This is a genomic window from Streptomyces sp. NPDC014006 (genome assembly GCF_043088925.1).
Taxonomy (GTDB): domain Bacteria; phylum Actinomycetota; class Actinomycetes; order Streptomycetales; family Streptomycetaceae; genus Streptomyces.
Map to the genome: position 1 here is coordinate 113,351 of NZ_JBICAJ010000008.1, position 57,671 is coordinate 171,021.

Here is a 57,671-nt window from a genome sequence, read left to right on the forward strand (position 1 = left end):
CCGCCGAACGGTCCCGCCCCTTGCGCGCCTTGTCCTCCTTGCCGTACAGGGCGGTCAGCGCCCCGTCCATCGCCGCGTCCCGGCCGGACAGCGCGCATCCGGTGCCGTCCGCGGCGTCCCCGCCGAGCACCAGCCGCCAGCGGCGCAGCCGTTCCCGCGCACCCGCCGTTTCCGCGGCGCCCGCTTCCGTCGCTTCCGTCGCTTCCGTGATCGTGCCTTCCCTGGTCCGGCGTTGCGTGGACCTGGCTTGCGTGATCCTGCGTTCCGTGGTCATGCGCGCGCCCCCGCGAGGTCGTCGACGTCGGTCGTCTCCTGGTCGCCGTCCAGGCCCAGCAGCAGCCGCACCACGGGCAGCACCGCGTCCGCCCGCTCGGCGTCCAGACCGGGCCCGAAGCCGGGGACACCCTCGGCACCGGCGGCGGCGCCCCTCCCCCGGTCCTGCGGCCCGCGCCGGACCAGCTCGCCGAGCGTTCTTCTCACCCCCGGCTCGTACGCCGAGAACGTCCGCCGCAGCAGGGGCAGCACGTCCGTGAACGCCTCCGCCGGCACCCCGGTCAGCCAGCCGTCCACCAGAGTGAGCAGCCGCTCGTCGTGCACGAGCAGCATCCCGCCGCCCCCACCGCCCACGAAGCCCTCGATCCACGCCGCCGCGTCGGCCGGCGGCGCACCCGGCGACAGGGCGAGCCCCATCAGCCGGGCCGCCTCGTCCTGGTCCAGCGCGCCGTCGTCCAGCAGCAGCCGCACCGCCCGCCCACGGATCACACCGGGCACCGTGTCGCGCCCCGACAGCACCCGCAGCACGCCCTGCCAGCGGACGCGCAGCGTGCTCGGGGCCGCCGAGGCCCCCGGCACCTCCCGGGTGTCGCCCAGCAGGCCCACTGCCCCGTGGACCGCGTCCACATGGCGCCGCGTCTCGGCTGCGGCGTCCGCGTCGAGCGCGGCGCACGCCGGAGGCAGCCCCACGAAGATCCGCTCGGCGAGCCCGGCGGCGACCTCCGCGAGCGCGGCGGTGTCCGTGCCGCGCACGTCGCCGTAGCGCAGGGAACGGACCAAGGCGGGCAGGGCCTGGGCCAGATGCCCGACGTCCGTGTCGAGCGCCGCCCGGTCGGCGAGGACCCGCATCACCACGGGCAGCGCGTCACCGAGCCCCGCCAGCAGGCACTGCTCGGCCAGCGCGGTGACCTCCGCCAGGGCCTGCGCGGCGAGCGCGTCCGCCTCGGTCTTGCCGGTGGCCGCGGCGAGCACGGTCGTGCCCCACACCCCGGCCTCGGCGACCCGCACCGACAGCTCCGGCTCCCAGCGCAGCCGCCACGTCTCCCGGAAGGTGCCCGTACTGCCCCGCGAGGCGACCGGCTCGCCCCACGTGATCCGCAGCAGCCGCAGCCGGTGGAGCAGCCGGCTGCGCTCGGCGTCGGTCTCCTTGCGCAGGTCGAGTTCGAGCTCCCGCTCCGCCGCCTCGGGTTTGAGCCGCAGCCGGCGCTGCAGCCGCCCCAGATCGCGTTGCAACGGCACCGCCGGCGCCGTCTGCGGCACCTCGCCCAGCACGTCCCCCACGACGAGCCGGTCGTGCACCAGCGCCAGCGGCACGTCCGAGCCGTCGCACATCACGGCCCGCACCGCGTCGGTCGTCTCGCTGAGCCCGGGCAGCGGACGTCCGCGCACCGCCGCGAGCGTCTCGGCGAGCCGTACCGCCTCGATGACGTGCGCGGACGAGACGAGGCGGTCCTCTGCCCGCAGCAGCCCGGCCACCTTGGTCATCCACCGCTCGACGGGCCGGTCCGGTGCGTCGAACAGATGGCCGTACCACCCCGGCGAGGCGATCCCGGCGCCGTATCCGCCGGCCCTCGCGAGCCTGCGATACGTCCATGGCACCCACGTCAGGTCGGCCTTGACCTTCGGCAGCCCCTTGAGCAGCGCCTTGTCGGCCGTGACCGTCGGGCGCCGCCGTAGCGCCGGAACGTGCCAGGCACCGCACACCACGGCCACGTCCTCGCCGAACTCCTTGTGCGCCGAGCGCAGTTGGAGCCGCATATGGGCCTCGCGCACCAGGTCCCGGTCGTGTCCCCCGCTGCCGTAGGTCTCCCGCAGTGCCGTCATCGCCTCCTCCAGGACGGTGAACGGCGCGAACGGGTCCCGCCGCTCCGGCCCGCGGTGCTCGACGACGTCCTCCCACCAGCGCTCCGGATCGTCGTACCCGGCGGCGTCGGCGAGCACGGCGAGCGGATCGAGCCGCACTCCGGCGGCGAGCCCACCGGCCCCTGGGCTGCCCGGCTCGGCCCCGCCCGGCACGGATCCGTCCGTCCCCTTTTCCCCCTCGGGCCGGTCGTACAGGTGGGGCCGGTCGGGCAGCCCCCCTTTCCCCTCGTCCCTCTCCCACGCGAGCGAGTGGACGGCCGGCAGATCGATGAAGCGGGCCGGGACGTCATGGGCCAGGGCCCAGCGGATCGCCACCCACTCCGGGGAGAACTCGGCGAGCGGCCAGAACGAGGAGCGGCCGGGCTCGTCCACCGCGTGGGCCAGCAGCGCCACGGGCGGGTGCATGTCCGGCTCGGCGGCCAGCGGCAGGAGGGCGTCTGCCTCGGGCGGCCCCTCGATCAGCACCGCCCGTGGCCGCGCCGCGTCGAGCGCCGCGCGCACCGCCCGGGCCGAGCCGGGCCCGTGATGACGCACCCCGAGCAGCAGCGGCCCCGGGCCCGGCCACCCGCGCCGGATCGCCTCACCGTCCGTCATCGCATCCCCCTCATCCGCACGGCCCATGTCCTCACCTGCGCGACCACCACGGGCGTGGTCTTCGCGCGCCCTTAATGCCCCGTCACGGCCCCGTCTCCGGCGCGCACACCCTCCCCTGCGAGCCTCCGTTGCCCGCGGACCCACCGCTCCCGGAGGAGCCTCCGCCGCCCTCACGTCCCGCGGAGCGGCCCCAGCCCAGGTCGTCGTCCCCGCGCGTCATGCGCTCACCTCCCGGCAGGCGCGGTAGAAGTCGCTCCAGCCGTCGCGCTCGCGGACCACCGCCTCCAGGTACTCCTGCCACACGACCCGGTCGGCGGCCGGGTCACGGACCACGGCGCCGAGGATGCCGGCGGCCACGTCACCGGCCCGCAGCACACCGTCGCCGAAGTGGGCGGCCAGCGCGAGGCCGCCCGCGACGACGGAGATCGCCTCGGCCGTCGAGAGCGTTCCGCTGGGCGACTTGACCTTGGTGCGCCCGTCGGCGGTGACGCCGTCGCGCAGTTCACGGAAGACCGTGACGACGCGGCGGATCTCGTCGATGCCGTCGGGCGCGGCCGGCAGGTCGAGCGAGCGGCCGATCTGGTCGACGCGCCGGGAGACGATGTCCACCTCGGCCTCGACGCTCTCCGGCAGCGGCAGCACGACCGTGTTGAAACGGCGGCGCAACGCGCTGGAGAGGTCGTTGACCCCGCGGTCGCGGTCGTTGGCGGTGGCGATCAGGTTGAAGCCGCGGACCGCCTGCACCTCCTGGCCCAGCTCCGGTATCGGCAGGGTCTTCTCCGACAGGATGGTGATCAGCGTGTCCTGCACGTCGGCCGGGATGCGGGTGAGCTCCTCGATGCGGGCGGTCATGCCCTCGGCCATGGCGCGCATGACCGGGCTGGGCACGAGGGCGTCCCGGCTGGGGCCGTGGGCCAGCAGCTGCGCGTAGTTCCAGCCGTAGCGGACGGCCTCCTCCGGGGTGCCGGCGGTGCCCTGCACCAGCAGGGTGGAGTCGCCGCTGACGGCCGCCGCGAGGTGTTCGGACACCCAGGTCTTGGCCGTGCCGGGTACGCCGAGCAGGAGCAGGGCGCGATCGGTGGCGAGCGTGGTGACGGCGACCTCGACGATGCGGCGCGGCCCCACGTACTTGGGCGTGATCACCGTGCCGTCGGGCAGGGTGCCGCCGAGCAGGTAGGTCGCCACCGCCCACGGTGACAGCCTCCAGCGCTGCGGGCGCGGGCGGTCGTCCTGTGCTGCGAGCGCGGCGAGTTCGTGCGCGAAGGCGTCCTCGGCATGCGGTCGCAGGACGTCGGCCGGTCGCGCCTGGGTCGTGTGCGCCTCGGTCGGTCCCGTCTCCTTGTCCTCTTTCGCTTCGTCGGAAGCCGGTTGATCCACGGTCACAGACATGGCGAAGTCCCCCTCCAGCCGGGCCGGTCGGTGATCTGGCATCCACCGTGCACCACGCCACTGACAACGCGTTCCGACCTGCGCAAACGCGCTCGCCGGGCCGATTGTCAGTGGGGGGGCCTACCGTCGACGACATGACTGAGCAGGGGGTGCGCTGGAGTGCGGACCAGGTGCTGGCACTGGCACCTGACGCCGCGTCGCGCAAAGCGGGAAGCAGGCTCGGCGTGGCCGGCCAGTGGTCCGAGGGGGGCCGTTCCGGCGAGGGGATCGTGTGGGGGCTGTGCAGGGGCAGCGGCGGCTCGGCGTACCGGACGGTGGTGGACGTCGCCGATGTCTCCGAGCCCGCGTATTCCTGCAGTTGCCCGAGCCGGAAGTTCCCGTGCAAGCACGCGCTGGGACTGTTGCTGCTCTGGTCGGGCGAGGAGGACGCGGTGCCTCGGGGGGAGCCGCCGGCGTGGGCGGCGCAGTGGAGAGAGGGGAGAAGGAAGCGGGCCGCGGAGAGGGGGCCGGAGGGAGGTTCCGCCGCCTCCTCCGCCGATCCGGAGGCGGCCCGGCGGCGGGCCGAGCGCCGGGCCGAGCGGATCACCGCCGGCGCCACGGAGCTGGAGCAGCGCCTGGCCGATCTGCTGCGCTCGGGCCTGGCGACGGCAGAGCGGGCGGGGTACGGGATGTGGGAGGAGACAGCGGCCCGCATGGTGGACGCGCAGGCGCCCGGGCTGGCCGCGCGGGTACGGGAGTTGGGCGCGATACCGGGCTCCGGCCCGGGCTGGCCGGTGCCGCTGCTGGAGGAGTGCGCCCTGGTGCACCTCCTGGACCAGGGCTGGCTGCACCGCGAGCGGCTGCCGGAGGGCCTGGCGGCGACGGTGCGCTCCCGCGTCGGCCTGCCCGTGACGCCGGACGGTCCTGCGGTGCGCGACCAGTGGCTGGTCCTCGCGCAGTACGACACAACGGGGGACGCGAAGCTGACGACCCGCCGGATATGGCTGCACGGCGTCGCCACCGACCGTACCGCGCTGCTGTTGTCGTACGGCGCCGCCGGGCGCGCCCCGGAGCTGGCCCTGCCGGTCGGCCTGGCGCTGGACGCGGAGGTGTCCGCGTATCCGGGAGACGGCCGGCAGCGGGTGGCACTGGGCGAGCGGTTCGCCCCGCCCGCACCGACGGCCGTACGGCCCAAGGGGGTGACGACCGCGCAGGCGACCGCCCGTTACGGCGAGGCGCTGCGGGACGATCCGTGGCTGGAGTCCGTCCCGGTGACGCTGGAGTCGGTGATACCGACGCCCGGTGGGGACTCGTGGCAGCTCGCGGACGCCGACGGTGACAGCGCCCTGCCGCTCACCCCGGCCGCTGCGGCCCGCCCCGGCCTGTGGCGGCTGGTGGCCCTCTCCGGCGGCGACCCCGTCACCGTCTTCGGTGAGTGCGGCCACCGCGGTTTCACCCCGCTCACCGCCTGGCCCCACGGCCCCGGCGACGCCGTGTCCCTGTACTGAGCACGGCCCGATGACGCGCCCGGGGGCACGAGGGGCACATCCGTCCCCTTCCTCGGCCCCCATCCGTCCGGCATCCCGGGACACCCCGGGGTGAGCCTTCGACCGTTCCCGGTCGTCCCAGCGAAAGGAAGCGCATGAACTCGACCCCGGCTCCCGTGGCCCGGCCGGCTCGCCCCGCGTCCGGTGCCTGGGAGGACCTGGTCACCGCGGCGCTGCTCGGTACGGACCGGCGCACCCCGCCGGTGCCGCTCGGAGGCGGCCGCGAGGCCCCCGTGGCGCTGCTGGACGCGGCGGCCGAGGCGACCGTGCGCCGCCGTGCCGGGCTGCGGCCCGCCGCGGCCGCGCCCCGGCCCGCGCCCGCCCCCGCCGACCCGCGCCCCCCGCTGCCCGCGGCGGCGGCCCGCAGACTCGGCACGCTGCTGGCCGACCGCCCCGGCACGGCCACCGGCCGCAGAGGCACGACACCGGATCTGATGGAGCTGCTGCCGCAGTGGCTCGCCGCGGCGAACGCGGGGGGCTGGGCGCCGCCGCCCCAGGCGCTGCCCGCGCTGCTGGACGCGGCGCGCGGCCGGACGGATCTGCGGCCGGCGGTACTGGAGTTCGCCGGGCCGCGCGCGCTGTGGCTGGCCCGGCTCAACCCGGACTGGCGGTTCGCCCTGCGGGCCGCGCCCGGCGGCGGCACGGCACTGCCGCAGCCCGGTCAGCGGGCGGAGATCGAGCAGCTGTGGCAGGAGGGTCTTTTCGCCGAACGGGTCGCCCTCCTCTCGGCGTTGCGCGCCCGCGATCCCGGGGCGGGGCGCGCGCTGCTGGCGGCGACCTGGGCCACTGAGCGTGCCGAGGACCGGCTGATGTTCCTCGACTCGCTGCGCACGGGCCTCGGCCCGGACGACGAGCCGTTCCTGGAGCAGGCTCTCGCCGATCGCAGCCGCAACGTGCGTGCCACGGCGGCGGAGCTGCTGTCGGCGTTGCCGAGGTCGGCGCTCGCCGCCCGGATGGCGGTGCGCGCCGGCGTGTGCGTGGCCCTGGACCGCACGCGCGAAATACCCACCATCGTCGTGGAGGCGCCCCACGAATGCGATCCGGGCATGGAGCGCGACGGTGTGCAGGCCACGGCGCCGACCGGGCGGGGTGAACGGTCGTGGTGGTTGGGTCAGTTGGTGGAGGCCGCGCCCTTGAGCACCTGGTCCGGGCGGCTGGGCGGGCGGACGCCGAGGGAGATCGTGGCGCTGCCGGTCGCCGACGACTGGCAGGGCGAACTGCACGCGGCCTGGTGCCGGGCGGCGGTCCGGCAGCGGGACGGCGGCTGGGCGCGGGCGCTGCTCGGCGAGCCGTCGGCTCCCGAGGCGGGCGGTCCGGGCGCGGTCTCCCTGGCCGAGCGGGCCAAGCTGCTCGGCACGCTCCGGCCCGCCGAACGGGCCGAGTGGGTCGCCGGGTTCATCGCGGCGCACGGCCTGTCCGAGGCGTTCCAGCTGCTCGGGGTGTGTGCGGTGCCGTGGGCGGCGCTGCTCGGACGTGCGGTGGTGGACGCGCTGAACATCGCACGGGACGCCGGAAGTTACCCATGGAGTTTCAGCGGCGTGATGGGGCTGGCCGAGCGCTGCCTGGATCCCGCGGAGGCCGGGCGCCTCGACGGGCTGCTCGCGGTACCGGACGAACCGGAGGACGCGTCGCCGGGGGCCGGGGGCTACTGGGCGGAGGCCTTCCAGCGGCTCATGACGACACTGCGGCTCCGCGCGGCGATGATGCGGGAGCTGGAGGCACCGTGACCGCGATGGTGGGCGGCCACCGAAGCCGGACGCCGGGGCACGCCCCGGGGCCCGCCCCAGGACCCAGCCACCCGGGGCCCGCCCCGACTCCGGACACCCGCGACCCGCCCCGGGCCCGATCCCGCCACGGCACACCCGGGCACCGGCCGACCGGCAACTCCCTCGGACTCCGGCCGACCGCGACACCCTCCAGCACCGAGAGACCTCGCAGGCGCCCTCAGGCACCGCTCAGGTACTCCGCAGACACCCCCGGACGCCACCACTGACCCACCGGCGGCGCAGCCCCCGGCTCCCGTCGGCCGTGCCGGGCGTCAGGCCTCGGCAGGCTGCCGTACGTTCGCGCGTACCCAGTCCACGATGGACTGGGTCGTCGCACCCGGGGTGAAGATCTCCGCGACGCCCTTGTCCTTCAGCGGCGGGATGTCGGCCTCCGGGATGATCCCGCCGCCGAAGACCAGGATGTCCTCGGCGTCCCGCTGCTTGAGCAGGTCGATCACGGCCGCGAAGAGCGTGTTGTGCGCCCCGGAGAGGATGGACAGCCCGATCGCGTCGGCGTCCTCCTGGATCGCGGTGTCGACGATCTGCTCGGGGGTCTGGTGAAGCCCGGTGTAGATCACCTCCATGCCCGCGTCGCGCAGCGCACGCGCGATGACCTTGGCCCCGCGATCGTGGCCGTCGAGCCCCGGCTTCGCCACCACGACGCGGATCGGACCGGCTGCCACACCCATCACTGCCTCCATGAAGCGACTGCATCCATCCCCACCGACGCCTACCGACAAGGCCTGCGGTACCCACACCGGCCTGGGGAGTGAACGAACGTTATCGCCCAGCATCCCGCAACCGGCCGTTTCGCGGTGCACAGCGAGGGGGAAATCACACAGTGGGACATGTTCATCGCGCACGGTTCCCTGATTCCGGGAGCCATGCGACACACACTTCCGGGGCACTCGTACCCCAGAAGGAACAAGCGCCACGGGAGCCGCTACGAGGTCGCCGTGTCACCGCGCCGCAGGCCACGCGGCGTGAAGGCACGGCGTATCGACACAGGAGCACATCGCAGACGCCGTAGGACACGCCGTCGACGGCCTCGGCCCCGGCTTCCACGAGGGCACAGGGAAGACAGAGGAGTCCTCCCAGGTGCCGACAGGAGGTCGGCCATGACGGTCACCAGGGTCCTCTATCCCTTTCTCCCCCTCTGTCAGCGCCTCCTGCCGAGCAGGCTGGCCGGACTCTCGGCGGCCCTGCTGAAGGCGACCGCCCTGGAACTCGCGATCCTCACCGGTCACCTCCTGCTGTATCCCTCCGGCATCGTGCAGGAGCGCCGCAGCCGCCCCCTGCCCGCGCCGGCCGGCCCCGGACGCGGTGTCTCTCCCGGCGCCGCCCCAGGGCTCACCAGCGACGACACGGCCTGCGAGGTCCCGGATCCGGCCCGGCTGCCGGTGCCGACCCGGCCGCCCGTGGTGCTGCTGCACGGCTTCATCGACAACCGGTCCGTGTTCGTGCTGCTGCGTCGCAATCTCGCCCAGCACGGCAGGCAGCGCGTCGAGTCACTGAATTACTCGCCGCTGACCTGCGACATCCGCATCGCGGCCGAACTGCTCGGGCGGCACATCGAGGAGATATGCGAGCGCACGGGCAGTGAGCGCGTGGATGTCGTCGGGCACAGCCTCGGCGGCCTGATCGCCCGCTACTACGTGCAGCGGCTCGGCGGCGATCACCGAGTGCGCACGCTGGTCACGCTGGGTACGCCGCACTCCGGCACCCGGGTGGCGCCGCTGGCCAACGCCCATCCGATCGTGCGCCAGATGCGGCCCGGCTCGCCGGTGCTCGAGGAGCTGGCCCAGCCGGCGCCGGGCTGCCGTACGCGTTTCGTGAGCTTCTGGAGCGACCTGGACCATCTGATGGACCCGCTGGAGAGCGCCTGCATCGACCACCCCGACCTGCTGGCGCACAACGTCCGGGTGACCGGGATCGGCCATCTGGCCCTGCCGGTTCACCCGGCCGTGGCGGCCGGCATACGGCAGGCCCTCGACGCGGAGCTGCCGGGAGCCGACGCCGGCACGCGTGCGGGCGGCCTGACCGTGGCCTGACGTCGCAGGACGGCCGACCGCACCCGGCCTTTCGGTCACCTCATGTGACCGGAAGGCTGCACTCCGGAACGGTCCGGGAATCGTCGCCAAACACCTCGACGGCAACAGGCAGTCGAACAATCATCGAACACCAGGCCAAGTACGCGTCTGGGACGGCCAAAAGACGGCCGAATGCCCGTTTCCTGCGCGCACGAAACCAGACGAAGATTGTCGTGCCCGCGTACCGCCGGGTACAGTCGCCGCACTGCTCTGGCAGCCCCTGTTGTCGAGGCGAAAGAGAAGTTGGTGAACGACCGTCACCCGTCGGGGACCATGACCACCCCGGCTCCGGCTTCCGACGCCTCCTCGGCGCAGTACGCGTCGTACGGCGCGCAGGACGCCCCGTACGGCAACTTCACCACCCACAACGCGTATGACGCGAGCGGTTTTTCCGGAAGTGAGCACAGCACCGGGACGTTCGCGACCGACCCGCTCTTCGGCAGCCTCCCGGACGACGGCGGCTATGACACCGGTCAGTGGGCCACGGGTGGCCACCAGGCGGTGCCTCAGGACCCGTACGCGGCCCAGCACCACGCCGCCTACGACACGGGCGCCTACGACACGACCGCCTGGACGACCGGCTACCAGCACCTGTCGGCCATCCCGCCGCAGGCCGATCCGGCCGATGCCTCCGGCCAGTGGGACGCGTCCGCCTGGCTCCAGCCCGACCAGGCCACCGCCGACGCCACCCAGCAATGGGACTGGGGCACGCAGACGTTCGACACCGGCGTGTACGACGCCACGCAGTGGAACAACGGCGGCACCGCCGACGCGAGCGGCGGCTACGAGCACCAGCCGGAACCTTTCGACCAGCAGGCCACCGCGGCCTTCGACCCGCACGCCACCGCCGATGCCACCGCCACCTTCGACCAGGTCTCCTACGAGGAACCCGGGCACGAGGACGGCGAGTCGACCGCCACCGGTGAGCTGCCCGCCGTCGACCTGGCCTCCGCTCCCCTGCTGGAGGAGCAGGAGGAGGCCGGGCCCCGCCCGTCCCGCGCGGCGGCCCGGAACTCGGGACGCTCCCGCCGCCGTACGCCCGCCAAGCGGTCGGTGCTGCTGACCATCGCCGTACCGTCGGCCTGTGTGATGGGTGTCGCCGGGATCGCCACCGCCTCCGTCAACGCGCTCAGCGGCGACGACACCACGGACACCACCGCCTCCGCCGCGGACGGGCACGCCGTGAAACCGTCCGCCGCCAACAACAAGCTGGACACCCAGCTCGCGAGCCTTTCCGCCGGCGCCGACGACTTCGCCGACCGGGCCAGCCGCACCCAGGAGCGCATCGACCTCAAGGCGCAGCAGGAACTGGAGCGCAAGAAGGCGGCGGAGGAGGCGGAGCGCAAGGAGCGCATGCGCCCCAAGTTCGCGCTGCCGGTCCTCCAGCACGGGCTGAGCGCCTACTTCGGCCAGGCCGGCATCAACTGGATGTCGGTGCACACCGGCATCGACTTCCCCGTCTCGTACGGCACCACCGTGATGGCCGCGACCGACGGCGTCGTGCGCACCCAGTGGAACAGCGCCTACGGCAACATGCTGATCCTGACCGCGAAGGACGGCACGGAGACCTGGTACTGCCACCTCTCCAGCTACCGCGTCTCCGCCGGTACGAGCGTCAAGGCCGGGCAGCCGATCGCGTACTCCGGCAACTCGGGCAACTCCACCGGACCGCACCTGCACTTCGAGGTGCGGCCGGGCGGCGGCGCGGCGATCAACCCGCTGCCGTGGCTGCGCAGCCACGGCCTCGACCCCAGCTGAGCCCCACACCGGACCTGAGCCGGCCGGCGCCCGCTTGGGGGCCGCCCGGGGGCCGAAGCCCCCGGTGCGTTCCCGCGGTCAGAGCTTCTCCACCGGCGCGTACCGCAGCAGCAGCCGCTTCGGCTTGCCGTCACCGAAGTCGATCGTCGCCTCGGCCTTGTCGGCGGTGCCCCTGACCTCGACCACGCTGCCCAGCCCGAACTGGTCGTGGGTGACCCGGTCCCCCACCGCCAGTGAGACCACCGGCTTGTCCCCGGCGCGCCGCGTGGCGAACCCGGACGCACCGGCGGCCGACGAACGAGAGCGGGACGAGGACAGCGAGGCGGCGATCCCCGAGGCCGGCCCGGAGGAGACGGGCGCGGACCCGCCCGTGCGCTTCCACTCGACGTGCTGCGGCGGAATCTCCTCCAGGAACCGCGACGGCGGGTTGTACGACGGCTGTCCCCAGGCGCTGCGCAGCGTCGACCGTGTGAGATACAGCCGCTCGCGGGCGCGGGTGATGCCGACGTAGGCCAGGCGGCGTTCCTCCTCCAGCTCCTTGGTCTGGCCGAGGGCCCGCATGTGCGGGAAGACGCCGTCCTCCATGCCGGTGAGGAACACGACCGGGAACTCCAGGCCCTTGGCGGTGTGCAGGGTCATCAGGGTGATGACGCCGGAGCCGTCCTCGTCGTCGTCCGGGATCTGGTCGGAGTCGGCGACCAGGGCGACCTGCTCCAGGAAGTCGGAGAGTCCCACCGGCTCGCCCTCCCCGCGCTCCTGCTCGAACTCCAGGGCAACGGCGGCCAGTTCCTGGAGGTTCTCGATGCGGGTCTCGTCCTGCGGGTCGGTGGACGCCTGCAACTCGGCCAGATAGCCGGTGCGTTCCAGGACGGCCTCGAGGACGGTGGCCGGTCCGGCGCCGGACTCCACGATCGTGCGCAGGTCCTCCATCAGCGTGTTGAACCGCTTGACGGCGTTCGTGGAGCGCGCGGCCATGCCGTATGCCTCGTCGACCCGCTTCAGCGCCTGCGGGAAGCTGATCTTCTCGCGCTGGGAGAGGGCGTCGATCATCGCCTCCGCGCGCTCGCCGATGCCGCGCTTGGGCACGTTGAGGATGCGCCGCAGCGGCACGGAGTCCTCGGGGTTGGCGAGGACACGCAGGTAGGCCAGGACGTCCCTGACCTCCTTGCGCTCGTAGAAGCGGACGCCGCCGACGACCTTGTAGGGCAGGCCGACGCGGATGAAGACCTCTTCGAAGACACGGGACTGCGCGTTGGTGCGGTAGAAGACGGCGACGTCGCCTGCCTTGGCGTCGCCCGCGTCGACCAGGCGGTCTATCTCGTCGGCGACGAACTGGGCCTCGTCGTGCTCGGTGTCGGCGACGTAGCCCGCGATGCGGGCACCCTGGCCGGCGTTGGTCCACAGGTTCTTCGGGCGCCGGGACTCGTTGCGCTCGATGACCGCGTTGGCGGCGGACAGGATGGTCTGCGTGGAGCGGTAGTTCTGCTCCAGCAGGATCGTCGTCGCGTCCGGGTAGTCCTCCTCGAACTGGAGGATGTTGCGGATCGTCGCACCGCGGAAGGCGTAGATCGACTGGTCGGCGTCACCCACCACGCACAGCTCGGCGGGCGGCAGGTCGTACTCGCTGGGCGGGGTGTCCTCGTCGTGCTCACCGGTGCCGACCAGCTCACGGACCAGCGCGTACTGGGCGTGGTTGGTGTCCTGGTACTCGTCGACCAGGACGTGCCGAAAGCGGCGGCGGTAGTGCTCGGCGACGTCCGGGAAGGCGCGCAGCAGGTTGACCGTCGTCATGATCAGGTCGTCGAAGTCGAGGGCGTTGGCCTCGCGCAGCCGCGACTGGTACAGGGCGTAGGCCTGGGCGAGGGTCTTCTCGAAGCCGTCTGCCGCCTGGGCGGCGAAGTCCTCCTCGTCGATCAGCTCGTTCTTCAGGTTGCTGATCTTGGCACTGAAGGACTTCGGCGGGAAGCGCTTGGGGTCGAGGTCCAGGTCGCGGCAGACCAGGGCCATCAGCCGCTTGGAGTCGGCGGCGTCGTAGATCGAGAAGGACGATGTGAAGCCGAGCTTCTTCGACTCGCGGCGCAGGATGCGCACGCACGCGCTGTGGAAGGTCATCACCCACATCGCGTTCGCGCGCGGGCCGACGAGCTGCTCCACGCGCTCCTTCATCTCACCCGCGGCCTTGTTGGTGAAGGTGATCGCGAGGATCTGGCCCGGGTGGACGTTCCGCTCGGCGAGCAGGTAGGCGATGCGGTGGGTGAGCACCCGGGTCTTGCCGGAGCCGGCGCCGGCCACGATGAGCAGCGGGGAACCGGAGTGCTCGACGGCGGCGCGCTGGTTGTCGTTCAGCCCCTCCAGCAGTGCGGCGGAGTCGAGCACGGGGCGCGGTGCGCCGTCGCGGTAGTACGTGTCCCGGTCCGGCGGGGGCACGTCGAACTTCCCGCCGAACAGATCGTCCGGAATCGCTTCCGGAGCGTGATCGTCCTCGGGTGGCGGCGGGGGTTCCTCCGCGTGGGCCCGAGGGGCCTGGAGGTCCGCCAGGAAGCTGTCGTCAAAGAGGCTGCTCATCGCTCTCCGAGTCTAGGGCGCCCCACTGACAACCCGGGCCCGTCCGGGAAACATCACACGTCACCGTCCATCACCATCCGTCGACACAACGCGATGGTCACGGAAATGTATCGGGCATATCACGCACCAACCTTCACAACAGGCACACGAGTTGGCTACCGTGCCGCCCAGGCCGCACGACCTCCACCGGCGAACGTCGCCGGGCCGCGCGGCCTCCGCCGAGTCCGGTACGCCCGCACAGCGACCGGAGCCGGGGACCCACCCGAGACCTGGGGTGAATCGGCCCTCTCGCACGAGACGGCCGTAGGGCACACCTTCCGAGCCCGAACACTCCCTCAGAGCCTCAAGGGCCTGGGAGGCGCCCCCCCTCGCTGACCCGGTAGGCGGACGCTTGGAAGGAGTCGCTTCCCTTGGCGTCGCACCGCAAGTCGCGTCCCGCGGGGACCCTCGCCGGTATACGGACCCCCGCCCTGGCCACGGCCGCCCTCACCTCCGTGGCCCTCCTGTCCCAGACGGCCGACGCCGTCCCCGCCGACCACAAGCCGAGCCTCGAGGAGGTCGAGAAGAAGGTCGACGACCTCTACCGGCAGGCGGAGTCCGCGACCGACAAGTACAACGCGGCCAAGGAGCGCACCACGAAGCAGCGCACCCGCGTCGACTCCCTTATGGACGACGTCGCCCGGCGCACCGAGAAGCTCAACGAGGCGCGCGAACAGCTGGGCTCCTACGCCGCCGCCCAGTACCGCACCGGGGGCGCCGCACTGCCCAGCACGGCCACCTTCCTGCTCGCCGACTCCCCGCAGCAGTACTTCGACCAGAGTCATCTGATGGACCGGCTGACCAGCCACCAGAAGGAGGCGGTCGACGACTACGTCACACAGCAGTCGGAGACGATGAGGCAGCGCCGCGAGGCCACCGACAGCCTGCGCACGCTCACCGACTCGCAGAACGATCTGCGCACCGCCAAGGCCACCGTCCAGCAGAAGCTCGCCGACGCGCGTGAGCTGCTGTCGCAGCTGACGGCCGAGGAGAAAGCGCGGCTCGCCGCCATCGAGCGGCACCAGCAGGAGGAGGCCGCGCGCAAGGCGGCGGAACTGGCCCGGCAGCAGGCGGCCCAGCAGCAACAGCAGACCCAGCAGCAGGACGGCGGCGGCTCCGCGGCCGGCGGCACCGGGACCGGCGGCACGAGCACCGGCACCTCCACCGGCACGGGGAGCACGAGCACCAGCTCCCAGGCCGACAAGGCGCTCGCCTTCGCCCGCGCGCAGATCGGCAAGCCGTACGTCTGGGGCGCCACCGGCCCCGACTCCTACGACTGCTCCGGCCTCACCCAGGCCGCCTGGAGAGCGGCCGGCGTCGACCTGCCGCGCACCACCTACGACCAGGTGAACGCCGGCACGACCGTCCCGCTGTCCCAGGCCCAGCCGGGCGACCTGGTCTTCTTCTACGACGACATCAGCCACGTCGGCATCTACATCGGCGGCGGCATGATGATCCACGCCCCGAAGCCCGGCGCCTATGTGCGCGAGGAGTCCATCTACTACGACGGAGGGTCGGCCATCCACAGCGTCGTACGCCCGGCCTGACGGTTTGCGCCGGCCGGTGCGCGTGCCCCGTGCCCGGTGCGCGGCGGGGGTTCATAGCATCGACGGCATGTCCGTTTCCTCGCGCCGGCACGCCGCGTCCGGTTTCCCGTCCCCGCCGCGCGCGTGGTGGTCGCAGCGCACCCCCGCGGCCGGGGCCGCCGTGATGGCGACCGGCATCGTGTCGGTCGGGCTGCGCCTGACCGGGTACGAGCTGCTGTCCCGGATCTGGCTGGCCGCGGCCTGCGTGTTCTGGCTGGCGCTGGCCGCGGAGTTCGCCGTACGGCTGCTGACGGACCGGCCCCGGTGGGCGACCGAGGCGCAGACTCCCGGGGCGCTGACGTCGGTGGCCGCCACGACGGTGCTGGGCGAGCGGTTCGTGCTGCTGGGCTGGACCACGCTCGCCGAGGCGCTGCTGGCGCTGGCGGCGGTGCTGTGGCCGGTGCTGATCGTCACGGTCGTGCGCAACTGGCAGCCTCGGATGCCGGGAGCGGTCTTCCTCGCCTGCGTGGCCACGCAGGGGCTCGCCGTGCTCGCCGCCGTCCTCGCGGGCGCCCTGACGACGGCGTGGCTCGCGCACGCCGCGCTGGTGCTGTTCGGGCTCGGCCTGGTGCTCTACGGCATCGCCCTGACCCGCTTCGATCCGCGGCAGGTGCTGGAGGGGCCCGGCGATCACTGGATCGCGGGCGGTGCGCTGGCGATCTCCGCGCTGGCCGGGGCGAAGCTGCTGGCCGCCGACAGCGCGCGGCTGTACCTGTGGAACGACGACGACCGCGGTGTCCTGCGTTTCGCGACCGTCGCCCTGCTGGTCCTGGACCTGGCCTGGTACGTCGTGCTGGTGGTCGCCGAGGTGGTGCGGCCCCGGCTGACCTATGACACGCGCCGCTGGGCCACGGTCTTCCCGCTCGGCATGACGGCGGCGGCGACGCTGTCGGTCGCCGCCGCCGTCGACGTGCCGTGGCTGACGGACCCCGGTCAGGCCCTGCTGTGGCTGGCGGTGGGCGCGTGGCTGGCCGTGGCCGCCGGGGCCGTCCTCTCGGCCCGGGACGCGCTCAGGTCCACAGCACCGCGATGAAGATGTTCGCCACGGTCAGCAGGCCGACCAGGCCGAACAGGGGCTTGTCCACCTTCTCGTCGTCGCGCTTGACGTAGACCAGGCCGAGGATCACGATCAGCAGCGCCAGCTTCACACCGATCTTGACGGTGTTGACGGTGTGGTCGTCGGCCTGGTTGAGGCCGACCAGGATCACACCGGTGACCAGCATCGTCAGCGCGCCGTGCAGCATCGCCGGAACGAAGCGGGCGGTGCCCTGGCCCATCGCCTTCATCTGGGTGAGGAAGCCGCCCAGGAGCGAGGCGATGCCGATGATGTGCAGGCCGACGAAGAGATGGATGAGTACGTCCATGGGTCCGGAGCCTAGCCAGGGGCGTTCCGTAGCAGTCCGCCGCCCCTCCCGTGCGCGGAATCGGCGCTTCGGTCGGCGCACTGCGTGAAGTCGACGTCACAGCAACGGGAACGCGGTCACGTACGGTCACCAGAGGGTCCGTACGCGTCACTTCCGTACAGACCGTCACGTTCCCGTCACTTCCGGGTTTAGCGTCCTCCCCCAGGTGACCGACTTCCCACCGCCGTCCGGGCCAGGGGCGGCCGTCGGTCATCCCGCCGAAGAGTCCGGTGGCGCCCCGTTCCCCTGTCGGGACGCCGCCGGGCCCGCACGTAGGAAAGGACGTGCAGTCCCCGTGGCAGCACACCGCAAGCATCGGCAGCGCTCGCTCGGCGACCGGACGGCCCGTACGGCGTTCACGATCGCCCTCGCGGGCGCGGCGACGGCCACGGCGTTCGACGGCACCGGCCATGCCGCGCCGGACCCGACTCCGGCCCAGGTCAAGGCGCAGGTCGACAAGCTGTACCAGGAGGCCGAGGCGGCGACCGAGAAGTACAACGGCGCGAAGGAGCAGGCGGGGGCGGCCGGGCGCCGGCTGAAGGACCTGCAGGACGAGACGGCCCGCAAGCAGCAGCGGCTGAACGAGGCCCGGGACGCTCTCGGGGCCGTCGCCAGCGCACAGTACCGCAGCGGCGGTCTGGACCCGGCGGTGCAGCTCGCCCTGTCCGACAACCCCGAGCAGTACCTCGAGGGCGCCGCCCTCGCCGAGCGCGCGGGTGACCGGCAGGCGCAGGCCGTCTCCCGGGTCCGCGGCCAGTTGGGCGAGATCGAGCGGTTGCGGGGCGCGGCGCGCGTGGAGCTGGCCGCGCTGCACTCACGCCAGGCCGAGCTGCGGCGGCAGAAGGAGATCGTCACCGGCAAGCTGGGCCAGGCCCGCCGGCTGCTGTCCCGGCTGACCGCCGAGGAGCGGCGGCGGATCGCCGCCGACAGTCCCGCCGCGGACGCCTCCGGCACGAACCGAGCCACACGGGCCGCGAGCGACGGGGCCCGCGACCAGCTGACGGCACCCGGGTCCGCGGCCGCGCAGGCGCCCGACGCGCGTGCGGCGGCCGCCGTCGGCTACGCCTACAGCAAGCTCGGCAGCCCGTATGTGTGGGGCGCGACCGGGCCGAACGCCTTCGACTGCTCGGGCCTGGTGCAGGCCGCCTACGGCTCGGCCGGGGTCTCCCTGCCCCGCACGACGTACGCGCAGATCGGCGCCGGCCGCCGCGTCTCCCGCTCCGAACTGCTCCCGGGCGACCTGGTGTTCTTCTACTCCGGCATCAGCCATGTCGGCATGTACGTGGGCAACGGGCAGATGATCCACGCCCCCAACCCGTCGGCCCCGGTCCGCCTCGCCCCGATCGACCAGATGCCGTTCGCCGGGGCGACGCGGGTGGTGTGAGCCCGGCCGGCGCCTGTCGTCCCGAGCCCGGCGGCAGCTGCCGCCTCAGACCAGCCGGCGGGCCGTCGCCCAGCGGGTCAGCTCGTGGCGGTTGGACAGCTGGAGCTTGCGCAGCACCGCCGAGACGTGCGACTCGACCGTCTTCACCGAGATGAACAGCTGCTTGGCGATCTCCTTGTAGGCGTAGCCGCGGGCGATCAGCCGCAGCACCTCGCGCTCGCGCTGGGTGAGACGGTCGAGGTCCTCGTCGACCGGCGGGGCGTCGGTGGAGGCGAAGGCGTCCAGCACGAACCCGGCCAGGCGCGGGGAGAACACCGCGTCGCCGTCCTGGACCCGGAAGATCGAGTCGACGAGGTCGCTCCCTGTGATCGTCTTCGTCACGTAGCCGCGGGCACCGCCGCGGATCACGCCGATCACGTCCTCCGCCGCGTCCGACACCGACAGCGCCAGGAAGCGGACGGGCCGCTCGGTGTCGGCCATCAACGGGGCGCAGCGGCGCAGCACTTCGACGCCGCCGCCGCCCGGCAGATGCACATCGAGCAGGACCACCTCGGGCCGGGTCGCGGTGATGACCGTGACCGCCTGGTCGACGTCCGCGGCCTCGCCGACGACCTCGACGCCCGTCTCCTCGGTCCGGCCGATCTCGGCCTGCACGCCGGTGCGGAACATGCGGTGGTCGTCGACGAGGACCACCCGCACCCGGCGCTCGCCCGTGCCGCCGGCCTCCGCCGTACCGTTCGCCTCGGTCGGGTCGCTCATGACGTCTTCTCCGCCCTCTCCATCTGAAGCTCGACCTCCGTGCCGCCGTCCGGCACCGCGCGCAGCCGCGCCGTGCCGCCGTTGCGCTCCATCCGGCCGATGATCGACTCTCTCACGCCCATACGGTCGGCGGGTATCGCGTCGAGGTCGAAGCCGGGGCCCCGGTCCCGCACGGACACGAACACCGTCCTGCCCTCGACTTCGGCGTAGACCTGAACCGGGCCGCCCTCGCCACCGTACTTGGCGGCGTTCACCATCGCTTCCCTCGCGGCCTGCATCTGTGCGGCGATCCCCTCGTCGAGGGGGCAGTCGCCGACGACGACCACCTCGATGGCCACGCCGTGCTTGTCCTCGACCTCGGCGGCGTTGCGCTTGACCGCCTCGGCGAGGGTGGCCGGCTCGTCGGCCTCGTCCTTGCCGGTGCCCTCCGGCTTGTACAGCCAGGTGCGCAGGTCGCGTTCCTGGGCGCGGGCCAGACGGCGCACCTCGCCCGCGTTGTCGGCGTTGCGCTGGATCAGGGTCAGGGTGTGCAGCACCGAGTCGTGGACGTGGGCGGCGACCTCCGCGCGCTCCTGGGCGCGGATGCGCATCAGACGCTCCTCGGACAGGTCCTGCGTCATGCGCACCAGATACGGGCCCGCCAGCAGCGTTATCCCGACGAGGACCGCCAGCGCGGCCTGCAGCACCGAGCCGAGGTGGGCGGCGGAGCCCTGCAGGACGAAGATGCCGGACACGCCGGCCGTCACCAGCAGCACACCGGCCACGGCCCGCAGCAGCGTCAGGGTGCGCTTGCGGCGGCCCACCTCGACCCAGCGGGCCCGGCGGGCGTTGTCGGCCTGCCGCCACACCAGGGCGACACCGGCGGCGACGAGCACCGCCGGGAGCAGATAGGCCTTGGCGCCGTTGCCGATGTTGACGCTGCTGACGAAGATCAGCGCGACGACGACCATGAGGAGCAGGGCGACGATCTGGCCCCGGTCCGGTCTGCGGGTGACGAGTCTGCGCCGGCCGTCGGGCGAGACCTCGGTGCTCACCAGGGACGGCGGCTTCTGCTGGTCGACGCCGCCGACGCCGAGCGGCACGAAGAACCAGAACGCCGCGTACAGCAGGGCGCCCAGGCCGTCGGCCATGAACAGGCCCGCGAAGACCAGGCGGACCCAGATCACGGGCAGCCCGAGATGCCCGGCGAGCCCCCGCGCCACGCCACCCAGCCAGCGTCCGTCGCTGCTGCGGTAGAGCTTGCGCGGCGGCCGCGGTTCGACGAGGGGCGCTGCTGCGGCTTCCGGCATGCCATCGATGGTCACATGGCGGGCGGGCCGGAGCATCAGGGTCGGCCCCGAGACACCCCTGATCTCGGCCCCGGGCCCGTTAGCCCGGTGAGGACGGCGGACTCAGGGGCGATATCAGGGTCCGGCCAGGGTCGTCCCGACTGCCACCGGGCCGACTCGCCCGTCACCATGGACCCATGACCGATCACCAGCACGCAGCGGACGGGGGGCCCGGGGAGGGTGCCGCGTCCGCCCTGGGCGTGGCGGCCGGGTCCGGGCGGCCGGGCACCGGCACGGCCGACGGCCCGCACCTCTTCCGCCGCGACCGCCGGCACCGGACGATGGCCGGGGTGTGCGCCGGGCTGGGGCGGCGGTGCGACATGGACCCGGTCATCTTCCGGATCACGCTCGCGGTGCTGGCCGCGGCGGGCGGCGTCGGTCTGATCTTCTACGGCTTCGTCTGGCTGTTCGTCCCCTACGACGACGAGGACGAGAACGAGGTGCGCAAGCTCCTGACCGGGCGGGTGGACGGGCAGGCGCTCGCGGCGGTGCTGTTCGCGCTGGTCGGCTGCGGGGTGTTCCTGTCGATGCTGCGCAACGGCGGGGTGCTGACCTTCGCCGTCGTCCTCTCCCTGCTGCTGGCCGGCGCCGGGTACTGGCAGCAGCGACGCGACGCGCCGGGCCCGGACCCGCTGGCCGCGCAGGCCGTGGCGGACGCCCCGCCGGAGGCCCAGGCGCCGCCCGCCGCGGCGGGCTACCCGTCCTGGTGGCGCGACCCGATCGTCAAGGACGGCACCCATGTCGGGGGCACGGGATACCTGTGGGGACCGGGCGACCCCCGTGACCGGGACATCGCGGCGGCCGTCGGCATGAGCCCGGGCGTGACCGCTGCGCGCACGGCACCGCCGGCCGGGGCGGACCGGCCGGCGCCGCGCGGTCCGCGCTGGATCGGCGGCTGGGTCTTCCTGCTGGCCCTGCTCACGGGCGGCCTCGGCACGGGGCTGACCTGGCAGGACCACCCGCTCGGCACCAGCTTGCAGGTGGGGCTGGCCGGCGCGCTGACCGTGTTCGGTCTCGGGATCGCCGTCAGCGCGTTCGTGGGGCGTACGGGGGCCGGGTCGGTCTTCTGGTCGATCGTCACGGCCGCGCTGCTCACGGCGTCGGCGGCGCTGCCGCACGACATCGGCACGCAGTGGATCCATACGACGTGGCGGCCGGCCGCGGTGACCGACGTCCGGCCGAAGTACCACGTCGGCACGGGCGTCGGCACGCTCGACCTGTCCCGGATCGACGTGCCCCCGGGCCGGACGGTGACCACGCTGGCCGATGTGGGCGTGGGCCGGGTGCGGGTGATCGTGCCGCCGGACGTGACGGTGAAGGCGGACATCGAAGTGGGCGTGGGTGACATCCAGTTGCCGGGTGAGGATGCGAAGGACGTGGACGTGCAGCCGGACAGACACAAGCAGGTGACCCTGAGGCCGGCCGGCAGCGGCAGGAACGCCGGCACGCTGGACCTGGACCTCCAGGTCGGCGTGGGCCAGGTGGAGGTGACCCGTGCTGCGTCATGAGTTCCAGCCCGGCCGCCTGGTCGCCGGTCTCGCCCTCACCGTCGCCGGAATCCTGTACGCGGGTGACGCGGCCGGCCTGTGGCGGACCCCGTGGTTCACCGCGATCCCCCTGGTCGTAGGCGGCCTGTTCCTGGCGGGAGCGGTCGGCGTGGTCACCCACGGGATACGCCGCCGCGGCGGAGGCTGACGCGGCGGCGTATCCGGCGGGCCGGGCTGCCCTACCGGTATCCGCCGTCCCGGCGGCGGCGTCGCAGTATCGCGTCGATCGACAACAGGGGGGTGCCGGCCAGCACGAGCGGCAGCCAGGCCATCAGATAGATCAGGTCGTTGCCGTAGTAGTAGGGGCTGGTCGACCAGGACACCGTGAGCCACAGGCTCAGGGAGATCAGGGCGCCGCCGAGGGCGGCGAGGCGGCCCAGGAAGCCGAGCAGGACGCCGATACCGACGGCGAGTTCGCCGAGCGCGATGGCGTAGCCGAAGCCGACGGGGCTCTTCAGAGCCAGGTCGACCAGGGCCGGGATGGCCGCCGAGTCGCGCACGGAGCGCATCGTGTCGCCGAGGGAGCCCGCGCCGGAGGCCCGCATGAAGGCGCTGTCCGTCAGTTTGTCGAGGCCCGCGTAGATGAAGGTGATGCCGAGGAAGAGGCGGAGCGGGAGCAGGGCGTAGCGGGCGGCGGACTCCCGCCGGCCGGCGCCACGGCCGAGGTGGGGGGTGTGTGTCTCCGTGCGCGTGCTGTGGGTCATCGCTGCCAGCCGCCTCTCGCCCGCCGGTGCCGTCACCCGACGATACGTACGGAAGCGGCGATCGGCTCAATTCTGGTGCACAAAGGCGGCGACCGACTCAACCCCGGCGAAGGACCGCCGGGCGCGGGCGCGTCACTCGGTCACGTCGATCGTGTAGCGGTTGGTCTCCACCCCCGCCGCCGTGACCACCTGCACCTCCACCCGGCCGGGCTCGACGTCCGCCGGGACCGGCACGGTCAGGGCGTTGTCGGTGGGGTTGCTGAAGCCGCCGGTGACCGGGATCAGCGGCACGTGCACATGGACGGCTCCGATGCGGACCGTCATCCGCGACAGCCGGTCGGCGCCCTGCGCGCCGGGCGGAACGAACCCGGCGCCGCGGATCTCGATGTCGTCGCCCTGCCGGATCGGCCCGTCCAGATCGCCGGCCTCCCGCGCCCGCACCACGGAGAGGATCACGGGCCGGCCGCCCTCGGCGTACTTGCCGGCGACGTAGGTCGCGGCCGAGATCAGCACCACCACCGCCAGTCCCCAGGGCAGGTCGGGCAGCTGGTCGGGACGCCGGGCCAGCCGTACCGCCGCGAACACCAGGGCGACGGCGCTGATCACGACGTACTGGAGGTCGGCGAAGGCGCCCCGGCCGGAGTCGTCGGTGAGCAGGTCGGCCGCTCGCGGGCGGTCCGCGCGGACCTTCTGCAGCCGCTGCCCGAGCACCCGCAGCCCCACCACGCGCCGCACCAGCACGGCGATGGCGCACACCACGGCGAGCACGGTCACCAGGCCCGCACCCCTGGCGAGTCCGAGGCCGGCGATCAGCGCGTCCCGCTCCCGGTGCCCGGAGGCCGCCGCCAGCCGCGCGGCCGGCACGAGGACGGCGTAGGCCACGAAGAGCACCCAGCAGGCGGCCACCGCACGCGAGGTCGACAGCCGGTTGTCCTCGCCGATCACGGGGGCGAGCACGCCGCCGCGCGCCCGGTGGAACCAGGACGCCGCCGTCAGGACGACGGCGACGGCCAGCGCGGCCAGCAGCCCGGCCGTGCGGGCGCCGCTCCAGCCCGCGCCGATCGCGGTCAGGGCCTGCACCAGCAGCAGGACGACGACCGCCGCCCACACCGTGCACGCGCTGCGGCGCCACAGCCCGGTCAGCCAGGCCTCGCCCTCGGCTCGGCCGCGCACGGCGACGAGCGCGGCGGACTGGGTGAGTTCCTCGGAGACCCACTGCCGGGAGGCCGACGCGGAGTGCGCCACGGCCACCGGCAGCCCCTGCCCGGCGGCGTACTCGTCCCGTCTGTTCAGGAACGCGGCGACCGCGCGCCGATGCCCCTCCCGGGCCCCGTGCGGGCAGTCCCCGCAGGTGCAGCCGCCCTCGTGCGCGCCCGCCGGCGCGCCGCCTCTCGCCTCCTGCACCGCCACGCCGAGCCTGCCTTCCCCACGACCCTGTTGGCCGGCGGCCTGTGTTCGGCCTTCCGGCCGCCGACGGACAATTCGCCTGCGACGACAGCGCATTGTGCCCTACGCGACACGTCCGTGGCACCAGGTCTGGTCAGCGCGGGTGAAGACCGCCTCACCGTGTTGACCCGGCTGCGAGAATTCCCTTATGGCCGAGATCATCCAGCGCGACGGGACCTGGGCCTTCGACGGCACCACGGTCCGGATCACGCCGGGCCTCCACCGCTCGGTGCCGCTGTTCCGGCAGACGTACGGGGAGATCGCCGTGCCGCTGGAGGCTGTCGCCGGGATCGTCAACGAGCCGGAGCGCAAGCGCGGCCGACTGCGCCTGACCCTGCGCGAGGGCGCCGACCCCTTGTTGCAGGCGACGGGCGGCCGGCTGCCGGAGGCCGCCGATCCGTACCGGCTCACGGTGGACCCGGACCGTTGCGGGGTGGCGGAGTACGTCGCCGAGGAGATCCGTCACGCGCTGCTGCTGGATCAGGTCCCGAAGGAGCCGGCGAAGACCTATCTGCTGCCGGGTCCGCCGGTGCCGGTGTCGGTGCGGGCCTCCGACGGCACGGTCTCCTTCGACGGGGCACAGGTGCGCATCGACTGGGCCGACACCTCCGACCGGGTCAAACGCGCCACGGGCCCGCGCATCATCGACGTGGGCGACCTGGTGCAGGTGGAGTGGCTGCCGAACTCGGGCTACGAGGACGGCTTCCTGAGGTTCGTCACCCGGGAGACGGCGTTCTCCAAACTGCCGCCGGAGAAGGACCCCTACGCCCTGGACCTGTGGGGCAGCTCGCGCCGTGACCTGCTCACGGCGCTGGTGGCCGCCGCGGTCACGGCGCGGCTGCCGCACCCCTCGACCCGCACGGCCCACCCGCTGGCGGAGGGCGACCGGCCGGGCGGCGCGCCCGGGTCGGTGGCCGTTCCCGCGCCCGACGACCGTCACGACGTGCTGCTGCGCAGGCTGCGTGAGCTGGGCGCGCTGCACCGGGACGGTGTGCTCACGGACGAGGAGTTCGCGGCGACGAAGGCGGCGGTGCTGAAGGGTTTCTGAGCAGCCGCGGAGAGACATCAGTCCAGCAGGTCCGGCTCGCTGCGGCTGATGTCCTGCCACATCGGCTGGTAGTTGATCCAGGCGACGAGGTCGCCGCCGAGCTGTTCGCGGGTCGCGGTCGCCCGTTTGTGGTCGATGAGGACGGGCCGCCCGGCGGCCTTGGCGGCCAGCTGCACCTGGCAGGACCGTTCCATCGTCACGAACCACCAGGCGGCGGCGTCCACCGAGTCCCCCACGGTCAGCAGCCCGTGGTTGCGCAGCACGAGCGCCTTGTGGGTGGAGAGCGTGGCGGCGATACGGCGGCCCTCGTCGGCGTCGACGGCGACGCCGGTGTAGGCGTCGTAGAGGGCGTGGTCCTCGTAGAAGGCGCAGCTCTCCTGGGTGAGGGGATCGATCAGCTCGCCCAGGGCCGCGAGCGCGCGCCCGTGCACGGAGTGGCAGTGGGCGACGGCGACGACGTCGGGGCGGGCCGCGTGCACCTGGGCGTGGACGGCGAAGGCGGCCTGGTTGACGTGGTAGCGGCCCTCGATCACCTGGCCGTCGGAGTTGGCGAGCACCAGGTCGCCGACGGTGACCTGGCGGAAGGACAGTCCGAAGGGGTTGACCCAGAAGCAGTCGGTGAACTCGGGGTCGCGTGCGGTGATGTGTCCCGAGACGCCGTCCTCGTAGCCGAGCCGGCCGAAGATCCGCAGCGCTCCCGCCAGCCGCTCCTTGCGGTACCGGCGCTCGTCCTCGGCGGACTCGTGCTTGGGCGGCATCGCGAACCGCAGCCGGTCGGTGGGCAGGGGCGGGGGTGGGGGCGGAGTGGGCCCGGGCATTGGTCCTCCGGCACTCGGTTGCTGTACGGCGGGAAGTTACCGCCGGTCAGCCAAGGAGAACAGACCTTGCCGAAAGACGACAGAAGATGTCGTCTTTCGGCGTCAGACTCGGCGTATGGCAGCTGACTGGGATTTCTTCACCGCCGCCGAGCCGGACTTCGCCCGGATCGTCGAGGAACGCTTCCGCGCCTTCACCCACCATGTGCTCGTCACCCTGCGCAAGGACGGTTCGCCGCGCACCTCGGGGCTGGAGGTCGACTTCCGTGGCGGCACGCTGTGGCTGGGCATGATGCACGGCTCTCTCAAGGCGCGTGACCTGCACCGCGATCCCCGTTTCGCGCTCCAGGCGAACCCGGGGGAGGGCACGGGGATGGCCGGCGGGGACGTGCGGATCAGCGGCCGGGCGTACGAGGTGCCGGACGGTCCGGAGAAGTCCGGATACGTGAAAGAGGCGGAACCGCCGCAGCCGTTCCACCTCTTCCGTACCGAGCTGACCGAGGTCGTACGGACCTACGTGGAGGACGAGAAATATCTCGTCGTGCAGATCTTCAAGCCCGGTGAGCCCCTGCGCACGCTCAGGCGCACGTAAGCCTTGTCAGGCGGGGCCTACTCCCACTCGATGGTCCCCGGCGGCTTGGAGGTCACGTCGAGGACGACGCGGTTGACGTCCCGCACCTCGTTGGTGATCCGCGTGGAGATCTTGGCGAGGACGTCGTAGGGCAGCCGGGACCAGTCGGCGGTCATGGCGTCCTCGGAGGACACCGGGCGCAGCACGATCGGGTGACCGTAGGTGCGGCCGTCGCCCTGGACGCCGACCGAACGGACGTCCGCGAGCAGGACCACCGGGCACTGCCAGATGTCGCGGTCGAGGCCGGCCGCGGTCAGCTCCTCGCGGGCGATGGCGTCGGCGTCGCGCAGCAGGTCGAGGCGCTCCTTGGTGACCTCGCCGACGATGCGGATGCCGAGGCCGGGGCCGGGGAACGGCTGGCGCTGGACGATCTCCTCCGGCAGGCCCAGCTCCTGGCCGACCATGCGGACCTCGTCCTTGAACAGCTTGCGCAGCGGCTCGATCAGCTTGAACTCGAGGTCCTCAGGCAGGCCGCCGACGTTGTGGTGCGACTTGATGTTGGCGGTGCCGGTGCCGCCGCCGGACTCGACCACGTCCGGGTACAGGGTGCCCTGGACCAGGAACTCCACGGCCGGGCCCTCGTCGGCGACGATCTCGGCCTGGGCCTGCTCGAAGACGCGGATGAACTCGCGGCCGATGATCTTCCGCTTCTCCTCGGGGTCGGAGACCCCCTTGAGCGCGGTGAGGAAGCGCTCCTCGGCGTCGACGACCTTCAGCTTGACGCCGGTCGCGGCGACGAAGTCCTTCTCGACCTGCTCGGTCTCACCCTTGCGCATCAGGCCGTGGTCGACGTAGACGCAGGTCAGCTGCTCGCCGATGGCCTTCTGCACCAGGGCGGCGGCCACCGCGGAGTCCACGCCGCCGGACAGGCCGCAGATCGCGCGCTTGTCGCCGACCAGCTCGCGGATCGCCTCGACCTGCTCGTCGATGACGTTGCCGGTGGTCCAGTTCGGCTCGAGACCCGCACCGCGGTACAGGAAGTGCTCCAGCACCTGCTGGCCGTGCGTGGAGTGCATGACCTCGGGGTGGTACTGGACGCCGTAGAGCTTCTTGTCGTCGTTCTCGAAGGCGGCGACCGGGACGACGTCCGTGGAGGCCGTCACCGTGAAGCCCTCGGGGGCGGCGGAGCATGCGTCGCCGTGCGACATCCACACCGACTGCTCCGCGGGGGTGCCCTCGAAGAGCGTGGAGGAGACGCGCGAGACGTGCAGCGGGGTGCGGCCGTACTCGCGGGCGCCGCTGTTGTCGACGGTGCCGCCGAGGACCTGCGCCATCAGCTGGAAGCCGTAGCACATGCCGAAGACGGGGACGCCGGACTCGAAGAGCTCGCGGTCCAGGCGGGGGGCGCCCTCCTCGTACACGGACGAGGGGCCGCCGGAAAGGATGATCGCCGCCGGGTTCTTGGCGAGCATCTCGGCCACCGGCATGGTGCCGGGGACGATCTCGCTGTAGACCCGGGCCTCGCGGACGCGACGGGCGATGAGCTGGGCGTACTGCGCGCCGAAGTCGACGACCAGAACGGTGTCGGGGGCGGCGGCAGCGGGGGGCGCTGATGACACGGGAGCCTTCCGGCGGATCGGGCGGGGTCTCTGTGCTGGCCAATTCTACCGAGGTGGGCGCGGGGAGCGGTCCCCGCTGCCGGGGGAGGGCCCGACAGTCGCGCATCTCACCATCCGGGCGATGTTGGACACCCCCGGCGGGCACGGCATACTGGCGGCATGCTCCAGCACCAGACCTTCGTCTTTACCTATGGCAACCGGCCCGCCGGCTGCCATGGTCGTGCTGCTTGAGCAACTGACAAGCGACTTCCCAGGCGCCCCGGGCCGACAAGGTCCGGGGCGCCTGGTGCTTTCCGGATCTTGTCGCTCCGGGGCACCCCGTCCGACGAGGAGCCCCCTATGACCGCCACCGCCACCACCGACGTCACCGGCGCGCGCACCCCCGAGGCCGCCGACGTGATCACCGGTGCCCGGGAGCGCATCGACGCGCTCGACGACCGGATCATCGGCCTGATCCAGGAACGCATGGCCGTCTCGGCCGTGATCCAGGAGGCCCGGATCGCCTCCGGCGGCCGCCGCGTGAACCTCTCGCGCGAGATGGAGATCCTCGGCCACTACCGGGACGCGCTCGGCAAGCCGGGCACCGCGCTGGCGATGACGATGCTCGAACTGTGCCGGGGTCGCATCTGAGTTCGCATCCGCTCTCACCCGTACGGCGCGTGACCGTGCCCGGGCCGCTTCGTTGGTACCGGTGTCCGTGCCAGCCAGGGGCGGGCCCGAAAGAACCACGCGTGGCTCGCTGGAGCGTGAGACGTACGGATCGTGCCGTGCGTCGTGGGACCTCGCTCCAGGGAAGTGACCGGACGGCAGGGGACAGCAGCCCGGTCACCCAGAGAACGGTCGGCCCCGGGGACGCCCGGGGCCGGCCGCCGGAACCTGGATATATGCAAAATTTCATAAGGGCCGGGTCCAACGGCTGCGGGCGCCCCGTTTCATCCAGCACGATGCCCGACAAGCCCAAGTCCCCCCGTACGCACCCGTATTTCCGTGCACCCACGCGGTGCCGACCGGCAATGCCACAGGTCGAGACCAGCGGCGCAACCCCCCGGCGCCGCTTCCCCGAGGCGCCGACGCTGCCCTGACGTCGGTGCTGACGAAGAAGGGCCCCGCGGTGAGCTCCCGCGGGGCCCTTCCGTCGTGCGCACCCCTCAGATCCGGGAGACCGTCCCGCAGTCCCTCGCCCGGTTCGGGTCCAGGTCCTTGCTGCGGTCGTAGGGGTCCGTCGCCGGTCCGCTCGGCCGGGCGCCCGTGGGTGCGGCCGACTCGAACTGCGGGTGCAGATAGCCGTCGTGGATCTCGCAGGCCGAGTTGCCGACCTCTTGGTCGTAGCGGGTCACGGCGATCCTGCCGCGCGTGACCCGGTACCGGTCCGGGTCGTGCAGGTCGATGTCGAGCACCCGGCGGACGACGGTGCGGGTCACCTCGGTCGAGCCGTCGGTGCGCACCACCGGGTAGACGAAGGTGTAGTCGGCATGGATGCGGGCGGAGCCGTGCTCGCCGGGCCCGACGGTCATCCTGCCGCGGGTCTTGACCACCGTCCCGACGAGCCGTACGTCACCGGGCTGGAAGCGGGTGAACATCAGCAGCGGATCGTGGTCCTTGTCCGGTCGGCGCAGCGACGTGTCCAGCAGCGTGTGCAGCTCCGTCTCCTGGGGCTCGATGACGGACAGCGCCTGCGCGGGCCGCTCGCCGCGCAGGGTGGCCGGGTCGAGGTTGCCGTCGACGAGCAGGGTTCTGGTCTGCTCCAGCGCCTTGGCCACCTGGGCCTTGGAGTGCACGCCGATGGCCCGGGCCGCGGGCAGCACGATGCCGGCTTCGCCGTCGGCCCACCGCTCTGCCGGAGACCCGGCGAACGGGCGGTCGAGGGTGGGGTGGGCGGGCACGGCGGACTCCGGCGCGGTCGGGCGCGCGGTCTCCGGCGGCAGCGGGGGCGCGGTGGCGGCCTGCGCGGGGCCGGTGTGGAACGGGTCGCCGGGCAGCAGCGACGGCTTCATCGCGACGACGGCCACGGCGGCCGCGACGGGTACGCCGAGCAACGCCCACAGGCGCCGGCGCCGGGCGGCCCTGCCGTCCCGTTCCCGCCACGCGGGGCCGGTGCGCCAGCCCTCGGGCACGCCGGTGGCGCCGCGGGCGGCCGCGGACGCCTCCTTGGGCGCGGTGGCGCGGATGTCGAGTTCACTGTCGCGGACGAACTTCTCCCACACGTCGTCGGGGACGCGGGAGGTCTCGTCGCCTGAGGGCGTTTCAGGCACGGGGGACAGTTCTACGGCGTACGGCGACTCGGTCACAAGTCGCTTCCACTTGTGACGCAGCCCACATAAAAACGGCGTGAAGACGGCACAACCATTCACAGGCTTCACTGATCCAACCTCCCGAAACCAGGGCCACATCCGCGCCGCCGCGCGGAGCCCTCCCAGACGGACTCATTGAGGTCTTCATGAAGCTTCGCCGTGCCATGGCCACCGCGGCCGCTACGGCAGTGATAGCCCCGCTGGCGCTGCTCTCGGCGCCGGCGGCTTTCGCGGACGACGGCACCACGGCGTCCGCCACCCCGACCGACTCTGTCTCGCAGAGCGCGTCCGCGTCCGCGTCGGAGTCGGAGTCGGAGTCCTCGAGCGCGAGCGCCTCGACGTCCGCGTCGGCCTCAGCTTCGCAGAGCCAGAGCGCCACGCCCTCGGCCTCCGCCTCGACGTCCGCCCCCACCTCCTCGAAGCCGTCGCCGACCGCCACCGAGAGCACCGACCCCGGTGACGGTGACGAGCCCGCCGACTGCAAGGACTCCAAGGTCGACGTCGCCATCAGCGGCCTGCCCGGCAAGATCGCCGCGGGCAGCGGCTGGCACAAGTTCTCCCTGGACGTGACCAACAACTCCAAGTCCACGCTGCAGGACCTGGCGTACTTCGCCGGCGCGTCCTCCGACAAGGCGGGCGACAACCTGTTCAAGTCGGGCCAGGTGCAACTGCAGGCCTGGGACCCGGACTCCAAGTCCTGGGGCGACCTGAACGAGGACGGCTACGCGGTGGGCTTCGTCGGCTACACCGACGAGCTGAAGCCCGGCTACGAGGTCGACATCCCGATGCGCCTCAACGTGAAGGCGGCCGCTCCGGTGGGCTCCGGCTTCACGCTCGGGGCGACGATCTACGGCGACGCCGACGCGCAGTGCACCGGCTTCGGTGACGTGGCGTACAAGTTCCAGATCGTCTCGGCCGGCACCGACACCGACGGCACCAAGCCGCAGGAAGGCGGCGAGGCCCCGGTCACGGACAAGAAGCCGACCGGCGACACGCCGAAGGTCGACGGCAGCCTCGCCGAGACCGGCTCCAGCTCCGCCCTGCCGATGATCGGCCTGGTCGGCGGTGCCGCTGTCGTCGCCGGCGCCGGCGCGATCGTCGTCGTGCGCCGCCGCAAGGGCGCCGCGACCGCGTAACACCACCGCACACGACGTGAGGGACCTGCGCTCGGAGGGGGGCGCAGGTCCCTTCGTCGTACGACGGGTCACTTCTTGGGCGGCACCGCCGGGATGCCCAGGAACGGCAGGCGCAGCGCGCCGAACGCGTCGGCCGGGACCGCCGGGGACTTGGGCTCGACCGGCTTGAGGCGCTCGTAGCCGGCTCCCTGTGCCGGACGCGGGTCGGCCTCGCCCTTGTTCGGCCAGTACGACATCGCCCGCTCGGCCTGTGCGGTGATGGTCAGCGACGGGTTGACGCCCAGGTTGGCGGAGACCGCGGCGCCGTCCACCACCGAGATGCCGGGGTGGCCGTACAGCCGGTGGTAGGGGTCGATGACGCCGGTCTCGGGCGAGTCGCCGATCGGGCAGCCGCCGAGGAAGTGCGCGGTGAGCGGGGTGCCCATCAGCTCGCCGACGTTGGAGCCGGCGAAGCCGTTGATCTCGGCGGCGAGCGCGGTGGCGCCCTCGGTGGCGGCCTTGATCTGCTTGGGGTTGGGTGAGCCGTGGCCCTGGCGGGCGGTCAGCAGGCCCTTGCCGACGCCGTCCGGCTTCAGATACGTCGTCAGGGAGTTGTCCAGGGACTGCATCACCAGGCCGATGATGGTCCGCTCCGACCACTTGCGGTTGGACAGGGAGCGCAGCACCAGCATCGGGTGCCGGGCGGCGTTGGCGAGCCAGGCCGCGACGCGGGAGCGGCCCTCGGCGAAGGGGACCTGGAGGATGGACAGGCTGCCCATCGAGTTGGAGCCCTTGCCGTAGCGGACGGGCTCGATGTGGGTGTTCTCGTCCGGGTGGATGGACGACGTGATGGCGACGCCGCGCGTGAAGTCGGCCCGCGTCTCGCCCGTGGCCTTGCGGTAGCGCCGGTCGTCGGTCTGCGCGCCCACCAGCGCCTCGGAGTTGGTGCGGGTCAGCTCGCCCAGCCGCGGCGAGAGGTAGGGCAGATTGCCGCTGGCCTTCATCCGGTGCAGCAGGGTCTGGGTGCCGTAGGTGCCGGCGGCGAGGACCACCCGGCGGGCGGTGAAGGTACGGCCCCGGCCCTTCTTCTTGTCGTCGGTCGGCAGGGTGGCCACCGCGTATCCGCCGCGGGAGTCGTCCGTGACGGACACGACCGTGGTCATGGGGTGGACGACCGCGCCCGCTTTCTCGGCGAGGTAGAGGTAGTTCTCGTTGAGGGTGTTCTTCGCGCCGTGGCGGCAGCCCGTCATGCACTCGCCGCACTCGGTGCACGCCCGCCGGGCCGGTCCGGCGCCGCCGAAGTACGGGTCGGCGACCTGCCGGCCGGGTTCCGCCTTCGCGGTGCCGTCGGCGTCCTGGCCGTCGCCGAAGAACACGCCGACCGGCGCCATGTGGAAGGTGTCGCCGCAGCCCATCCGCTCCGCCGCCGCCTTCAGATGCACGTCGGAGGGGGTCATGGTCGGGTTGAGCCGCACCCCGAGCATGCGCTTGGCCTGGTCGTAGTACGGCGCCAGCTCCTCCTGCCAGTCGGTGATGTGCCGCCACTGCGGGTCGTCGAAGAAGGGCTTCGGCGGGACGTAGAGGGTGTTGGCGTAGTTGAGGGAACCGCCGCCGACGCCCGCGCCCGCCAGCACCATGACGTTGCCGAGCAGGTGGATGCGCTGGATGCCGTACAGGCCGAGCCCCGGCGCCCACAGGTAGTTCTTCAGGTCCCAGCTGTTCTTCGGCAGGCTCTCCCGGGTGAAGCGGCGGCCGGCTTCCAGGACGCCGACGCGGTAGCCCTTCTCGGTGAGCCGGAGGGCGGTGACGGAACCGCCGAAGCCGGAGCCGACCACGAGGACGTCGTAGTCGTACCCGTCCTCGTCCCGGGCCTGGACAGACTTCTCCTGCGACACGTGCTCTCCTCGTCGAGAACGGGTGGGTTGAGAAGGGGCGCTCTAGCGGAGACGGAACGCCTTCATCAGCTTCAGGCTGCGGCTCATGAACGCCGCGTACTGCTCGTCGGTCATGCCCAGCGACGGGGCCATCGGCAGCAGGCGCTGGTGGGCGACCGTCTGGGCCTCGGTGTATTTGAGGATGCCCTCGGAACCGTGCCGGCGGCCGAGACCGGAGTCCTTCATGCCGCCCATCGGGGACTGGACGCTGCCGTAGGCCGGGGCGTAGCCCTCGTTGATGTTGACGGTTCCGGTGCGCAGCCGGGCGGCGACGGCGCGGCCGCGCCGGGCGTCCTTGGTCCACACCGAGGAGTTCAGGCCGTACGGCGTGGCGTTGGCCTGCTCGATCGCCTCGTCCTCGGTGGCGAAGCGGTAGATCGACACGACCGGGCCGAAGGTCTCCTCGGTGCACACGGACATCGGCTCGGTGACGCCGTCGAGGATGGTCGGCTCGTAGAAGTACGGGCCGATGTCCGGGCGGGCCGTCCCGCCGGCGACGACCTTCGCGCCCTTGGCGACGGCCTCCTCCACGTGCCGCTCGACGGTCTTCAGCTGGCGCTCCCCGACCAGCGAGCCCATGTCGGCGCCGTAGGCGAGGGACGTGCCGAGGCGCATGGCCTTGGTGCGGGCGGCGAAGCGCTCCAGGAAGGCGTCCGCGACCGACTCGTGGACGTAGAGCCGCTCGATGGAGATGCACAGCTGCCCGGCGGAGGAGAAGCAGCCACGCACCGCGCCCGCGGCGGCCTTGTCGAGGTCGGCGTCCTCCAGGACCAGCATGGCGTTCTTGCCGCCGAGTTCGAGGGAGACGCCGACCAGGCGGGCGGCGGCGCGCTCGGCGACCTCGCGGCCGGTGCGGGTGGAGCCGGTGAAGGAGACGTAGTCGGCGTGCCGGACGACCTCGGGGCCGACGACCGGCCCGTCGCCGATGACGACCTGGAACACCTCGGCCGGCAGGCCCGCCTCGATGAGCAGGTCACGGGCCCACAGAGCGGTCAGGCAGGTCTCGGTGTCGGGCTTCATGACGACGGCGTTGCCCGCGACGAACGCCGGGAGCGCGTCGCCGACGGACAGCTCCAGCGGGTAGTTCCAGGGGGCGATCTGGCCGACGACCCCGCGCGGGTGGCGCAGCTCGGTGACCTTGGTCAGGGTCGGCACCGCGCCGGTGTGCCGCTTGGGCCTGAGGTAGGCGGGGGCCTTGCGGCCGTAGTGGCGGGCGGCGACGGCGACGGCCTGCACCTCCTCGTGGGCGTGCAGCCGGGCCTTGCCGGTCTCCAGCTGGATCAGGTCCAGCACCTCGGCCTGCCGCGCGAGGACGAGGTCGTGGAAGCGCAGCAGGACGGCGGCCCGCTGCCGCACCGGGACCTGCGCCCACACGGCCTGGGCCGCGCGGGCGGCCTCGAAGGCCTTCTCCACGTCCTCGGGGGTGGACTCGGGCAGGTCGGCGAGCTTCTCACCGGTGAACGGCGTGTGGTTGGCGGTCCGGCCGGAGCCGGCCACGCCCTTGGTGAGCTGGGCGACCAGCTCGGGGGTGACCACGTCGGCGGCGGTGCGGGCGCCCTGAGGTGCGGGGGCGAGGGGGTTGGTGCCGGTCTTGGCCGGTGCCTGCGCGTCCGTCATGGGCGCAGGGTATGCCGCAGCGGAGCCTTTGTGTACCCGTCGGTAACGGGCATTCACCGACTGCTCACACCTCGCCAGCGATCGCTGGCAACAAATGCGCTGATCAGGGCGTTGGGGCGGCGCTCCGGGATTCCTGCGGAGCGGCCCCGAGCTTCAGGCGATCCCGGGCGCCCTTGAACAGCGCCGTGCCCTCGTGCTCCTGCGCCGTGCCCTTGGGCATGTCGACCCGCAGCTCGTACAGCCGCCCGTCGCCGGTGCGCACGAAGAGCTGCAGCACCCGCGCCCGCTGACCGTCCGAGCCGTAGGCGGTGTCGGCGTAGACGGCGTCGTTCCCCTCGAGGCCGGTCCGGGTGAGCTGGGTACGGGCGTCGCGGTGCTGCTTCCGCCAGGTGCGCTCCGCCGCCCGCGCCCGCTCCATCGGGGCCCCGGCAGCCTTGTCCCACTCCGCCAGCCGGACCTGTACGGCGCCGTCGGCGCCGTACACCACCTGGCGCGGCCGGCCTGCGCCGCCGCTCTGCCGGGCCGTGGGGCGGTAGCCGTCGGGCAGCACGAGTACGGCGTCCAGCTCCGGCTCCTCGTGCGCGACCCAGGTGTCCCCGGCGGACGCGGCGGGCATCGGGCGGTAGGTGCCGTGCAGCTCGGTGGCTCCCGCCCCGGAGCCGCGGTCGAGGGAGGCGGACACACCGAACCAGACGCCGCCGGCGGCGAGGACGGCGAGCGCGGCGAGGACGACCCGGCCGCGCAGGACGGGACGGCGGGGAGCGGGGGGCTCGACGGGGGACGCTGCCGGCGTGCGCTCCTCGGGCCCGGGGTCGCCGGCCGGCTCCTCTCTTCGCCCGGCCTCCTGAGCGGGCGTCGGCTCGGGCGCGGGCTCTGGCTCCGGCACCTCACCGCCCCCGGCCGCCGCCAGCGCCCGCGCCGTCTCCTCGGGCCCCGGGCGCCGCTCGGGGTCGCGCTCCAGCAGGCGTGCGACGAGAGGGGCGAGCGGGCCCGCCCGCTTCGGCTCGGGCACGTCCGCGGTGAGGATAGCGGCGAGCGTGGACTCCACCGTCGTACGGCGGAAGGGCGAGGAGCCCTCCACGGCCGCGTACAGCAGCACGCCCAGCGACCACAGGTCGGAGGCGGGACCGGCGCCGCGTCCGGACATCCGCTCCGGGGCGACGAACTCCAGCGAGCCGACGAACTCGCCTGTCCTGGTGAGGGATTCCTCGCCCTGGACGTGCGCGATGCCGAAGTCGGTGAGGACGACCCGGTCATGGGTGCCGAGCAGCACGTTGGCCGGTTTCACGTCACGGTGCACGATGCCGACGGCGTGCGCGGCGCGCAGCGCGCCGAGGACGGCGCCACCGATCCGCGCGGCCTCGGCCGGCGCCAGGGGGCCGCGCCGCAGCACCTCCTGCAGCGACTCGCCGCGCACCAACTCCATGACGATCCACGGCAGTCCGTCCTCGACGACCACGTCATGGATGGCGACCGCGCAAGGGTGGTCGACGCGGGCCGCGGCCCGCGCCTCGCGGTAGAGGCGGTGCGCGGCGCGCCGGTGGCTCTCGTCCTGCGGATCACCGGGCAGCCGGGGCTGCTTCACGGCGACGTCGCGGTCCACCTTCTGGTCGTGCGCCCGCCACACGGTGCCCATGCCGCCGGAGCCGATGGGCTCGACGAGCCGGTAGCGTCCGCCGACGAGCCGGTCCCGCCCGTCGGCCGCGGCCCCCTCGTTGCTCATCCCCCATGCCTATCGCGCCACATGCCGCCTTGTCGACGTGGGCCCGTGTCCCTGAGCTCACAGCTTGTCGACGTCGAAGTTGGCGATCGCCTCCCGCGCCACTTCCCGGCCCCGCTCGTCGAAATCGCCCTTGCCGGGATAGCTCACGGTCAGCTCGTACATGTCGCCGGCCTTGGTCCGGTAGTAGAGGATCCGCAGCTCGCGGGGGCGGGGGTGGTCGGTGTCGGTGGTGGTGTAGGTGATGATGCTCTCGGCCGCCGTGCCACCGTGGAAGCCGACGTCGGGGCGGGTGTCCGTCTTCGGGTTCTTGGGCATCGAGAGGTCGTAGTCGCCGTTCTCCTTGTAGCCGGCGTCGTCGGAGTACATCTCGGCGTTCGCGGAGTCGGCGATGTCCCCGTTGGAGTCCTCCGCCTTCCTGTCCAGCTTCAGCTCGACCCAGATGCTGCCGCTGGGGTCGGTGTACATCACCCAGTGGTCCTCGCTCTTCGAGTCGGCCCCGCTGCGCTCGTAGTCCTCGGGGAAGGCGACCGTCGCGCGCAGCGCGCTCTCGTGCCGTGTCTTCCACCCGTCGGGCAGCGGCCCGGCGAACGGCTCTGCGATGACCAGGTACGCGGCGACGGCGGCGGCGACCACGGCCGCGCCGATGCCCGACCAGGCCTTGCGGCCGAGCCGGAGCCCGCGGCCGCCGCGGTCGACGTACCGCACCGCCTGCGTCGGCTGCGGCGCGGGCGGCTCGGCGGCCGCCTTGAGCAGGGCTCGGACCTGGGCGGCGGACAGGCGGTGCGCCGGGTCCTTGCGGAGCAGTCCGTTGATGGCCTCGGCGAGCGGGCCCGACGCCGAGGCGGGCGGGGCCGGCGTGGCGTTGAGGACGGACTGCAGGGTGGCGGGCGTATTGCTGCGGCGGAACGGCGAGACGCCCTCCGTGGCCGCGTACAGCACCACCCCGAGCGACCACAGGTCGGAGGCCGGGCCGGGGCGCCGGCCGAGCACCCGCTCCGGCGCGATGTACTCGGGCGAGCCGACGAAACCGCCGGTGTCGGTCAGCTGGGTCTCGCCCTCGATCTGGGCGATGCCGAAGTCGGTGAGCACGATCCGGTCGTGCCGGCCGAGCAGGATGTTGTCCGGCTTGACGTCCCGGTGCAGGATGCCCGCCGCGTGCGCGGCCTCCAGCGCGCCGAGCACCTCCAGACCGATCCGCGCGGCCTCGCGCGCGTCGAGGGTGCCCTCCTGCAGGGCGGCGCCGAGCGAGCGGCCCTGCACCAGCTCCATCACGATCCACGGCCGGCCGTCGACCACGGCCACATCGTGCACGTTGACGACCGCCGGATGGTCCAGCCGGGCCGCCGCGCGCGCCTCGCGGCGCATCCGCTCGAAGGCGTTGTCCCGTTCCCGGTCGGGCAGGTGGTCGGGGACCCGGGGCTCCTTGACGGCGACCTCCCGGTCCACCGTCTCGTCCTTGGCCCGCCACACGGTGCCCATGCCGCCGTGGCCCAGCTTGGCGAGCAGCCGGTAACGGCCGGCGATGAGCCGCCCTGCGCCCGGTTCGGCCTGGGCGGTGGACGGCTGGGCCTCCCCCTGGGCGGCCTCCCCCTGGGCTGCCTCCCTCCGGGCGGGCGGCGCCTGGGCCGGGACCGCTGCCGGGTTCGGCGGCTGCAGGACAAAGCTGGTCGTCTCGTCGGCCTCGTGGCCGACGCCCCCGTTGTGGCTCATGGAACCATCCATACCGTGTGCGGCACCTCGCCCTCCACAGGGAAACGCAAGTGGTCACACACCCGTGACCGTTCGGGACCGGGCGCCCTCAGGAACGCGTGAACGTGTCCACGGCCACGTCGAAGTACTCCCGCGCCTCGCGGACCTTCCCGACCGGCGCCGACACCCACACGTCGTACATCCGGCCGCCCTCCTCCCAGCACAGGTCGTAGGTGTGCCGGGCGCCCTCCGCTGCGGTGAAGCCGTTCCAGGTGAACTCCCACAGTGCGGCGGGCCGTCCGTGGTGCGTGGTCTCGGTGACGGTGCCCGCGTGGTAACCGGGGTTGGTGTCGGCTCCCTTGGCGTCCGCGCGGCGCATCACGGCGAGGGGGCCGCCCGGTTCGGGATCGGAGACCTTGACGCCGAGGCGGAAGGAGTCGTCCGGCGAGAGGTAGAACACCCGCTCGCCCTGCGGCCTGCGGACGAACCCGTCGGGCACGGCGAGCCGGAAACCGGCGGGGTCGTCGGCGATCCGGTACCCGGACGGCGCGGCGGGACGGACCCCGTCGCCGCCGGCCTGGGACCCGGTGGCCGCAGGGCCGGTGCCGCCGGCCGCGGATCCGGAGCCCGTCGGAGCCGGCGCCGGGGAGCGGGTGACCGTGACGGTGGCGGCGGGCGCCGTCGCCGGGGAACTCGCCCGGCCCGGCACCGCCGGTGATCCGCCCTCGTCGCCGCTCTGCATCAGCAGCGCCGCCGCCGACACGCCCGCACCGGCCATCGCCGCGACGAGGAACGCAGCCACCAGCACGCCGCGCGGGGAGCGTTCGGCCGACCGCCCCTGATCGGCGGCCGTGCCGGAACGCGGCAGGTCGGCGTGCGTGGGCGTGTAGCCGGCCCCGGCCGGCGCGATGGCGTCCCGGGCCGGGTCGGGCGTACGGCCGGACACGGCGCCCGGGTCCGGACCCCAGCCGGGCGGCGGGGGCGTCCCGGCCCCCACGCCCGCGCCGTGCGGGAACCCGGACCCGAAGCCCGCGTCCGAGCCCCGGAGGGACCCCGGACCGGAGCCCGCACCCGGAACTCCCCCCGTTCCGAAGCGCGTGCCCGTGGCCGTGCCGGCGTCCGGGCCCGCGCCCGCCCCCGTGTCCGGCAGGACCCCGGTGTCCCAGAAGGCGCGCAGCAGCCGCTCGGCCTGGGTCGCGTCCAGCCGCCGCTCCGGGTCGCGCTCCAGCAGCCCGCGTACGACGGGCAGCAGCGGCGCGGCCTGCTCCGGCGTACGGATGTCGTCGACCACGACGGCGTGCAGGATGCCGCCCAGCGAGTCGCGCCGGAACGGCGATTCGCCGCTGAGGATCGTGCACAGCAGGGCGCCGAGCGACCACAGGTCGGAGGCGGGTCCGGTGGCGGCGTTGGACATCCGCTCGGGCGCGGTGTACTCGGGCGACCCGACGAAGGATCCGGTCTCCGTCAGCGTGGTGGCGCCCGCGACCTGCGCGATCCCGAAGTCGGTGAGCACGACGCGGTCGGTGCCGGACTCGATCAGGACGTTCGCCGGCTTCAGGTCCCGGTGCAGCACCCCGGCGGCGTGCGCCGCGCTCAGCGCGCCGAGCAGGGCCACGCCGATCCGCGCGGCCTCGGCGGCGTCGACGGGCCCGCTGCGGGCGATCCGATCGGCGAGCGTTCCGCCGTCGACCAACTCCATGACGAGATACGGCCGCCGGCCGTCGTCGACCACGTCGTGGACGACGACGATGTTCGGGTGCCGCAGTTGCGCGACCGCGCGGGCCTCGCGCAGCGTCCGGTCCCGCTGGGCCCGCGCCTGCTCGGCCGAGAGGGTCTCGTCGAGCGCGATCTCCTTCACCGCCACCCGCCGGCCCAGCAGTTGGTCGGTGGCCTGCCACACGATGCCCATGCCGCCCCGGCCCAGGCGTGCGTCGAGCCGGTAACGGCCCGCGATCACACGGGCATCCTCCCCCTCGGTCCCCATGCGCCCCATCATGCCCCACCGGACGTCCCCGCTCGGGGCGCCGATCGGCCAAGAGGGCTACGCGGAGACCTTCTCCTGCCAGCTGCGCAGGATCGCCTTGAACTGCTGCTGCGTGGTGGCCCAGTCTTCCGTCGGTCCCGACAGGAGCAGCGCGTACTCGGTGCCGTCGTCACCGATGTAGACCTCGTCGACGGCTCTGCGCGGGCCGGGGAACTCCGTGTCCTTGGCCAGCGCGGTGAAGGTGTACTCCCACAGCGAGGCCCGGTGGTCCCGGTAGGTGACGACCTCCAGCTTGCGCTGCCGGTAGTCGACGAGCCGGTGCAACTGCTTGTCCAGGGACAACTGGTGCTGGTACGGGTCGTTGAAGTCCGGGTCGGTGTCGATGGCGACGCGCAGGAAGTGGTTGCCGTCGTCGGGTGTGTAGTCGATCTGGGTCAGGCCGTCCCTGTCGCTGAACAGCTGCCGCTTCCAGCCCTTGGGCAGGGCGAGGCCGAAGCCTCTGGGGTCGGTGATCTGCTGCCAGTCGTCGGGGACCGAGCCCTGGTCACCGCCGGTGTCCTTGGTGCTCGGCGGCGACGAGGTGACGGCCGGGCCTGCGTTGCCGCCGTGGCCGTGGCCGTGGCCCCACTGCTGGAGCACCACCGCGGTACCGGCGCCGACGATCGCGGCGAGGGCGACGACCAGCGCGACGGCCCGCCCGCGGCGGCGCCGGGGTGCGGCGGGCGGCACCTGCGTGGGTCCCACGGCCGTCGGACCGGTCACCGGAGCCTGCGGCGTCACCGGGGTGTGGTAGCCGGACGCCGTGGGGTGGCCGGAACCCTGGCCGGGACCCGTGTGGTAGCCGGAGCCCGTGTCGTACGGAGTCCGCTGGCCGCCGGGCTGGGTCGGCACATACATCTGTGCCGCGCGGGGCCGGCGGCCCTCCGCCGCCTCCGCGAGCATCTGCTCGGCCTCGGCGATGCCCGGCCGGGTGGCCGGATCCTTGCGCAGCAGTGCGGAGATGACGGGCGCGAGGGGACCGGCGTACCCGGGCTCCTCGGCCTCCTCCTCGACGACGGCCTGCATGGTGGACAGCGGCGAGGTGCGCCGGAACGGCGAGCGGCCCTCCACCGCCGTGTACAGCGTCGCGCCCAGCGCCCACAGGTCGGAGGCCGGGCCCGGGTCGTGGCCGCGGACCCGCTCGGGGGCAAGGTAGTCGACCGATCCGACGACCTCGCCGGTGCGCGTGATGGTCGTGTCGCCCTCGATCTGGGCGATGCCGAAGTCGGTCAGCAGGACACGGCCGTCGTGGGAGAGCAGCACGTTGCCTGGCTTGACGTCACGGTGCAGGACGCCCGCGGTGTGCGCGGCGCGCAGGGCCCGCAGCACCCACATGCCGATACGGGCCGCTTCGGCGGGCTCGAGGCGGCCCTGCTCCTTGACGGCGTCGGCGAGCGAGTGTCCCTCGACCAGCTCCATCACGATCCACGGGCGGCCGTCGTGTTCCAGCACATCGTGCACGGTGACGACGGCCGAGTGGTTGATGCGCGCGGCCGCGCGTGCCTCGGCGCGGGTGCGCGCGAGCAGGACCTGCTGGTCACTGTCGGAGACGTAGAGCGCCGCGGTCAGCTCCTTGATCGCGACGGCGCGGTGCAGCAGCTCGTCGTGCGCGCGCCACACACGGCCCATACCGCCGCTGCCGATGGAATCGGCGAGCCGGTAGCGGCCCGCGAGGAGCAGGCCCTGCATCTGATTCACGTTGCCCCGCAATGCTCTTGACAGGGTCAGGGTAAAGACCGGTCGGCGTCCGGGGAACCAGCGGGGTGCCACGGTGACCGCACTGTGACGGTTGTCGCTTTGTGTAACCGCGGGCAACCCGGTGGACCCTGATGCGTACGCCCCCTTTTGTACGGCCCGTCTGTGCGGGTTGGTCAGCCCGTGTACTGGTAACTGCCGGACGCCTGCTCGTACAACCGCGTCACCTCGTCCCGTTCGGCTTCCGGGCCGCGCACCTGCACCACGTGGTAGCGCCCGTCGACCAGCAGTGCCAGGTTGCGCACGTACAGTTCACGGCCGTCGGCGCCGGTCCAGGTGAACTGGCCCTCCGCCATGGTGCGTCCGCCGACCTGGATCGTCTTCAGCCCGGTGGCGGTCGCCCACGAGGAGTCCCGGTAGGGCTGCAGCTCGGGCTCCCGTTCCCGCTGATACGCCATCGGGTCGCCGCCGTTGCCGGCGGCACTGTCCCGTCCGGGGACGACGATCAGCGCGAAGTCACCGTGTGTGTACGTCACCTGGCCGTGGCCGTTGCCCGGGGTGCGCTGCCAGCCGTCGGCGACGACGACACGGAATCCCGCGGGATCCTTACGCAGCGTGAACCCGTCGGGGATGTCGGGGCCGGTGGTCTGCGCGTGCGTGGAACCGGCCGATGCTGCCGGGCTGTTGCCGTCCTGTGTGCCGGGCGAGGTCTGCTCGGGGCGCGGCGCGCTGCTCGCGTCCGGATCCCGGGAGGCGGACCCGGCCGTACCGGTCCGGTCGGCACCCCTGTCCTCGGCGCCGGTGGACTTCGGCAGGAAGAACATGGCGTACGCGATCGCCGCCGCCAGCAGAAGCAGGATCAGCAGGAGCAGGGTCCGGCCGAGGCTGCGCGGGGAACTCTCCTTCGGCGCGGCCCGCTTGTGCCGGCCGTGCGGGGCGGGCAGCCCGCCGCGCCGCCGCCGCACCAGCTCGCCCCGGCGCCGTACGACGGGCAGCTTGCCGGGGTCCACGGGTGGCGCGGCCACGACATGCACCCCGGCTTCCGGCTCGGGCGCGGACCGCACCAGGGAGCGCAGCCAGCCGCCCAGTTCCTCGAAGTCGATGCGCTCGGTCGGGTCCTGACGCAGCAGTGACTCCACGACCGGCCGCAGCGGACCGCACTCCTCGGCGAAGGCGGGCGGCTCGGCGCACACCATCTGCACCAGCTCGGACGTCGACTCCTCCGGATACGGCGCGTGGCCCTGCACGGCCCGGAAGAGCAGCGCGCCGAGCGCCCACAGGTCGGTCGCGGGACCGATCGGCGCGGCCAGCTGCCAGTTCTCGTGCACCGGCCCGGCCTGCTCCGGCGCCCACCGCTCGGTCACGGCGCCCACCACCGTCATCCGTGCCTGCCGCGCCCGCTCGGCGGCGAGCGCGGTGCGCGGGCCGCGGGGGGCCGGGGCGGCGAGGGAGGGGGCACCCCAGGGCGTGGGCCCGTTACCGGCGGGGTCGCCCCCGGGGGTGTGCGGTGCGGTGGCGCCCCCGGCGTAGGGGTCGGCGATCCGGTCCGGCGCCGCCGGATCGGGCCGCTCCTGCCCCTGGCGGCCGTGGGCGTACGGCGACTGCGGGCCGCCGGGGGCGGGGAGGTCCGCCTCGGCCGGTGGCCGGGTGCCGGGCAGGGCGAGGCGGTCGGTGTGCGGGCTGTGCTGCGCCTCCTGCACTCGGGCCGCCGCCCGCGCTCCCGCCCGGTACGCGGCGATCGCGCCGGCCCGCGCGGCGCGCACGTCCTCGGCACCGCCGGTGTCCGCCGGGCGGGCAAGCGCTGCCGCCCCGGCGCCCGCCGGCCGGCTCCCGGGGCCCGGCAGTCCGCCGGCGGCGCGGGCCTGGATGGCGGCCCGCCGCGCGGTCTCGGCGTCCAGCACCGCACCGGTTCCCTCGGTCGGTCCCGGCGGGGGGACACGGCCCCCACCGGCACCGGCGTCCTCACCGTCCTGCCCGGGACCGGTCTCCTCCCCCGGCTCGGGCGGCACCGGGTCGTACCCGCACAGCGCCTCCTCGGCCGCGCCGACCGCGAGGCCGGTGAGCATGACACGGCCGTCGTCGCAGACAAGGACGGTGCGGGCGGTGATGTTGCGGTGCACCCAGCCGTGCGCGTGCAGCACCCTGAGCGCCATCAGCACGTCGGAGGCGACCTCGGCCGCCCGGTACGGGGTCAGCGGCTGCTGGGCCAGCAGCGCCGCCAGCGGCCGCCCGGCCACCAGCTCACTGACGATCCACAGCGAACCGCCCTCCGCGAACACGTCGAAGACCTGGTCCAGCCGTGGATGGTCGGGTATCCGCGCCGCGGCCTGTACGGCCTCCACCGCCCGCCGCACCACGGGGTCGGTGGGACGCCGCACGTCCGCGCCCGCGCCCCGCCCGGCGCCCCGGCGCGCACGCGGGGTGAACCCGGCGGGCAACCCCTCGGCGTCCAGTACTTCCGCCTCGACGACCTCAGGCAACGGCACCTGCCGGATGAGGACTTCCTGCCCGCTGTAGGTGTCGAACGCCCGCGTCTCGGTGAGTTCGTACGCGTCGGACGGCGGCAGCGGCAGGCGGTAGCGGTCGGCGAGGACCCGTCCCGCGTAGTCGTCCACGTTGCCTCCCCCGGCCGCCCGGTTGGTCAGATCCGTTCGCCACGCGTCCCGTTGCGGGCATCCCCTCCGATGCGTACGGTCCGCAAACACTCACGATACGTGCCGGAGGCAACCCGCAAAGAGGGGTTGCCCGATCTGAATCGACGAACGCCCGGACTCCGGGCGTCACTTCTTCGGCTGGAACGTCTCCGTCAGCGTCTGCCAGGTCTGCCGGCGCAGGTCCCCGTCCCAGTCGGCGGCCTTCGCCGTGTACATCAGCGCGTACCCCGCATGGTCGTTGACCACGAAACCCCGGTCGATCGCCCGGTACGGGGTGCCGCCCTCCGCGTAGGTGAACTCCCAGTCGGCCGCGTTCCAGCCCCGGAAGTCCACCTTCTCAATGCGGATCTTCTTGTACTGGGAACGCACCATGTAGCGCTCCTGGTTCCGCCAGTCCGCGACCGGGTCGTCCTTCGGCGTGGACGTCCAGGCCACCAGCAGCTTCTGCCCGCCCGGGCCGGTGAAGCGGTCCCCCGCCGAGCCCGTGGACTGGAACGCCCACCCGGCGGGCAGCCCGATGGTGTAGCCCTGGCCGCCCTGGTGCGTACCCGTCACCGGCGCACCGCCGGGAAGGGCGGAGCCTGCCGTGCCACCGCTCGGGCTCGGGCCCGCGGCGGGCGTGCTCCCGCCACCCGCGGCCGACGTCGCCGAGGACGCCCGGGGCGAGGCGGAACCGTCCGCTCCGGTCGCGCCCCCCTTGTCCTCCTTGGTGTCCGCGCCGCCGCTCGCCACGGCCCCGGACGGCCGCGCCCCCTGCGCGCCCTTGTCGTCGCCGTCGCCCCCGCCCAGCGCGAAGGCCAGCACGGTGCCGAGCAGGGCGAGCACCGCGACCACCGCGATGATCACCAGCGTGCGCTTGGGCACCACATCGGTGAGCGGAGCCCGGGGCACCGGCCGCGGCGACAGGTCGAGGTCCGGCGGCGGCACCACGTTCCATCCGCCGCTGGTGCGGCTCTTGCCGGCGCCGGCCGCTCCCCCGCCGGCCGCCGTGGACGCGGACGACGTTGTCCTGGTGCTGTCCGCCGGCGCCCCGGACACGCCGCGGTCACCGGAGGCGGCACCGGCCGCCGCACCGGAGGGGCCCGCGACGGCGGCCTTGCGCACGGAACGCAGCGCCCCGCGCAGCCGCTCCGCCGCCTCCTCGCCCCGCTTGCTCCCGGGTCCGGCCGGCTGCGGCGGCAACGGCACGACCTTCGTCGCGTCCGCCGCCGGCTCCGGCCCGGCCTCCGTGGGGTCCGGAGCGTTGATCACGGCCTTGAGCATCACACGGGCGCCCGCGTCGTCCAGCCGCTGCGCCGGGTCCTTGTTGAGCAGCCCGTAGATGACGTCCTTGAGCGGCCCGGCGTTCTTCGGCTCCTCCAGCGGCTCGGTCATCACCGCGGTGAGGGTGGCGATCGCCGACCCCTTGTCGTACGGCGGGGAGCCCTCCACCGCCGCGTAGAGCAGGCCGCCCAGCGACCAGAGGTCGGCCGCCGGCCCCGGCTTGTGCCCGCGGGCCCGCTCCGGGGAGATGTAGGAGGGCGCACCGACGAGCATGCCGGTGGAGGTGATGGACGGGTCACCCTCCACCTGGGCGATACCGAAGTCGGTGAGCACGACCCGGCCGTCCTCGGCGATCAGCACGTTGGACGGCTTCACGTCACGGTGCAGGATGCCCTCGCGGTGGGCCGAGCGCAGCACGTCCAGGACGGCGAGGCCGACCTCCGCCGCGCGCCGGGGCTCCAGCAGGCCGTCCTCGCGGATGACCTCGGCGAGGGACTTGCCCTCGACCAGCTCCATCACGATCCAGGGCCGGTCGTCCTCCTGGACCACGTCGAAGACGGTCACCGCGCTGGTGTTGCGGATCCGCGCGATCGCCTTGGCCTCGCGCAGCGTCCGCGTGATGAGCCGGCGCTTCTCCTCCTCGTCGATGTTCGACGGGAAGCGCAGCTCCTTGACCGCGACCGTTCGCCCGAGGGTCTCGTCCGTGGCCCGCCACACGGTGCCCATGCCACCGCGGCCGAGCACGCCTTCCAGCCGGTACCGCCCGGCGAGGAGACGCTCGCTCCTGTCCTGACGAGAGTCCTGACGAGTGTCCTGACGAGATGTCCCCGCCCGCTCCGCCTCCGACATGCGTCCCCTCAAACCAACCCGCCCTGACAGAGCCTCCATTGTCCCTCACCCGACAAGTGCCCGGCGCACCCAGGGTGCCCCACGCACGCGGACCGCCCGTCGGCCCCGCCACCAGGCGGCCGAGCCGCCGTCACCCGGCCGAATCCCCCACACCGCCGCCCTGCATGATGGTCGCCGACACGGGCGAACCGAAGGGAGGCGGCAGTGGCTCCACGCCAAACCCTGCCGACCCCTTCGGCGCCTGTGCGCCAACGGATCGTGGCAGCCGTTCGGGAGGCTCTCGGCCGCCGGAACCTGCCGAGCGCCGCGTCGCCGGTCCGGGCGGCTCTCGCCGGTCGGAACCTGCCGAGCGTCGCGTCGCCGGACGCTTCGGCGGTTGCTGCACGCCGGACCCCACGAAGCGCTTCGGCGGTTGCTCCCCGTCCGAGCCGGCCGGGCACTTCGCCGGCTGCTCCCCGCCCGAGCCTGCCGACTGCTTCCGCAGTGGCCCCGCACCGGATCCTGCCGGCCGCTCCCCCGGTTGGCCCGCACCAGCGCCTGCCCGCCGCTCCCCCGAGTGCCCCGCACCGGACCCTGCCAGTCGCTCCCGCTGTTGCCCCGCGCCGTCCCCTGTCCGTCACCTCCTCCGTCGTCCCGCTTCGGAACCTCCTGACCGTTGCCCTGGCAGTCGGCGTCCTCCTGGGTCTGACCCGGGCGGACGACGGGACCTCCGCGACGCCAGGAGGGACGAGCGTCCCCACGGGCACCACAGACACCGCGGCCCCCACGGCCACCGCCCCGGTCACCGGGACGCGGACCGCGCCGGCCACCGACGCTCTTCTCCCCCTTCTGCTCACCCGCGGCCACGCCCCCGCCGCCGCTCTGCTGGCCGGTGGGCCGGCCGGCAGCCGTTACGCCCAGGCCGGGACCGGCATCTCGCGCGCCGACCACTTCCGGGCCGGCAGTCTCACGAAGACCTTCGTCGCGACCGTCGTCCTGCAACTGGCCGCCGAGCACCGGCTGTCCCTGTCGGACACCGTGGAGCAGCACCTGCCCGGGCTGGTGCGCCGAGCGGGCAACGACGGGCGCGCGCTGACCCTGCGTTCCCTGCTCACTCACACCAGCGGGCTGTACGACTTCACCCGGCTCACCGGGGGCACCGTCCCCGTCACTCCGCTGCAGGCCGTGCGCCTGGCGCTCACCCACCCTCCGGCCGACCGAGGCCGCTTCTCCTACTCCAACACCAACTACGTCCTGCTCGGCATGGTGATCCAGCAGGTCACCGGCCACTCCTACGCCACCGAGGCCGAGCGGCGCGTCCTCGCTCCGCTGGGTCTGTCCGGCACCTCCTTTCCTGGCTCCCGCTCCACGCTGCCCTCTCCGCACGGCCGCGGGTACGCCGCCGACGGCTCCGACGTCACCGCACTCGACCCGCGGGTGGCCGGGGCCGCGGGTGAGCTGGTGACCACGCTCGCCGATCTGAACCGCTTCTACGCGGCCCTGCTCGACGGTGAACTGCTGCCCCCGCGCCGGCTGCGCGAGATGCTCGACACCCGGGCCGCACATGGGGTGTACGGCATGGGTCTGTATCCGGTGAAGCTGCCGTGCGGCACCACGGTGTGGGGGCACAACGGGCGGATATCCGGCAGCTACGTGCGCACCGCGGCCACCGTCGACGGCCGTCGCGTCCTCACCCTCCGGGTGAACACGACCGCGATCGCAGATCCCGGCCTCGAACCGGCCCTGCTCGCCGCCGAGTTCTGCCCTCGCACCCGGTAGAACGGACGGGCGCCGAACGGAGATCCCGCCCGGCGCCCCACTTTCGGGTGAACCCCGCACCTCCGGCAGGCTGCGGGGCGGCGCCTACAACGGCACGATGTCCGGCGCCCCCAGTCGTGCCGCGTCCGCCGTCTGGTCGTCCGGCTGGAGCTGCGACTCGCGTTCGGCCTCCACCCGCTTCTCGTAGTGCTCGACCTCGCGCTCGATCTGGCCCTCGTCCCAGCCGAGCACCGGCGCCATCAGCTCGGCGGCCTCGCGGGCGCTGCGGGCGCCGCGGTCGAAGGTCTCGATGGAGATGCGGGTGCGCCGGGTGAGCACGTCGTCCAGGTGGCGCGCCCCCTCGTGAGAGGCGGCGTAGACGATCTCCGCGCGCAGGTAGTCGTCGGCGAACTGCAGCGGTGCGCCGAGTCCGGGATCCTTGACGATGAGGTCGAGGAGTTCCTCGGCCATCGAGCCGTAACGGTTCAGCAGGTGCTCGACCCGGACGACGTGCACCCCGGTCTGGGCCGCGATGCGCGCCCGCGCGTTCCACAGTGCGCGGTAGCCCTCCGCGCCCAGCAGCGGGATCTCCTCGGTGACGCAGTCGGCCACGCGCATGTCGAGGCCGTGCACCGCCTCGTCCACCGCGTCCTTGGCCATCACCCGGTAGGTCGTGTACTTGCCGCCCGCGACGACGACCAGTCCCGGCGCGGGGTGCGCCACGGTGTGCTCGCGCGACAGCTTGCTGGTGGCGTCGGACTCCCCGGCCAGCAGCGGCCGCAGCCCCGCGTAGACGCCCTCGACATCGTCCCGGGTGAGCGGCACGGCCAGCACGGAGTTGACGTGGTCCAGCAGGTAGTCGATGTCGGCGCTGGACGCGGCCGGGTGGGCCTTGTCCAGGTTCCACTCGGTGTCGGTGGTGCCGACGATCCAGTGCCGGCCCCAGGGGATGACGAACAGCACGGACTTCTCGGTGCGCAGGATCAGCCCCGTGGAGGAGCTGATGCGGTCGCGCGGCACGACCAGGTGGATGCCCTTGGAGGCGCGGACGTGGAACTGGCCGCGCTCCCCCACCATGGCCTGCGTGTCGTCGGTCCACACACCGGTGGCGTTGACGATCTGCTTGGCGCGGACCTCGTACTCGCCGCCGCCCTCGACGTCCCTGACCCGGGCCCCGACGACCCGCTCGCCCTCGCGCAGGAATCCGGTCACGCGCGCCCGGTTGGCCACCTTCGCGCCGTAGGACGCCGCGGTGCGCACGAGGGTGGCGACGAACCGGGCGTCGTCCATCTGCGCGTCGTAGTACTGCAACGCGCCGACCAGCGCGTCCTTCTTCAAGCAGGGCGCCACTCGCAGGGCGTGACGGCGGGTCAGGTGACGGTGCAGGGGCAGACCCCTGCCGTGCCCGCGGGCCATGGACATCCCGTCGTAGAGCGCGACGCCCGAGCCGGCGTACCACCGCTCCCAGCCCTTGTGCTGGAGCGGGTAGAGGAACGGCACGGGCTTCACCAGGTGCGGGGCGAGCCGCTCGAGCAGCAGGCCGCGCTCCTTCAGTGCCTCCCGTACGAGTGCGAAGTCGAGCATCTCCAGATAACGCAGCCCGCCGTGGATCAGTTTGCTGGACCTGCTGGACGTACCCGAAGCCCAGTCGCGCGCCTCCACGAGACCCGTGGACAGTCCGCGGGTCACGGCATCGAGGGCCGTGCCCGCGCCGACGACTCCGGCGCCGATCACCAGCACGTCCAGTTCTCGCTCGGCCATCGCCGCGAGGGACTCGGCACGCTGCGCCGGCCCCAGTGTCGCTGTCCTCACCGCTGCCTCCCGCATCTCATCCGCGTCGGCCGCACCCGTCGGGCGTAGCCCGGTCCCACTCCCTTGCCCAGATTCTGACGGTCTTGCCCGGGTTCAGCCACCACGGGCCGCACAGCCTGTGGACAACGCCCGGCCACACCCACGGAAACACACACGAACAATCCCTCATATCGGTCATATTTACCCGTAGTCTGACATTGCGCTCGCTCATTCTGTCCACCGGGCTTGCGCACCTGTCCCGCTTCGGTTACTGGGAAGGACGGCCCACGCCATGCCCGCAGATCTCGCCGTCATCGGACTCGGCCCGCTCGGCCTGCCCCTGGCGCAGGCCGCCGTCGCCGCCGGTATCTCCACCGTCGGCTACCGCACCGGCCCGGAAGCCTCCTCCCTGACCCCTGCCGAACTGCGCCGGATGCTCTCGGGGGGCTTCCGGCAGCCCACCGGCCCCGCCGAACTCGGCCGCGTGCGCACCGCCGTCATCTGCGCCCCCGCCCCGCGCGGCGCCGACGGCGAACTCGACCTCGGGCAGGTCGAGGCGGCCGCGCGCACCCTGGCCGAGCGGCTGCGCCCGCACACCACCGTGATCCTCGAGTCCCCCGTCGCGCCCGGCACAACCGAGAACTTCCTGCGCCCGTTGCTGGAACGGGGCTCGGGCCTGCGCGCGGGCCGCGACTTCCACCTCGCCTATTCACCCAGTCGGGTGGATCCCGGCAGCCGCGACCACACGCCGGCCATCACGCCGAAGGTCATCGGCGGCCTCACCCCCGCCTGTACCGAGTCGGCCGCGGCCTTCTACAGCCGTCTCACCGACAAGGTGGTACGTGCGCGTGGTCTGCGGGAGGCCGAGACCGTGCAGGTCCTGGAGACCAACTACCGGCACGTCAACATGGCCCTCGTCAACGAGATGGCCGTCCTGTGCCACGAGTTGGGCGTCGACCTGTGGGACGTCATCCGCTGCGCGGAGACCAAGCCGTTCGGCTTCCAGGCATTCCGCCCCGGCCCCGGTGTCGGCGGCCACTCCGTCCCGCAGGACCTGGGCGGGAAGGCCGGCCGCGGCCTGCGCATGGTGGAGCTGGCCCAGCAGGTCAACAGCCGTATGCCCCGGTACGTGGTCAAGCGGGCCGCGGCCCTGCTCAACGAGCACGGCAAGTCCGCCCGCGGCGCCCGCGTCCTGCTTCTCGGCGTCACCTACAAGGCCGACCTCGCCGACCAGCAGGGCACGCCCGCTGAGGAGATCGCGACGGCGCTGATGAAGCTGGGCGCGGCCGTCAGCTACCACGACCCGCTCGTCCCGTCCTGGAGCGTCCTGGACCGCCCGGTCCCCCGCGCGGACTCCCTGTACGAGGCGGCCGCCGACGCCGACCTGACGATCCTGCTCCAGCAGCACCGCACGTACGACCTCCAGGGCCTTTCGGTGAAGGCCCAGCTCCTGCTCGACACTCGGGGAGCCACGCCTACGGGGGCGGCGCATCGGTTGTAAGGGGGGCGCGTGGGGGTGCGAGGCGGCCGGGCTGGTGGCGTGGGGGAACGTACGCCGCTAAAAAGTCGCAAGATCCACCTCCTCCGGAACTTCACCAGCCGAAGCCGCATCCCATCCCAGCGAGTGGGCTTGCGATGGCGTCCCATGGGCCCACGACACCGCCGAGCCGCCCGGTGGACGGTCCGTTTCGGAGCGCGGGCCGGGCCCCGCGGGCGCGGGTCCGGAACCATGTCCTTGGAAGGGGGCGGCCCAGAGAGCTCGGGTCGCCGATCACGGACATCACCGCCCTCTTACGCCCGCTCGGCCCGCATTCGCCCCGAACGCAACCACGCGCCCCCTCCCGCGCCATGCGGCCCTTGACCAGGCAGAACACAGCACGCAAAAGGGCCGGTCACTCCCACCCGGGAGTGACCGGCCCTTGCCGTCGTCCTACGGACTACCGCCGGTGCTGCGAGTCCGCCACCGTCACCTCGACGCGCTGGAACTCCTTCAGCTCGCTGTAGCCGGTGGTCGCCATCGCGCGGCGCAGGGCGCCGAAGAAGTTCATCGAACCGTCCGGCGTGTGCGAGGGGCCCGTGAGGATCTCCTCGATCGTGCCGACCGTGCCCAGGTCGACCTTCTGGCCGCGCGGCAGCTCCTCGTTGACGGCCTCCATGCCCCAGTGGTGGCCCTTGCCCGGCGCGTCCGTCGCGCGGGCCAGCGGGGAGCCCATCATCACCGCGTCGGCACCGCAGGCGACGGCCTTCGCCAGGTCGCCGGACCAGCCGACGCCGCCGTCCGCGATCACGTGCACATACCGGCCGCCGGACTCGTCCATGTAGTCGCGGCGGGCGGCGGCCACGTCGGCGACCGCGGTGGCCATCGGGACCTGGATGCCCAGCACGTTGCGCGTGGTGTGCGCCGCGCCGCCGCCGAAACCGACCAGGACGCCCGCCGCGCCGGTGCGCATCAGGTGCAGTGCGGCGGTGTACGTGGCGCAGCCGCCGACGATCACCGGCACGTCCAGCTCGTAGATGAACTGCTTGAGGTTCAGCGGCTCGTGCGCGGACGACACGTGCTCCGCCGAGACCGTCGTGCCGCGGATGACGAAGATGTCCACGCCCGCGTCGACGACGGCCTTGGAGAACTGGGCGGTGCGCTGCGGCGAGAGGGCCGCCGCGGTGACCACGCCCGAGTCGCGCACCTCCTTGATGCGCTGCCCGATCAGCTCCTCCTTGATCGGCGCGGCGTAGACCTCCTGCAGACGGCGGGTCGCGGCCTCGGCCGGCAGCTCGGCGATCTCGTCGAGGAGCGGCTGCGGGTCCTCGTACCGCGTCCACAGGCCCTCGAGGTTGAGCACGCCGAGGCCGCCCAGCTCGCCGATGCGGATCGCGGTCGCCGGGGAGACGACGGAGTCCATGGGGGCGGCCAGGAAGGGCAGCTCGAAGCGGTAGGCGTCGATCTGCCAGGCGATCGAGACCTCCTTCGGGTCCCGCGTACGGCGGCTGGGGACGACGGCGATGTCGTCGAAGGCGTACGCCCGGCGGCCGCGCTTGCCGCGCCCGATCTCGATCTCAGTCACGTTGGTGGCCTTTCCCTGATGCGTTGCAGCGCCTTCCAGTATCCCCGACGGGTACGACAACGGCGGCCCCGGATGTCCCGGGGCCGCCGTCGCATGACCTTCACGCGCGCGTGGGCGTCACTTGCTGCTGTAGTTCGGCGCCTCGACCGTCATCTGGATGTCGTGCGGGTGGCTCTCCTTCAGACCCGCGGACGTGATCCGGACGAAGCGGCCCTTGGACTCCATCTCCTCGATGGTGGCCGCGCCCACGTAGCCCATGGTCTGGCGCAGACCGCCGACGAGCTGGTGCAGCACGTTGGCCAGCGGGCCGCGGTAGGGCACCTGGCCCTCGACACCCTCGGGCACGAGCTTGTCGTCGGAGGAGACCTCGGCCTGGAAGTAGCGGTCCTTGGAGTACGACCTCGCCTGGCCGCGGGACTGCATGGCACCGAGCGAGCCCATGCCGCGGTACGACTTGAACTGCTTGCCGTTGATGAAGAGCAGCTCGCCGGGCGACTCCTCACAGCCGGCGAGGAGGCTGCCGAGCATGACGGTGTCGGCGCCGGCGGCGAGCGCCTTGCCGATGTCACCGGAGTACTGCAGGCCGCCGTCACCGATCAGCGGGACGCCGGCGGGGCGAGCCGCGAGGGAGGCCTCATAGATGGCGGTGACCTGGGGGACGCCGATGCCCGCGACCACGCGCGTGGTGCAGATGGAACCCGGGCCCACGCCGACCTTGATGCCGTCGACACCGGCGTCGATCAGCGCCTGCGCGCCGTCGCGGGTGGCGACGTTGCCGCCGATCACATCGACGCTCACGCTGGACTTGATCTTCGCCATCCAGCTCAGCGCGTTGCTGTTGTGGCCGTGGGAGGTGTCGACGACCAGGAAGTCCACACCGGCCGCGGCGAGCGCCTGAGCGCGCTCGAGGGCTTCGGGGCTGGCGCCCACGGCGGCACCGACGAGCAGGCGGCCCTCGGCGTCCTTGGCGGCGTTCGGGTACTTCTCGGCCTTGACGAAGTCCTTGACGGTGATCAGGCCCTTGAGGACGCCCTCGTCGTCGACCAGCGGCAGCTTCTCGATCTTGTGCTTGCGCAGCAGCTCCATGGCCTCGACGCCGGAGATGCCCACCTTGCCTGTGACCAGCGGCATCGGGGTCATGACCTCGCGGACCTGACGGCTGCGGTCGCTCTCGAAGGCCATGTCGCGGTTGGTGACGATGCCGAGCAGCTTGCGGTTGCCGTCCGTGACGGGGACACCGCTGATGCGGAACTTGGCGCACAGCGCGTCGGCCTCGGCGAGCGTGGCGTCCGGGTGGATGGTGATGGGGTTGGCCACCATGCCGGACTCGGAGCGCTTCACCAGGTCGACCTGGTTGACCTGGTCCTCGATGGAGAGGTTGCGGTGCAGGACGCCGACACCGCCGAGACGCGCCATCGCGATCGCCATGCGGGACTCGGTCACCTTGTCCATCGCCGCCGAGAGCAGCGGGATGTTGACCCGGACGTTGCGGGAGATGCGGGACGAGGTGTCGACCGCGTTGGGGAGCACCTCGGATGCACCCGGCAGCAGCAGCACGTCGTCGTAGGTCAGCCCGAGTGTCGCGAATTTACCGGGCACTCCGTCGACGTTTGCAGTCATGACACCTTCCCCAAATGGCCTTGATCGGTGCGGATGTCCATGCTAACGGGAGATGGACCCGTCTCATTCCACGGTTGTGGACGGCTTCCGTCTTCGTATGTTCGTACGGAACCGGGTGTTCGCCTGTTCACATGAGGCGCCGATCCGACCCGGGCCGGGCCCAGTTACTGCTCGGCGAGCGCCCGCAGCCGGCTCAGCGCACGGTGCTGCGCCACCCGGACCGCGCCGGGTGACATTCCCAACATCTGGCCGGTCTCCTCGGCGGTGAGGCCCACCGCGATACGCAGCAGCAGCAGCTCGCGCTGGTTCTCCGGGAGGTTGGCCAGCAGTTTCTTCGCCCACTCGGCATCGCTGCTGAGCAGGGCGCGCTCCTCGGGGCCCAGGGAGTCGTCGGGCCGCTCGGGCATCTCGTCGGACGGCACGGCCGTCGAGCCGGGGTGGCGCATCGCCGCCCGCTGGAGGTCGGCGACCTTGTGGGCGGCGATCGCGAAGACGAACGCCTCGAAGGGCCGGCCGGTGTCTTTGTAGCGCGGCAGCGCGAGGAGCACGGCGACGCAGACCTCCTGGGCGAGGTCCTCGACGAAGTGCCGGGCGTCGCCGGGCAGCCGTGACAGCCGCGTACGGCAGTAGCGCAGCGCCAAGGGGTGCACGTGGGCGAGCAGGTCGTGCGTGGCCTGTTCGTCGCCGTCCACTGCGCGGTGCACGAGTGGGCCGATCGCCCCCTGGGCAGGAGTGGCCGCCTCGTCGTCACGCATCGGTCCATGGTGCCCTGCGGCTCTGACGTCCGTGGCACCGCGCTCGGCGTTGTGCACCGAAGCGTTATGAGCAGGTGCGCCGGAACTCATCCCCTGCGCCCTCCCCTTCCGCTCGACCGACTCGTCCCCGAGGAACTCCACACCTCAAGGATGCGGCATCGGCGCCGAAACGAGCAGCGGGCGTCCGCGAGGACTCTCCCGGACGGCGGCGATCCCTGGTACGCGCGCGTGCCCCCATGTCCGCGCACACCGGCCCCACGCTGGGCCGACGGCCCGCCGGCGGAGTGCGGAAACAGACGTGCCGCCCGGCGCCTGGCGGCTTCACGGAACAGGGACGCACCGCGCGGGTGGGCGGTCGGGGTACGACAGTCAAGGGGCCGGCGAGGGCTCGGGACCACCGGCTCCGGCGGGAGGGAAGCGCCGTTGCGCTGCAGCCGGCGACAGCAGTCGCCGTACACGGAGCGTGACCGGCGCGCACAACCGCGCCCTCGCGTCCGGGGCCGCGCCCCGAGAGTGACGCGGTCACGGGAGCCACGACACGCTCCGGCGCATTGCCCCGGCAAAGGCATGCCCCCGTGCTTGGGGATCACCCGGCGGACGTCACCCTGTCGGGCCTCCGGCCTGCCTCGCCGGAGGCGCCACGCCCCGCTCGCGCACGTTGACACGGCGCGTCACCCTTCGCCGCTCCGGTCCGCCGGGCAGGCCCTAGCGGACCAGGCCCCAGCGGAAGCCGAGCGCCACCGCGTGGGCGCGGTCGGAGGCGCCGAGCTTCTTGAACAGGCGTCGGGCGTGGGTCTTGACGGTGTCCTCGGAGAGGAACAGCTCGCGGCCGATCTCGGCGTTGGAGCGGCCGTGGCTCATACCCTCCAGCACCTGGATCTCGCGTGCGGTGAGGGTGGGCGCGGCGCCCATCTCCGCCGAGCGCAGGCGGCGCGGGGCCAGGCGCCAGGTCGGGTCGGCCAGCGCCTGCGTCACCGTGGCGCGCAGCTCGGCGCGCGAGGCGTCCTTGTGCAGATAGCCGCGGGCGCCGGCGGCGACCGCGAGGGCCACGCCGTCGAGGTCCTCGGCGACGGTCAGCATGATGATGCGGGCACCGGGGTCGGCGGACAGCAGCCGGCGGACGGTCTCGACGCCGCCCAGGCCGGGCATGCGGACGTCCATCAGAATGAGGTCCGAGCGGTCGGCGCCCCAGCGGCGGAGGACTTCCTCGCCGTTGGCCGCCGTCGTCACACGCTCGACGCCGGGCACGGTCGCGACCGCGCGGCGGAGCGCCTCTCGGGCAAGCGGGGAGTCGTCGCAGACGAGGACGGAAGTCATGGCCGCCCTCCGCAGCTGATGCGCGTCACCTTGTGCCTCCAGGCTGGTACGAAATCGTCACCTGTGCGGTCGACCGTCTCGGACGCCTGCCCGAGCCCTTGTGTTTTCAACCGCCTCCGCACTCTCAACGACGGTCACTCGAAAGAGTTACGGGGCCATCTGCCATCTTCGGCACTCTACGTGAGGGGGCGAACACAGTGGAGACACACAGGGCCAACCCTCAAGCTTTCATCACAACCATGCCCCATTTGGCCCCATTTCTTCCCATGCACTGGTGTCTGAGGCTAGATTCGCAATGAGTCATATTTTCATCTCCTTAGATCGTAGTTGTACGGTCGTGGGCACCGTATCCACTCAGAACGGCTGCAAGGGGTCACGTAATGGCAGATTTCTCCCGCCTTCCCGGACCGAACGCGGACCTGTGGGACTGGCAGCTGCTGGCTGCCTGCCGCGGTGTGGACAG

General features: G+C 72.9%; 42 protein-coding genes (2 of these 42 running past the window's edge). 16 read left to right on the plus strand and 26 right to left on the minus strand.

The window, feature by feature from the left end; translation table 11 throughout:
- From ACF1GV_RS26360 to ACF1GV_RS26370, 3 genes are all read right to left on the minus strand, one after another.
- Positions 1–274, minus strand: the start of a protein-coding gene (locus ACF1GV_RS26360; RefSeq protein WP_391685295.1) for a VWA domain-containing protein. 989 nt of this gene lie to the left of the window's left edge; only the first 274 of its 1,263 coding nucleotides appear in the window; it begins with the start codon at positions 272–274; the stop codon falls past the left edge of the window.
- A complete protein-coding gene (locus ACF1GV_RS26365; protein WP_391685297.1) occupies positions 271–2,730 on the minus strand; it encodes a DUF5682 family protein in 2,460 nt (819 codons plus the stop codon). Before ACF1GV_RS26365 ends, ACF1GV_RS26360 begins: the two co-directional genes overlap by 4 nt.
- Positions 2,731–2,946: 216 nt before the next feature.
- A complete protein-coding gene (locus tag ACF1GV_RS26370; protein WP_391685299.1) occupies positions 2,947–4,119 on the minus strand; it encodes an AAA family ATPase in 1,173 nt (390 codons plus the stop codon).
- A gap of 134 nt (positions 4,120–4,253) precedes the next feature.
- Between ACF1GV_RS26370 and ACF1GV_RS26375 the strand changes: the two genes are divergently transcribed.
- Positions 4,254–5,606, plus strand: coding sequence for an SWIM zinc finger family protein (locus ACF1GV_RS26375; protein WP_391685301.1), 1,353 nt, complete (start codon positions 4,254–4,256; stop codon positions 5,604–5,606).
- Positions 5,607–5,740: 134 nt separating this feature from the next.
- Positions 5,741–7,372 carry a DUF5691 domain-containing protein gene (locus ACF1GV_RS26380; protein ID WP_391685303.1) on the plus strand — a complete coding sequence of 544 codons (1,632 nt, stop codon included), beginning with the start codon at positions 5,741–5,743 and terminating at the stop codon, positions 7,370–7,372.
- 311 nt (positions 7,373–7,683) lie between these two features.
- Here ACF1GV_RS26380 and ACF1GV_RS26385 read toward each other — a convergent pair whose 3' ends face one another.
- Positions 7,684–8,100, minus strand: coding sequence for a cobalamin B12-binding domain-containing protein (locus ACF1GV_RS26385; RefSeq protein ID WP_363265923.1), 417 nt, complete (start codon positions 8,098–8,100; stop codon positions 7,684–7,686).
- A gap of 429 nt (positions 8,101–8,529) precedes the next feature.
- Here ACF1GV_RS26385 and ACF1GV_RS26390 point away from each other — a divergent pair, with 429 nt between their 5' ends.
- Both ACF1GV_RS26390 and ACF1GV_RS26395 read left to right on the plus strand, forming a co-directional pair.
- Entirely contained in the window at positions 8,530–9,462 is a 933-nt protein-coding gene (locus ACF1GV_RS26390; RefSeq protein WP_391685304.1) for an esterase/lipase family protein, read from the plus strand.
- Between the two features lie 285 nt (positions 9,463–9,747).
- Positions 9,748–11,259 (plus strand): M23 family metallopeptidase, encoded by a 1,512-nt coding sequence (locus ACF1GV_RS26395; protein ID WP_391685305.1) that lies wholly within the window; start codon positions 9,748–9,750, stop codon positions 11,257–11,259.
- A gap of 78 nt (positions 11,260–11,337) precedes the next feature.
- Here the strand turns inward: ACF1GV_RS26395 and pcrA are convergent, their stop codons facing one another.
- Complete coding sequence (gene pcrA / locus ACF1GV_RS26400; RefSeq protein ID WP_391685306.1) at positions 11,338–13,824, minus strand: DNA helicase PcrA; 2,487 nt, start codon at positions 13,822–13,824, stop codon at positions 11,338–11,340.
- 410 nt (positions 13,825–14,234) lie between these two features.
- On the opposite strand from pcrA, the gene ACF1GV_RS26405 reads away from it, so the two are divergent.
- Both ACF1GV_RS26405 and ACF1GV_RS26410 read left to right on the plus strand, forming a co-directional pair.
- Complete coding sequence (locus tag ACF1GV_RS26405) at positions 14,235–15,410, plus strand: NlpC/P60 family protein (RefSeq protein WP_391685308.1); 1,176 nt, start codon at positions 14,235–14,237, stop codon at positions 15,408–15,410.
- Between the two features lie 67 nt (positions 15,411–15,477).
- A complete protein-coding gene (locus ACF1GV_RS26410; RefSeq protein WP_391685310.1) occupies positions 15,478–16,482 on the plus strand; it encodes a tellurite resistance/C4-dicarboxylate transporter family protein in 1,005 nt (334 codons plus the stop codon).
- On the opposite strand, the gene ACF1GV_RS26415 is transcribed toward ACF1GV_RS26410, so the two are convergent.
- Positions 16,460–16,813 (minus strand): hypothetical protein, encoded by a 354-nt coding sequence (locus tag ACF1GV_RS26415; RefSeq protein ID WP_391685312.1) that lies wholly within the window; start codon positions 16,811–16,813, stop codon positions 16,460–16,462. The two genes, ACF1GV_RS26410 and ACF1GV_RS26415, sit on opposite strands and share 23 nt — an antisense overlap.
- A gap of 334 nt (positions 16,814–17,147) precedes the next feature.
- Here ACF1GV_RS26415 and ACF1GV_RS26420 point away from each other — a divergent pair, with 334 nt between their 5' ends.
- On the plus strand, positions 17,148–18,236 hold the full coding sequence (locus ACF1GV_RS26420) for an NlpC/P60 family protein (protein WP_391685314.1): 1,089 nt from the start codon (positions 17,148–17,150) through the stop codon (positions 18,234–18,236).
- Between the two features lie 45 nt (positions 18,237–18,281).
- Here ACF1GV_RS26420 and ACF1GV_RS26425 read toward each other — a convergent pair whose 3' ends face one another.
- Positions 18,282–18,995: a response regulator transcription factor gene (locus tag ACF1GV_RS26425; RefSeq protein WP_363265807.1), complete on the minus strand. Its 714-nt coding sequence runs from the start codon at positions 18,993–18,995 to the stop codon at positions 18,282–18,284.
- Complete coding sequence (locus ACF1GV_RS26430) at positions 18,992–20,320, minus strand: PspC domain-containing protein (RefSeq protein ID WP_391685316.1); 1,329 nt, start codon at positions 20,318–20,320, stop codon at positions 18,992–18,994. Before ACF1GV_RS26430 ends, ACF1GV_RS26425 begins: the two co-directional genes overlap by 4 nt.
- A 140-nt stretch (positions 20,321–20,460) precedes the next feature.
- On the opposite strand from ACF1GV_RS26430, the gene ACF1GV_RS26435 reads away from it, so the two are divergent.
- Together ACF1GV_RS26435 and ACF1GV_RS26440 are read left to right on the plus strand one after the other, a co-directional pair.
- Positions 20,461–21,831 (plus strand): PspC domain-containing protein, encoded by a 1,371-nt coding sequence (locus ACF1GV_RS26435; RefSeq protein ID WP_391685318.1) that lies wholly within the window; start codon positions 20,461–20,463, stop codon positions 21,829–21,831.
- Positions 21,818–22,018: a hypothetical protein gene (locus ACF1GV_RS26440; RefSeq protein WP_391685320.1), complete on the plus strand. Its 201-nt coding sequence runs from the start codon at positions 21,818–21,820 to the stop codon at positions 22,016–22,018. The genes ACF1GV_RS26435 and ACF1GV_RS26440 overlap by 14 nt, the downstream gene beginning before the upstream one ends.
- Before the next feature lie 31 nt (positions 22,019–22,049).
- Here the strand turns inward: ACF1GV_RS26440 and ACF1GV_RS26445 are convergent, their stop codons facing one another.
- Together ACF1GV_RS26445 and ACF1GV_RS26450 are read right to left on the minus strand one after the other, a co-directional pair.
- On the minus strand, positions 22,050–22,574 hold the full coding sequence (locus ACF1GV_RS26445) for a DoxX family protein (RefSeq protein WP_391685321.1): 525 nt from the start codon (positions 22,572–22,574) through the stop codon (positions 22,050–22,052).
- Between the two features lie 132 nt (positions 22,575–22,706).
- The gene (locus tag ACF1GV_RS26450) at positions 22,707–23,984 is read right to left on the minus strand and encodes a hypothetical protein (protein WP_391685323.1); all 1,278 of its coding nucleotides are present in this window, start codon (positions 23,982–23,984) and stop codon (positions 22,707–22,709) included.
- A gap of 184 nt (positions 23,985–24,168) precedes the next feature.
- Between ACF1GV_RS26450 and ACF1GV_RS26455 the strand changes: the two genes are divergently transcribed.
- On the plus strand, positions 24,169–25,068 hold the full coding sequence (locus tag ACF1GV_RS26455; protein WP_391685325.1) for a DUF4429 domain-containing protein: 900 nt from the start codon (positions 24,169–24,171) through the stop codon (positions 25,066–25,068).
- 17 nt (positions 25,069–25,085) lie between these two features.
- On the opposite strand, the gene ACF1GV_RS26460 is transcribed toward ACF1GV_RS26455, so the two are convergent.
- Positions 25,086–25,886: a class II aldolase/adducin family protein gene (locus ACF1GV_RS26460; protein ID WP_391685327.1), complete on the minus strand. Its 801-nt coding sequence runs from the start codon at positions 25,884–25,886 to the stop codon at positions 25,086–25,088.
- Positions 25,887–26,001: 115 nt separating this feature from the next.
- Between ACF1GV_RS26460 and ACF1GV_RS26465 the strand changes: the two genes are divergently transcribed.
- Positions 26,002–26,475, plus strand: coding sequence for a pyridoxamine 5'-phosphate oxidase family protein (locus ACF1GV_RS26465; RefSeq protein WP_391685329.1), 474 nt, complete (start codon positions 26,002–26,004; stop codon positions 26,473–26,475).
- A gap of 17 nt (positions 26,476–26,492) precedes the next feature.
- Here ACF1GV_RS26465 and guaA read toward each other — a convergent pair whose 3' ends face one another.
- Entirely contained in the window at positions 26,493–28,073 is a 1,581-nt protein-coding gene (guaA, locus tag ACF1GV_RS26470; RefSeq protein ID WP_391685331.1) for a glutamine-hydrolyzing GMP synthase, read from the minus strand.
- A gap of 339 nt (positions 28,074–28,412) precedes the next feature.
- On the opposite strand from guaA, the gene ACF1GV_RS26475 reads away from it, so the two are divergent.
- On the plus strand, positions 28,413–28,703 hold the full coding sequence (locus tag ACF1GV_RS26475; RefSeq protein WP_391685333.1) for a chorismate mutase: 291 nt from the start codon (positions 28,413–28,415) through the stop codon (positions 28,701–28,703).
- Between the two features lie 518 nt (positions 28,704–29,221).
- Here ACF1GV_RS26475 and ACF1GV_RS26480 read toward each other — a convergent pair.
- Positions 29,222–30,325, minus strand: coding sequence for a hypothetical protein (locus tag ACF1GV_RS26480; protein WP_391685335.1), 1,104 nt, complete (start codon positions 30,323–30,325; stop codon positions 29,222–29,224).
- A 185-nt stretch (positions 30,326–30,510) separates the two neighbouring features.
- Between ACF1GV_RS26480 and ACF1GV_RS26485 the strand changes: the two genes are divergently transcribed.
- Entirely contained in the window at positions 30,511–31,500 is a 990-nt protein-coding gene (locus ACF1GV_RS26485) for an LAETG motif-containing sortase-dependent surface protein (protein ID WP_391685337.1), read from the plus strand.
- A gap of 68 nt (positions 31,501–31,568) precedes the next feature.
- On the opposite strand, the gene ACF1GV_RS26490 is transcribed toward ACF1GV_RS26485, so the two are convergent.
- From ACF1GV_RS26490 to ACF1GV_RS26525, 8 genes are all read right to left on the minus strand, one after another.
- A complete protein-coding gene (locus tag ACF1GV_RS26490; RefSeq protein WP_391685339.1) occupies positions 31,569–33,374 on the minus strand; it encodes a GMC oxidoreductase in 1,806 nt (601 codons plus the stop codon).
- Positions 33,375–33,416: 42 nt separating this feature from the next.
- Positions 33,417–35,030, minus strand: a complete 1,614-nt coding sequence (locus ACF1GV_RS26495) for a succinic semialdehyde dehydrogenase (RefSeq protein WP_391685341.1) — start codon at positions 35,028–35,030, stop codon at positions 33,417–33,419.
- Between the two features lie 103 nt (positions 35,031–35,133).
- On the minus strand, positions 35,134–36,753 hold the full coding sequence (locus tag ACF1GV_RS26500; RefSeq protein ID WP_391685343.1) for a serine/threonine-protein kinase: 1,620 nt from the start codon (positions 36,751–36,753) through the stop codon (positions 35,134–35,136).
- Positions 36,754–36,810: 57 nt separating this feature from the next.
- A complete protein-coding gene (locus ACF1GV_RS26505; protein ID WP_391685345.1) occupies positions 36,811–38,463 on the minus strand; it encodes a serine/threonine-protein kinase in 1,653 nt (550 codons plus the stop codon).
- Between the two features lie 88 nt (positions 38,464–38,551).
- Complete coding sequence (locus tag ACF1GV_RS26510) at positions 38,552–40,426, minus strand: protein kinase (RefSeq protein ID WP_391685347.1); 1,875 nt, start codon at positions 40,424–40,426, stop codon at positions 38,552–38,554.
- Positions 40,427–40,483: 57 nt separating this feature from the next.
- On the minus strand, positions 40,484–42,154 hold the full coding sequence (locus ACF1GV_RS26515) for a serine/threonine-protein kinase (protein WP_391685349.1): 1,671 nt from the start codon (positions 42,152–42,154) through the stop codon (positions 40,484–40,486).
- 182 nt (positions 42,155–42,336) lie between these two features.
- On the minus strand, positions 42,337–44,775 hold the full coding sequence (locus ACF1GV_RS26520; protein ID WP_391685351.1) for a protein kinase: 2,439 nt from the start codon (positions 44,773–44,775) through the stop codon (positions 42,337–42,339).
- Positions 44,776–44,940: 165 nt separating this feature from the next.
- Complete coding sequence (locus tag ACF1GV_RS26525) at positions 44,941–46,926, minus strand: protein kinase (RefSeq protein ID WP_391685353.1); 1,986 nt, start codon at positions 46,924–46,926, stop codon at positions 44,941–44,943.
- A gap of 483 nt (positions 46,927–47,409) precedes the next feature.
- On the opposite strand from ACF1GV_RS26525, the gene ACF1GV_RS26530 reads away from it, so the two are divergent.
- Positions 47,410–48,684, plus strand: a complete 1,275-nt coding sequence (locus ACF1GV_RS26530; RefSeq protein ID WP_391685355.1) for a serine hydrolase domain-containing protein — start codon at positions 47,410–47,412, stop codon at positions 48,682–48,684.
- Between the two features lie 84 nt (positions 48,685–48,768).
- Here ACF1GV_RS26530 and ACF1GV_RS26535 read toward each other — a convergent pair whose 3' ends face one another.
- Positions 48,769–50,475 (minus strand): FAD-dependent oxidoreductase, encoded by a 1,707-nt coding sequence (locus ACF1GV_RS26535; protein ID WP_391685357.1) that lies wholly within the window; start codon positions 50,473–50,475, stop codon positions 48,769–48,771.
- A 271-nt stretch (positions 50,476–50,746) separates the two neighbouring features.
- Here ACF1GV_RS26535 and ACF1GV_RS26540 point away from each other — a divergent pair, with 271 nt between their 5' ends.
- On the plus strand, positions 50,747–51,955 hold the full coding sequence (locus tag ACF1GV_RS26540) for a nucleotide sugar dehydrogenase (RefSeq protein WP_391685359.1): 1,209 nt from the start codon (positions 50,747–50,749) through the stop codon (positions 51,953–51,955).
- A gap of 436 nt (positions 51,956–52,391) precedes the next feature.
- Here ACF1GV_RS26540 and ACF1GV_RS26545 read toward each other — a convergent pair whose 3' ends face one another.
- The 4 genes from ACF1GV_RS26545 to ACF1GV_RS26560 form a co-directional block, all read right to left on the minus strand.
- Positions 52,392–53,516: a GuaB3 family IMP dehydrogenase-related protein gene (locus ACF1GV_RS26545; protein ID WP_363265782.1), complete on the minus strand. Its 1,125-nt coding sequence runs from the start codon at positions 53,514–53,516 to the stop codon at positions 52,392–52,394.
- A gap of 117 nt (positions 53,517–53,633) precedes the next feature.
- The gene (gene guaB, locus ACF1GV_RS26550) at positions 53,634–55,136 is read right to left on the minus strand and encodes an IMP dehydrogenase (RefSeq protein WP_391685362.1); all 1,503 of its coding nucleotides are present in this window, start codon (positions 55,134–55,136) and stop codon (positions 53,634–53,636) included.
- Positions 55,137–55,300: 164 nt separating this feature from the next.
- Positions 55,301–55,891, minus strand: coding sequence for a sigma-70 family RNA polymerase sigma factor (locus ACF1GV_RS26555; RefSeq protein WP_103781490.1), 591 nt, complete (start codon positions 55,889–55,891; stop codon positions 55,301–55,303).
- Between the two features lie 705 nt (positions 55,892–56,596).
- Complete coding sequence (locus ACF1GV_RS26560) at positions 56,597–57,208, minus strand: response regulator transcription factor (RefSeq protein ID WP_003948568.1); 612 nt, start codon at positions 57,206–57,208, stop codon at positions 56,597–56,599.
- A 380-nt stretch (positions 57,209–57,588) separates the two neighbouring features.
- Between ACF1GV_RS26560 and ACF1GV_RS26565 the strand changes: the two genes are divergently transcribed.
- On the plus strand, positions 57,589–57,671 hold the start of the coding sequence (locus ACF1GV_RS26565; RefSeq protein ID WP_363265780.1) for a WhiB family transcriptional regulator. 244 nt of this gene lie beyond the right edge of the window; 83 of the gene's 327 nt are visible here — the first part of the coding sequence; it begins with the start codon at positions 57,589–57,591; its stop codon lies off the right edge, out of view.

What these genes read in the sequence shown, in the direction of transcription:
- ACF1GV_RS26375 (WP_391685301.1), top strand. Translation starts at nt 4,254, where the DNA reads ATGACTGAGCAGGGGGTGCGCTGGAGTGCGGACCAGGTGCTGGCACTG.
- pcrA (WP_391685306.1), bottom strand. Translation starts at nt 13,824, where the DNA reads ATGAGCAGCCTCTTTGACGACAGCTTCCTGGCGGACCTCCAGGCCCCT.
- ACF1GV_RS26370 (WP_391685299.1), bottom strand. Translation starts at nt 4,119, where the DNA reads ATGTCTGTGACCGTGGATCAACCGGCTTCCGACGAAGCGAAAGAGGAC.
- ACF1GV_RS26390 (WP_391685304.1), top strand. Translation starts at nt 8,530, where the DNA reads ATGACGGTCACCAGGGTCCTCTATCCCTTTCTCCCCCTCTGTCAGCGC.
- ACF1GV_RS26500 (WP_391685343.1), bottom strand. Translation starts at nt 36,753, where the DNA reads ATGAGCAACGAGGGGGCCGCGGCCGACGGGCGGGACCGGCTCGTCGGC.
- ACF1GV_RS26495 (WP_391685341.1), bottom strand. Translation starts at nt 35,030, where the DNA reads ATGACGGACGCGCAGGCACCGGCCAAGACCGGCACCAACCCCCTCGCC.
- ACF1GV_RS26465 (WP_391685329.1), top strand. Translation starts at nt 26,002, where the DNA reads ATGGCAGCTGACTGGGATTTCTTCACCGCCGCCGAGCCGGACTTCGCC.
- ACF1GV_RS26385 (WP_363265923.1), bottom strand. Translation starts at nt 8,100, where the DNA reads ATGGGTGTGGCAGCCGGTCCGATCCGCGTCGTGGTGGCGAAGCCGGGG.
- ACF1GV_RS26555 (WP_103781490.1), bottom strand. Translation starts at nt 55,891, where the DNA reads ATGCGTGACGACGAGGCGGCCACTCCTGCCCAGGGGGCGATCGGCCCA.
- ACF1GV_RS26485 (WP_391685337.1), top strand. Translation starts at nt 30,511, where the DNA reads ATGAAGCTTCGCCGTGCCATGGCCACCGCGGCCGCTACGGCAGTGATA.
- guaB (WP_391685362.1), bottom strand. Translation starts at nt 55,136, where the DNA reads ATGACTGCAAACGTCGACGGAGTGCCCGGTAAATTCGCGACACTCGGG.
- ACF1GV_RS26415 (WP_391685312.1), bottom strand. Translation starts at nt 16,813, where the DNA reads ATGGACGTACTCATCCATCTCTTCGTCGGCCTGCACATCATCGGCATC.
- ACF1GV_RS26455 (WP_391685325.1), top strand. Translation starts at nt 24,169, where the DNA reads ATGGCCGAGATCATCCAGCGCGACGGGACCTGGGCCTTCGACGGCACC.
- ACF1GV_RS26540 (WP_391685359.1), top strand. Translation starts at nt 50,747, where the DNA reads ATGCCCGCAGATCTCGCCGTCATCGGACTCGGCCCGCTCGGCCTGCCC.
- ACF1GV_RS26460 (WP_391685327.1), bottom strand. Translation starts at nt 25,886, where the DNA reads ATGCCCGGGCCCACTCCGCCCCCACCCCCGCCCCTGCCCACCGACCGG.
- ACF1GV_RS26425 (WP_363265807.1), bottom strand. Translation starts at nt 18,995, where the DNA reads ATGAGCGACCCGACCGAGGCGAACGGTACGGCGGAGGCCGGCGGCACG.
- ACF1GV_RS26505 (WP_391685345.1), bottom strand. Translation starts at nt 38,463, where the DNA reads ATGAGCCACAACGGGGGCGTCGGCCACGAGGCCGACGAGACGACCAGC.
- ACF1GV_RS26525 (WP_391685353.1), bottom strand. Translation starts at nt 46,926, where the DNA reads ATGTCGGAGGCGGAGCGGGCGGGGACATCTCGTCAGGACACTCGTCAG.
- ACF1GV_RS26445 (WP_391685321.1), bottom strand. Translation starts at nt 22,574, where the DNA reads ATGACCCACAGCACGCGCACGGAGACACACACCCCCCACCTCGGCCGT.
- ACF1GV_RS26430 (WP_391685316.1), bottom strand. Translation starts at nt 20,320, where the DNA reads ATGCTCCGGCCCGCCCGCCATGTGACCATCGATGGCATGCCGGAAGCC.
- ACF1GV_RS26435 (WP_391685318.1), top strand. Translation starts at nt 20,461, where the DNA reads ATGACCGATCACCAGCACGCAGCGGACGGGGGGCCCGGGGAGGGTGCC.
- ACF1GV_RS26380 (WP_391685303.1), top strand. Translation starts at nt 5,741, where the DNA reads ATGAACTCGACCCCGGCTCCCGTGGCCCGGCCGGCTCGCCCCGCGTCC.
- ACF1GV_RS26475 (WP_391685333.1), top strand. Translation starts at nt 28,413, where the DNA reads ATGACCGCCACCGCCACCACCGACGTCACCGGCGCGCGCACCCCCGAG.
- ACF1GV_RS26560 (WP_003948568.1), bottom strand. Translation starts at nt 57,208, where the DNA reads ATGACTTCCGTCCTCGTCTGCGACGACTCCCCGCTTGCCCGAGAGGCG.
- ACF1GV_RS26515 (WP_391685349.1), bottom strand. Translation starts at nt 42,154, where the DNA reads ATGCAGGGCCTGCTCCTCGCGGGCCGCTACCGGCTCGCCGATTCCATC.
- ACF1GV_RS26410 (WP_391685310.1), top strand. Translation starts at nt 15,478, where the DNA reads ATGTCCGTTTCCTCGCGCCGGCACGCCGCGTCCGGTTTCCCGTCCCCG.
- ACF1GV_RS26365 (WP_391685297.1), bottom strand. Translation starts at nt 2,730, where the DNA reads ATGACGGACGGTGAGGCGATCCGGCGCGGGTGGCCGGGCCCGGGGCCG.
- ACF1GV_RS26510 (WP_391685347.1), bottom strand. Translation starts at nt 40,426, where the DNA reads ATGGGGACCGAGGGGGAGGATGCCCGTGTGATCGCGGGCCGTTACCGG.